The following is a 57671-nucleotide window of genomic DNA, read 5'->3' on the forward strand; positions in this document are numbered from 1 at the left end:
CAGTCTCTTTTTCTATTTTTAAATTAACTCATCCACAACTTTTGATTATAACTCAATGTCCTGCAACCATCAGTATAATTCCCAGCCCTTTTATTATATCAATTATAGGGTTTCTGTTTGAAAGATTATTATTCATATTTACCTACTGTAAGCATATATTTTAATAATCTATGCTTTTTATTTCGTGGGAATTGCCTATATTCAGGTTTTGAGAATTCAATGCCTAACATTATCCAAATAAAATTTGATATAAAACGGATATCATTCAATGGAAAAAACATACAACCAACTAAAAAAGTTAGAAGTATAAATAGCAACCAATTTGCTTTACGTGTATTAACTAATAAAAGTTTCTTGATTACATAATAATAAAATATCATTTTTATAATAAATGCAAATATTCCAAGTTGTATCATATATAGATACATCTCCGATTCAATATGTATAATTGCATTTTCTTGGTTGTAAGGAGAAACAGTTCCCAATCCTGCCCCAAACGGATATTTCAACATATACTCAGGACCAAGTACAAAGAAATCCATTAAATGCTTTAATGCAGACCCATCTAGATGAGCATTAAGAGAACCATTAATCAAGATAAAATAAATAACGGTAAGCAAAGTAATGCAAAAAAACAACGACAAAACTTTTAGCATTTTTTTAAATTTCAAGAACAAATAGAAGGGGGTACCTAAAATTGCAGAGCGAGTTCCTGTTAGTACGAAAAAAACTCCAGAAATAACCGAAGAAATTTTATCTTTTTTAAATAATAAAAGGTAACTAACAAAATATATAAAATAAAAACCTGTACTTGTAGGGTGTATTGCTATACCTAAAAATCGCATTTTTTCAGTTCTTGAAAAATTCCTAAGGTCATAAGCTGGCAAGTATTGTACAACAGTATCTTGAATAAAATAAAAGAACATATTTAGAATGCATATAATACCCATAACAAGAAGAAAATAAAATTCAAATTTAATACGTGTTTTTTCTGATATACTTAATGAAGAAATAAGTAGAAAAAGTATGGGACCTGTAAAATAAAGTGTAAATGTAATTACGGATTCACTTAAATAGTGAGAAATAAATATATATGGAAGCGCTAAAAATAAACATAATAATAAAAGTTTAGAATACTCTGTAACTTTAAAAACACATTTATCCTTAAAAAGAAACTTATAAAATACAAGAAACAATAAATAAATGAAATATGCTTCTCGAATAAGAGAAAAATATGATGATGTAATTCCTATTACAGAGAGACCATAGGCTATATAAGTTAGTACAATATATGTTAATGTATAAAATATAAACATATAATTTCTATCCTATTTTATTTGGTTATGAATGCCAAAATATCTTTAGCTCGTTTATTCCATGTATTATTTTCAACAAACTGCTTACAATTATCAATTGAATTTTTGGCTGCCATTTTATTCATTATAATTTCATCAATACATGTGTAAAAATTATTTACATCGCTATTCTCATATAAATATACAAAATCAGAAAACTTTTCAGATTCTCCATATTTTACTGTTATAATTGGTTTACAAGAATATATATATTCATAAAGCTTTACAGGATTTACAGATTTTATCAATTCTGTAACATGGAATGGCATAATTAGAATATCAGCAGCTTGCATAATTGAGAAAATTTTCTCGCGTTGTACAGTCCCATGAATAAAAAAATTCGCGGGAAAACTTTGTTCAATATTGTATATTGATCCAAATAGATGAAATTCATATTTTGTTGAGTCTATCTTTTCCAACATTTCAAAGTCAAACCATTCTGTTATAGTTCCAATATATACAAGCTTTATCCTATTACTGTTCCCTAAATCATACTTTTCATTTTCAGGAATCGGCAAGGCTTTTTGAGTAAGTTATTTTCTGAATAAACACGCCGAGCCTTGAAAAATATTTGAATGTAAAAGGAAAAAGAACCATTCATCTTTTGTTTTTGGCAAGAAATCAATTCTTGAACATGAGAGCAAATCTATTCCCGTTGATTTTGCTTTTTCATCACACAGAAAAGCATTGGCACCAACCAAATCATTTTTGCCGATATTTTCCAGCAAAACTTGAAGGTGTTTTTCAGTCCAGATATCATCCTGATCACTCAGCGCAATATAATCACCAGAACATAATAAAATCGCTTTCTCAAAATTTTTTTTAAAACCAAGATTTTTTTCATTCGCAAAGACTTTTATACGAATATCTTTCTCCACATATTCATTTAAAATCTGCAAAGTAGAATCTGTTGAACAGTCGTCACAGGCAATCAGTTCAAAATCTTGAATTGACTGAGAAAGAATTGAATTTAACTGCTCTCGGAGGTATTTTTCTCCATTGTAAGTGGCAAGGGCGATAGAAACTTTCATCTTGAAAACTCCTCAATCAGCATTTCTATACTTTGTTTTTCTATATATGGAAAATGTCTTGTTGTTATATATGAAGTTAATGCAATTTTTATATTCTCTCGTAAAGAGCTATCAATTTCTGAAACTTTTCGTTTATGTAAAAAAGAATCAATGCCATTTTTTAACACAATAAATGGATGAATTGTTATATATGTCCGAGTTATCTCTAAATTCATTGCTTTTAATGCTGTATCACAAGCAATCTTAAATTTTTCAATAAATTCATTATTTTGAGTATTTTCCATTATTTTAAACTGAATTTTTGCTAAAGTTGTAAGTGTATTAGGATGCAATTCAATAGCTACTGCTTGTTCAGCATGAAGCAAAGCTTTATCAATATCTTTATTATATGTAGCAAGAGCTCTTTGTTCCCAATATCTAGAATTCCATTCCCATTTTTCCTGGACTTCTTCCAATACTTTTTCAGGATTATCTTTAAAAAGTTTTTCTAGTGTATTATCAATATCAAATAATCTACCTGCTAATCTTGCTTCTGCTGTATGTTGTTTTAAAGTAATGCGGTTTACATAATATGATAAAGAATTTAATAAATTTTTATAGGTTTGTTGCAAGACAGCAATGTCATTATTTAATAAATACTGAAATGTGCAATCTGCAAGAACTTTATTTTCTGGTATAATATAATTTTTCTCTTCTTCATCATTAAAATTATTAAATATTAGTTTTAAAGGATAATTCTTTTTAAAATAGTTCCATAAATTATAATTACGTGGCAACATACTCTCTAAAACCTCATAGTGTATACCTACCCTGTAAGAATGATATGCAAGAACAACTGTAACATAAATTTCTTTATCATAATCAGTTAATTCGTTGTATAATTGAGGAATGCAATCTTCTATTGGTTTAAAATTATTCACTAGAAGACAAGCATATTCCCCTATAGTTTGTTTAGAATATTTTTTTATAAATTTATCAGGATTAGATATAGCATCTTTTTGAGTATTAATTCCTTTCAAGCGATACTTATTAAACAAGTCTTTTATTTCTGATAAATTCAGTTTATCACTATTTAGTTCTATATATTTAGAACTTAAAACATTTTCTATGTGCGTTCTTCTATAATTTCTTTCTGCACCTATAAGAACTAAATTTTTCAGTTTCTTAAATAAAAGCTCAACTTGTTCTATATAGTCAGAAAGATTATCTATAAAAACAATTGCTTTTTTATCTAAAGAATTCAAACATTCTATGGTATTAATTACATTAAAACCATTTACTGATTTCAATCTAAAAACTGGATATTTCTCTAATGACAACTGATAAATAGCACTTAAAACAGAAGTAGTTTTTCCACTATAAAATTTTCCAGTTATTAAAACGAATGATTTTCCATAATGCTGAAGTTCTTCTTTTATTTTTTTATAAATTGATATTGTTACCTCACGATGTACATCAGCATGATTTTCTATATCACCTATTGTAGGTTCTGCACCTAAATCAAATTTTAAAGAATCAATAACATGATTAAAACTATCAGACTTTTTTATCTCAGTAAAATCTTTGTAAAATGCTACAATATTGTCTTTTGTTAGATTCTTTATTCCTAATAAACTTTGATTCTTTTCAATACTCAATGCAAAAACATCTGGAGGCTCAGGAAGAGATTGTTTTATAATAGCTAGAAATTCTCCAAATGTCATTTTTATTAGTTGAAGACCATGTTTTTCACATAATTTCTGGGTTAATTTATTTGGATTAGGCTCTATTAGAATCGAAGGACAAAAACCATCTCTAATTATATTATTTCTTTGATTTACATAAAAAATAAAATCTGGCTCATTAAACGAAATTCCGGAAACTATATAAGGACTCGATGCAAAACTATTGGCAAAGACTTTATACCAAGAATTTGGTTCTCGTATGTTATTTATATACTCATTTAGATCAAAAACATATCCTTTTTCAGGCTCTTTTGAAAATCCATGCAAATGAACTATTTGAACATGACCAAGATTCTCATTTTGTTCATACACATCTTTATAATTTTTTGAAAAAATTTTCTGTTTACAAGATTGACATTTTCTATAACTATTTTCTATACAATCATCAACATTTAAGGTATAGATATTTTTCCAAATAAAATCACAAAAATTATCATACGTTTTTCCAGGAAGGGTATTAGAAAAAACTTTAGTTATATAATTATCTTTATCTTCATCAGAAAGCAATTGTGTTGCTTGGGTAAGAGGTGTAGATTCAGGCAAATTATTTATTGAACAAAGTTGTCTTCTAAATTTATCGCCATCAGGTAATAGATTTCCTTTTGAATCATAACTATCACGTGATACACCAGCTCCTAAAAACAAAGAATACCGTCCTTGTCTTATTCCTTCAATTATTAATTCTATATTATCTATATTTTTCATAATTTTTTTCATGATATAATATTTAAATCATTTCCTCACAAAATCTCTCAAACCCATTCTGAACAATCTGTCTTGCCTATTGCACAGAAGGCTTTTCCTGTTTTTCACAGACAAGGGTTTCCACTTTATTAAGTACCCTTCTATAATCACCTATTTTTTCATCAAAAATGTCCTGGATTTCAACCATTCTGCTTGTCATGCCCAGCGTCTCAAGAAGTCCTTTCATCTTATGTTCATAGCTTAAAGAGACAAAAGGAACTTCATTGTTAATAGCAAAAACAATGGAATGATATCTTGCACCAATTAAATGAAACTTTTACCGAAATATTACACATTGTTCTTCTTCTTTTATCACAACACCATTAAATTCTAAATACATTATCAATATCTTTCTTTATTTTAATTTTTACTTTTTCACCTAGACTTATTTGTTTTGCACGTGCTGCTTTATCATCATATTGAATCTTGCTAAAATTCTGCTTTATATATTTGTTTTTTAAAATCAATTTTTTCATAACTTCAAATAATGGATTTACATCTGCTATATAAAGATCATCAATAAAAGATGAAAAATATTTCTCAAAATCTTTAGCAAATTCAATTGTAAACTTTTCAATATTTTCTTTTACCTCAATCATTAACTCTGATGGATTAAAAGTTTCTAAAATAGGTTTTATCTCATCTCCGTTTTTCGCAAAACCTAAGCAACTGCCTTCTAATGGAGAAAACACTTCTTCCCATAAAAGATCTGCCCATCGATTTTTTGTTGAAAATATGCCGTTCATAAGTATATAAGTTTTTGTGCCATTGTAATAATCACGGTTCAGATTCTGAGATGTCTGGCTTATATATATTTTATCAACACTAATGCCTAGAAGTTTGGATAATCCTAAGGAAACCGTGCCTCCATAGCCAATATCAAATACTACAACCCTATTATCTTCAGAAGTTTGATTTTCAAATTTTCTTGAATAGTAATCTTTCACTTGTTTGATTAATGCATCATAAATCTCATCAAAAGCTTTTTTTTCTTTTTTAAGCAACGCAATACATTCATTTTTTTGATATGCTATATAATATCCAAGTTCTTTATTCGAAAAAAGAAGCTTTATCTTTTTATTCTGGTCTGGTTCTACAATATATGCGTTTATGAAATTCTCAAATGTATAAGTTCTCGAAACATGTTGTGATGTATATGCGAACAGTGAGTTAAAATCCGAATAAACACCCGGCCAATAAGCTCTTCTTGAGCCATAGATATATTCAGTTGGCAAGTATTTATTGTTTTTATTCAAAACATCATAAATTTTCTGCGGCAGATAACCATCACGTGCAACAAAATATATTTTTTTATAATTTTCCTGAATATTTTTATTAGTCTGGATAAGCCTAGATATAAAAACAAGGTACGGTCCAACAAAAAAATCAGCTATGAATTTCGGATTTTTTATATTTACTTTATAGTTTTTGTAATTTTCAAACCAAAGCCTATTTAAAGTGAAGCCAATAAAAATATTTCTTAAATAGTTTTCAACATTCCAATTTTTGGAAAGTCTATAAACTAGTATTCTTAAGTTTTTATCCCATCCTAAAATTTTCATCACTGATGGATAATAAACAGCTTTTATTCCGTTCTTTTTTGCTATCTTAAAATCAGAATTATAATTATCTCCAATATGAATTATTTTTTTTGTTCCGTATTTTTGTATTACATTTTTATAGAGTTCACCTTCATCTTTGCGGGCGTGTTCATTGCAAGAAATAAAAACATCATCAAACTCAAATCCTTTTTCTTTAAGCAGTTTCCTTAAAAATTCCGCAGAAAGATACATATCAGACATTGCAATTATTTTTTTGCCTGATTTTTTAGCACATTCATAAATTGGGTAAAAATCTTTTCGTACTGTCAGTAGTTCACTCTCTACATTCAGTTCTTCTTGCTTTAATTCATTTATAATTAAAGAATCAAGATTATAAATTTTACTGATATGATTGTATATGTCATCAATAGTTGCATATTTATTATTTAGTTCTGATTCTGCATTTATCCTCATATTATAGAAATCTATATTGAATTTGACATCTACCCTAGCGGCAATCAAAGAGAAAATATCACAAGGCTGTATGCATGGGCGGACAAGCAAAGTATCAAAAATATCAAAACTTACAAAATCATACGTATTGTTAGATATCAGTTTAAATATTTTTTGATTCAACGAAGATAAATTTGTCCTGTGAATTCTATCCAAGCATGGAATAAAATATCTTTTTAAAAATCTTTTTGCTCTGTAAATAAGAACCATAATCAAATTTCTTTATCCAAATATTCTGTGATAGATGCGTTTTAATTTGTTAATTGCTCTACGCTGCAAACTCAGTCTTCTGATGTTCGCATAATAAGCCGCATTGAATTTATTAAGTTCTAAATTTGCTATGACAGAATGAAAATCAACATTTTTCTTTGTTTCAAGAACAATCTTTAGTTTATTGATAGCGTCAATTTTTAGTTCTTCAATTTTTTTGTTCACTTTTGCATAGTCAAGTTCCGTAAATGAAATATTCTTTTCCAAAACTTCATTTATTTTTGACACGCTGGAATCTTCTATTTCAAGCTCTGAAAAAATTGAATTGAAACGCTCGGCACCACGATATCTGTTTTTTACAAGAATAAAAGGCTTATTAAAAATAAGTGCAAAACAAAAACCATGGAATGAATCAGTTATGAAATAAGAACAATTTTTAATTGATGCCAGCCATTCTTCAACATCAATATTTGAATTATATATCTTTATAACATTAAAATTGTATTTCTTAGAAAGGTAATCATAAACCTTGTCATACTCTTCGTTGTCATCAAGGACATATGAAACTATTTTATTTGAAAAATCTCTTTCACTTTGAAATGCCAACGTTTCATATTTTGATTTATCAATTAAGAAAACCGGATCAAGCGTAAAATCAACATCTTTGTTGAATATATTTTTTGCAACCTGTTTGCCTGAAATCTCACGCGTAGAAATATAATCAAAAGTTTGCAGGCTTTTATTCATTTTTTCAATTATTGAATTGTCATACAGTCTGAACTCATCTTCATCTATTCCAAAACTTGCAGAAAATGCGATTTTCTTTTTGCTTATGTCGGCAAAATCAAGCATATAATACTTTAGCTGCGACTGCATCCACTTTGGTGCAAAAACCTGATCCGAGCCTGTAATAAAAATATCCGCTTTATTATTCAGCATTTGAAAATCAAGGTCATTCCAGCAAATATCAGTTGTATTTAAATACTTATCCTTGAATTTCTGATTGAATGTACCATGATATATCTTGAGCTGGTCAGGGCACATTGAAATGTTATTTATAAGCATTGATGTATAGCCCAATTGCTTTAATAGTTGTTGCAGAGCATATCCTGTCAAAAGCGCGCCATAATTTGAAACTGCCCACCACATATTTATAATGCATACATCAACTTTATCATTAAGACAATCAAGAACATTCTGCTTAAGAGTTTTTGAATCAATGTTGGCGAAAAATTGTTCCCTGTTTTTATTTTTTCCTGCCGGCCTATATAATCCAGTATTTGTTATCCATTTTTTATTTTCAGGCGTTCTTTTTAAAATTTTTAAATTCTTTTTTATTGAGTTTAATAGAATTTTTCCTTTTTTATTATTTACAAGAATAAGCGATGTTCCGAGTGAATCATCAAGATTTTTATTTCTGTTCTTTATCCACCAATAGTCAGCAAGTGTTAAATCGCCCATACGGTTTTTATTAGTAAATTGGCATGTTGCACAAGATTTTCTTTTTGAAAGGTTTGAAGTAAATGCTTTAAAAAAATAGTTATGAGAAGATATTACAATTTTGGAATTGTTTATTTCAAAATTGAAATCGGGATTCCATCCCGATTTCATAGATCTCATGTTGATTTCTTTTAAATTTCTTATATTTTCTTCGCTTAAAAACTTTTTCAATACCTTTTCACTCGGCACACCGAAACAAATTAAATCTACTGTAAAAAGTTTTTCATAGTCTTTAGAAAGAAAATTCTTTAAGCCTGCAACCTGGCACGGGGTTCCCACAAAAAGCACATATTTTTCATCTTTTAGAATATTTTTTATTTCATTAAAAACATTACAGAGATCACTTTGAACATATTTTGATTTCTGCATAAAAAAAATGTCTTCTTCTTTATTTGAAACAATATGCTTTACATTCTGATTTTCATAATCCCATACCGCAGCACAGACATATCCGCCAAGACTTAAAATCTTTTGAGCAAGAGGATAAAAAATACCGCCAGACGAACTTTCGAGCCTGACATCATCATCTGCCATTCCAGCAAAAGCAGAAAGTATTTTGTTTTTTGTGCTTATTGGATTTAGAACTGGACAGGATTTTTCACATTTACCGCAATTTTTGCATTTATCTAAATCTTTATCAGGATAATAAAACCCTTCTGAATTCTGTACTTTTTTAATAGCATCAAAAGGACAAGCAGACACGCAAGCAAAGCAGCCAGTACATAGTTCTTCTTTTACAATACAACTCATTACATTTTTCCAAGTTTGTACAAAATGAATTCTTTGATTTTCTGTCTTTCTGATCTAACAAGACCAATAAAATAAATGCTTATGCCTGAACATACAACAGAAACAACAACAGTCAGGCAAAGCCTTCCAAAACTTTCGTTAATTCTTCTAACAACAAAAAATGGAACAATTGCTGCTATCAGTGCTGCAAGATAAGAGCGCAAAATAACTTTTTTCAAGAAATCAATAATAGAAAACGGCAAAAGCCTTTTTACAATAAACAGTCTTACAACACCTGCAATCAAAGTGATTGCAATGCTTACAAATTCAACAATGTAAGGATTTGTATATATATTTAAGCATAAATATGAAACTGGAAGATTTAAAATTATAAGTCCTCCGACTAATCCTTGATAAAGTTTTATTTTTCCAGTCGCCTGAACCAATGTCATTATCTGGTAATTAAGACAATCCAGACATACATCAAAAAGAACAAGCCGCGTAAACCATACCGAGTATTCAGGAGGGTTTTTCAGCCACAATGTAAAAATATAGTTCATTTCTAAAGTCAGTGGCAATGTAAAAATATACATCAAAAAAAAAGCAAATTTGCATCCTGAATATACAAGCTTATAAGTTTCTTCTGTGTTTCCGAGTGCAAAACTTTTTACAAGCTGAGGTCTTAGAGCAGTGCTGAAATTTTGCGCAAAACTATTAACAGCGGCGTTCACTTGCGAAGCAATCGCTCTTGCAGCATTTACAATTGGACAAAAAAACAAGTTAAGCAAAATGCTTTTAAACTGATTTTTTACCACATTAGCAACGCTACCAAAAAGATTCCATACACTGTAAGAAAGAATTTCAGTAAAAAGAGATTTATCCCAAATAATTTCTACTTTGAATTCCTCATAATGTCGTCGGCAGTACAATATATAGAAAGATGTGCTTATCAGTTGTGCAACACATAGCAAAAAAGCGTATGATATAAGTTTGTCAAATTTGAATATTTTCAAAAAATAAACTATTGCAAGTTTTAAGAAAATTTCGACTATGCTCATATAGGCATAGATATTCATTTTTTCATGGGCAATAATGCCTGCCATATACGGTGTAGTAATAAGTGTCAATAAAAAATTTAAAAGGGCAAATTGGTAACCCCACTTTACGGCATTCATGCGATCATCAGGAATTACTAATTTATTGCAAACAAACCATAGGCCTAGAGTTTCCGCAAGAATTATTATTATGATCCCTAAGAGCACATATATCTCAAATGTCGTCGAAAATGTTCTCTTTAGTTTTTCAGTATCATTTTTGCCTATATCATAACTGAAATATCTTTGAGATGCCGTCGCCATACTGCCGCTTAAAAAACTTAACATTGTGACGACGCCAGCCACAACGTTATAAATACCATAATCCTCCGCACCCAATGTCGCAAGAACCACGCGCACCGTGTAAAGGCCCACGAGCATTATGAGAATCTGCCGGAAGTAGAGGGCTATTGTATTTTTGGCTATTCGGGTACTGTTACTCATAGTTCACCGCCACAACACAATTTCGTTGTGCCAGCAATGTAGCAAGGGACAAGCCAACATAGCCGGTTCCTGCAACCAAGATTTTGTTTACTTTCATAAAACTACAAACCTTATTTTATCTCTTGATAAATAAGCTCGGTATTTAATCAGATGTTGCATTTTGATTTTTTTTTGTATTTTAGATGGGTTATTACTTCTAAGTTCTTTCTCTTATCTAAACGCATAAATTCTACTAGCGTCATGAATATCTTGCATGAATTTTATTACATCACTACGAGCTAAACCTATTTCGTAAACAAGATAGCAATAAATCATTGCATATTCATTGTAGATATTTGTCTGAAATATTCCAGGATCATCCGTTCCTAAAACTATAGGCGGCATGGAATTTCCATTTAGCTTCCACTGATACCAATTAAACAGCTGATAACTCTTTAAATTTCTGTGATACCCGATTCTTAAATTACTTGTCGGCAATGCTTCAATTACAATTTCTCTTTTATGCATAAATGCAAGCATTGATTTTTGCAGTAGTGTGAGTTCAGTAGAATCGAAGCACTCAAAACATTCCACTTCAATAGGTTGCCTATATTTCTTATATGTTTCTTTTCTATTGTACAACGAAATAATTTCAAAGTCTGTCTTGTCCACAGATTTGTATTTGTCGTCTGCTTCGCCAAATAAAGTTTTATTTGTGTTATTCTCTTTTATATACCTTGGGTCTAAATAGCGTTTTTTCCAGGCAGAAATCAAATCTTCCATTCCATAGGATTTATTATAAATTTTTCTAGCAATCTCATAGATTTTTATTTCTATCATTGGAAGCTTTGCATACAGGCTTTCGATTTTCTGCTCAAGAATAAAGTAATGCACAAAAATTAAATCATCAAGATATACTCCTTGTGGTATTGTAACTTTTCTCATAAGAATATCTGCCCAAGTATCTACATCTGTTCCACAAGCACTTGCATGACCTATTCTGTCTCCATGCTGCAAGTCAAGAAAAATTATTGCTTCGTAAATTGCACGCAAACCGTCAAGAACATGATAGAAATCTTCCCCAGCATGATAAGTAAAATGTCTTACATAATTTGAGTCTCTTAGTTTTCTGAAAACTGGTGCAAACACTTCTGGAGGTGTGTCAAATTCACTTGCGGCAGCATCAACTCCCGTAATTCTGTTTTTAACACCAAAGTTATGTATTGTTGAAATAAGTTTATCACATTTAATTTCAAGTTCATTCCGCAATTCATAATATCTGATGTCATTTTCTATTGAATCTTCAGATTTGTTATTATTTTGATATTTATCAATTCTTTTTATAAAATGTGCAATTAACTTGTAATCTGTATTTTTCAAATCGCTCTGACTTGAATCATTCTTATTAACTAGAAATTTATTCCAGTCAGCACCAATTTTATTCAGAAGTTCAACTTGCTTGTCAATATTGTCTTTAGGCGAAAATCTAAATTCTATAAAATTCAAAAAAATATTGTCATTTCCGCTTAGCTGATAAAACTTATTTAACTGAAAATCATCAACTTTGTCACGTATGTTATTTTTAGTTATATTCTGAAACTGCTCAAATCCAAATTCTTCCTGATTATGAATCAATATTTCAGAAAAGAATCCATATATCAAAAGATATTCATGCAATAATGACGAAAGTTTTTCAGAAGCAATTCCCTTTCTGATATTCATAAGAACAACATAAAACATTAAAACTTCGTATCGAATCTCTTTATTAGGAAGCTCGATTTCTAAATCACTGTCTGCAAATATATTTCTGAATGGATGCCTTACGCTTATTGAGTCTGCGTTTTTATTTTTAGGAACATTCTTTCCAAAAATTATATCAAAAAAATCATCACGGATAATCAAAGCCCTATCAATCAAAGATTTGATTGAAGATCTGTCATTTTTATCAAAAATATTGATTTGCTCAAGTTGTTGTTTACAAGAATCTTCAGATATTTTTTCTGTAATCTCTAGAAGGTTTTTATCTCGCTCATACAACAGATTCTGCCAAACCCCATCCATTTCTGTAACACCATTCAAATGGATATGCAAATCATTAAAACCGTTATTAGTCCCAAACAAATCTTTAACAGGCTTTATTTCAGGAGAAAGCAAAGTTGTATATTTACAATTTGGAAGAATATAATCAGAAAAAACAGCTCTTATATTTTCGATGCTTAAGTCTGATTTATGTCTAATTCCTTTGTCAGAAGCAAGAAAAGCCGCAATTAAAAAAGCCGGCGACATATTTGCAATAATGTTTTGCCATCCAAGAAACTTATTTTCCTTTACATATACTCGTTTGTTCGATCCAAATTCTAAAAATTCATCTGCAAGCCCATTACAAATTCCTTTTATGAATAAATCAGAAAGAGTTTCTATTTTATCATAATCATTATCTTCATTTTTCCTATAATCAAACTGACTAGCGATTTCTTGCTTATAAAAATGGTCTGCAATTTCATTGTTTAGATGATGCATTTTTATAAGAAGATGACGTCTAAGTTCTTTTACTATCTTCGATTCATCATCATGAGTATCCCTATCCTCATTCTCATCATCCTCATCATTATCATCATGATTTTTATAAAGATAAAATTTAAGAGACAGAAAATCTTTTTGGATAAAGGAAAGTGGATTTAAATTCATTTACTTACCTTATTCATTTTCATTATCTGTTTGTTTTTCTTCTATTGATGATTTCGTATTATTTCCTGTTCCCTTTGTTATTTTTATTTTCAAATTCTTTAACAACTTAAATGAGTTGTTACTATAAAATTCAGTGTCAAATTTTCCAAAAGCAAACCTAGATGCACCCCCTTCATGAGTAGCAACTTTTTTACAAAATTCTTCAATATTTTTATCACTTGAAAAATCAATAAAAAACAAAAAGAAAGGACAGGTAATGATAATTTCACAAAGAGGAGTATCCTGAACCCCTACCTTTTCTATAAGCTCTTTTATATTTTCATTAAAGGCATCAATAGAATTTTCCCTGTTAATTTTAAATGATGGCTTTCCATACATAATTTTTTCAGAACTAATTTCGGAAAGCTCTTCAATTATAATAGAATTGAACATTAATAAAATGTATTCCTGCATTAAATCACAAACATCTTTATTGCTTCTTCCATCTTTTAATTTTACATTGCTGTACGCATAATACATTCTTGTGCAAACTTTTGCCAAAACATAAGGCGGAATGAATTTTCCCAGATTTTTTGAAAACTCAAGCCAGTTTTGCAACTCAGAACGAAACTTTTCTACATCTACAGAATTTTGTATTTCTAAAAACTTTTCTTCAGTATTATCATCTGTATTACTTTCATTTTCAGAAGAGGCAGAAACCATCAAGTATTCTCTAGGCTGTGCATTTTTACGTAGAATATTTTCAAAATCATCTCCTGAATCGTATGCAAGTACTATGTCATAAACAGTTGCTATCAATGCATGAATTGAATACTCATAGTAATCTTTATTATTTAATGAATCTCGACTGCATGAGTAAGGCAACTGTGCAAGATAAAGTCCTGCAGAAAGTTTGTTTTTTTCTGAAAAAAGCTTGTTTTTTGCGTCTTTATTTATTTCAAATATGCCCGGAGTTTTCTCTGTTATTGAACGTAAATACGCAGTCATTACACACATTGAATGTCGCAAATCAATGTCATCGGTCATAGAAGAATATCTAAGCATATCTGCCAAAGAAAAATTATATTTATTATTGTTTCTTTGTGCATTGTAAACTATCTGAGCAACATTTCTAACTAATCCTATTTTTATCATATAGTTAAAAATAAGTTCAGGTCTTCTGTAGATTCTTGTTGATAAAACCATTCCAAGTGTAATCAAAGCACTGTTTAAATTTTTATCCAATGTAACAGGCTGAAGCTGATAATAATCATTAAGCCAGTTTGTATTTCTTTCATTTTCAGTTAAAAATTTCAGAATAACTGAATTTACAATATAAGGCCGTTCATCAAGAAGCTCATCATTAATATTGTACTTAATCAAATCTTCTGTAAACAAATTTGTGATTTCTTTTACTTCTAAAGGGAAAAATTTACTATCTTTAGTTTCTCTTTTTTCATAATTAATTAAAATCTTACTGAAACTTTTATAAAAATTAATCTGGCTTCGAATCGGTAAAGTTAAAATAAAGTCAAGATAAGCAGTCGTCTGATATTTATTCTGTATACCTAATATTCGAAGAATCTCCGCTATAAACTCTTTTAAAGGCTTGCTATAAAGACTTTTATCATATTTTATTTCAATATGCGGTCTATTATAATTAAAAATATCTTTTTCATTTTTAACATAGCTTAAATTTGACAATGAAACTCTATACTCTGGAGGAAAAACTTTCCGTATATACTGGTCAGTAAGTTCTGTTACTTGCTTCTCTGCATTTTCCTGATTAATTTTTGCGGCATCATCAAAGCGTTTTCTTTGCTCCTGCTTTACTTCCAAAGAAAAAAGTTCAATATTTCCGCTTACTATTGTAATAAATTCCTGTATGCAAAGATACTTTCTTATTGTTTCTAAAAGTTTCCATGCTTTATTGCAGTCTGTATCTACATCATCGACAATTAACAGGAATGCCTTTTTACCAAGAAGTTCAAGAGAATCTTTTACAAGCAGTTTGAAGTTTTCCCGAAGATTGAACGCTGAAATCGTTGAAGAAAGTCCTTTTTCCATAATCATAAAGTCATCATCCCAATAATATGGTGTTTTTGGACTTTCGTTAATCGATGGCAAACCCTTAGCAAGCTTTTCTAATTTGTCACGCCAACATTTTTTCTTACATTCAATTCCAGCTTCATTTGCTTTCTCATTAAACTTATTGCGTACAGTTTCTTTGATTAGCGCAATAACTGTAAGAAAAATTGACGACTTGTCTTCGATTCTTGTAGGATCAAGGAAAGAAAGTATTTCAACTTCGCTCAATTCCTTCTGAATATTTTCATTAAAGAAATTTTTTAAAAATGTTGTTTTACCAGTTCCCCTGCCGCCTTCAACAAGAATAGATTTATAGAATCCTTCAAAATCTTTTTCCTTGTCACTACTTTTTTTAAGAGATTCTATCTGATTTTTTACAAAGTCTTTTACTTTGTTAAATTCGGATTTATGAATAACATTCTGTTCAGTAAAATCTTTAGAATCTATAGTTAAATCTATAATCGCAGTTTCCCTGCTACTTTGTGGAAATTGATTTTCAATTATTTCAGATTTCATATAATTAATTCACCATTTCTTTTATATTAAACTTTTATTCACAACTCAAAAATTTTGCTCAATTTGCTGACAACAGCCGATTTGCGCATTCTTACCTTATCTGGTGTCCACGACTCTTCTGCCAATACTTGCTGTGTTATATAAAAAGAAGTTGCTATATTGTCTTTTTTGCCGTATGCTTCTTTCTTTTTTTCAAAAGAATAATTCTGAGCCTGAATGTTTTTCCGCAGTGAAAGCGGTGTCAAATTTCCGATACAATGAGTAAGTTCATCTATTTCTTCCTGGGTAAAGTCTTTCCGCCACGGAGAATCAGAATTTACAGTTTCCGGCAGGATGTGTTCAATCCAGATATTTTTATCAAGCGGCAAAAAATTAAAATTATCATTGTCCGTTGAAAAATATTCGCATACAAACAGCACGCTCTTGCACCAGTTGAAGTGATAGACATTTTCAGATTCCAGATTTGACCTGTAATCCTGTGTTGTTTTATATTTTTCAAGATTAGACTTCAATAAATTCCTGATTTTTTCCACTGGACTTTTCTTTTTTATTTCAGAAATTATATTTAAAGAAGTTTGCTTTATTCGGGCAATTGTTGCACCGGCAATCCAGTTTTGAAAATAATATGCAGCAAGAATTTTTTTCAGCTGTTCAAAATCAGAATAATTCAAGAACCTTGCTGTAGACAAAATCGTTGTCCAATAAATGGAATGGCGTAAATATTTTAAGATATAAATATATTTATCTGCCGCTTCCATAATGTCTAAATAACTGTCCGCAAACTTTGAAATTTCATTTATTGCAGAAAGAGAATCTACTTTTTCTTTTTTGTAAATTTCCAGCAGTTCTTCATCTATTCTCTTATGAGGATTTGAAGCAATTTTGTAGTACAGATAAGACTGAAGCATATCTTCAAAATCAAATCTGTGATTTACCTTTTCATTAATGCTGTCCCATTTAGCCTTAAAAGTTTTTCTGTCTTCAATATTAAGGCTTGTCATTAAATTTGACTTTAAAATATCGATTGAACTCAGCGGCATTCCACGGTCATTAAGGACATTAAATATTCTGATTGCATTTGAAGTATCTTTACTTTTTATGACAGTAAACACAACTTTATTCATTAAAAAATCAACAAAGTCGTTTATATCAAGATTTTCAGGACGGGAACTTAGGTTTTCAAAAAAACACTTTATAAAATAAGCATTTTGCAAATATCTGTTATTTTTGATTTTCTTTTCAATCTGATTTTCTTTTATTGATTCATCAAATTGAATTCTGTCTTTCAAGACAATCGACTGCTCATAATCATTTTCATTCTTATCATCAGTTCTAAAACGAAGACGAAATTTAGAATTTTCATATCTGTCATGAATTGCTTCATTTATAATGTCCTTGTTTTTGTTAGACAGCTGATTAAAATAAAGGCTCTTTATAAAGCAAATAAATATTGTAAAAGTAGTAAAACGCTGCTGACCGTCAATAATATCATTCCGTTCATCATTTTTGTTTTCAACAAGAACTATCGAACCGCAAAAATATTCTTCTTCTCTGGAATTCACATAAGCGGTAAATAAATCATCCAAAAGTTCTGATATATTTTCCTTATTCCAGGAATAAGGCCGCTGATAATTTGGAACTTGATAAAAATTCTCATTATTTGGATCAGAACTGAAAATTGAAATTAAATTCTTCAGTTCTACAGATAACTTCTCTTCCATATTCATTTTGCCTTGTAATCAAAAGCAGGTACAACCGGTGAAATAAAGGACTTGGATCTTTCTGCTATAGTTGTCGTATATTCATTTTTTACAGGCTTGGCATTCAAAATCTGCGTAATTGCTTTCCTTCTTTGCCTTTAAATATGATAGCCCGGACATTCATAGCATGCATAATTCACCTCCTGTTAAATACAAATATATAGTCAAAACTACATAAAGTCAATTTGTTTTCCAAACAATGACATTGTACGTCCGGAACTTTCTGAATCGCCCAAAAACATTTTCCTGATAGTCCAAAAACATTTTCCTGACAATACAAAAAGATTTTACTGACAGTACAAAAAGATTTTACTGACAGTACAAAAAGATTTTGCTAATGTTACAAAGACATTATTCAAGCAATCTCAACGCTATTACTAGAGCAATATCGCCTTAATTACTTAAGTAATTACGTCACTATTACTAGAACAATTGTGCCGGCATTACTTAAGTAATTGCAACTCTATTACTGGAATAATTGATAAAAAGATTTAAAGACACCTTCTCCATTGGCAGCGTCGCGCATCAAAAGCACGCAAAAGCGTTTTTTTCTGCACAAAAGGAAAAATTTCCGTATAGAACACTTGCGCTTCCGTTACCTGAATATAAAAAATGGTCACTGAACGGTATGCGTGCTTGAACCAAGCTCCGCTCCTGAATCAGCTGTCTTTAAATACTGCCGCCCTGCCTCTGCACTTCTTCGTACGTCAGACCGACGACTTTGACTCCGTTCATAAAGTCAATTTCTATATTAAGCCGCTTATTGCGGCGGTTTACTGCAACAACACGTCCGGAAAAATCCTTAAAAGGTCCGTCCATAATTACAATCCTGTCACCCTTGTCAAAAGTAACGGGAACAATCCCGACTGTACTTCCAAACTGCAGGAGCGCCTGCACAATATCAGAATCATTTTGTGCAAGCGGATTCAGATCTTTTGATGACGGCAGAAAACGCAAAAATCCTTTTCCTTCTGAAAAGCACATCAGTTTTGCCGCATCAGTTTCATCCGTTTCAAGGAAAACATATCCCGGAAAAATGCATTCAATGTATTCCTTGCCTTTTTTCAGCCGCATACGTTTCTTCAAAACGTGAAGCCGTCCGCAAATCACGCGTTCTTCGCCTTCTACAAACGAAAGGACGCTTTCCTTAAACTTATCTTCCGCGCCGGTACGCACAGAAATGCAGTAAAACTTCATAAAAGATTCCTGCGCTCCCGTACCACACCGCACGAAAACCGCGCATTTCTGTCTGCCGCCGCAAAATCAAGCATTTTCTCAGAACCGCACAGGTATTCAACCAGCGCCGCGGTGTATATGCCGTTACCGTCTTCTGCAAGTACAGGACTGTTTCCGCCCTCTCCGCAGCAGTTCAGCCACAATCCGCCGTCTGCCGAAGCAAGCGAATCATCGCTTAAAAGCCGCGCCGCAGCATACTGACGTTCATCCGGAACATCGCCGTCCACTTCAGAATAGAATTCCTCATCCGAAACAAGGGCTTTGCATGCATCGTATACAACAACCTGTTTTTTGCAAGTTTCTTCTATATATATGCGCTTAATCTCCGTTCCTCTGACTGTAAATCCGTCCGAAGTCAGACTGTCACGCTCATTTCCGCAGAAATACAGGAACAGAAAATCTATACCGCTTTCTGCAACACCGTGTAAAACACGCTTTAGAACTGCAATGTCAACGCCGTCAGGAAGAATAAGGATTTCCTTTTCCGCCCAGGCACCGCCGGCAGTACTAGTAAGAAATGTATATATGCAGGAAAGTGATTTCTGTCTGAATCCCTCTTTTGAGGAACTTCCTGCAAGAACGGCATAGCGTGTCAAAATTCGATAAGCTCCATTAAGATATACAATCGTACAGATTGTATTACAAACATAATATAATCTTAAAGATTGCATGTCAAGAAAAATAACATCTTATAGTATGCAGGTATGGCAAATGATGATGAGCAGTGCGAAAAATATGGAAAGGAATTTTCAGACAGGCTGCGTTTTCTGCGGAACAGGAAGAAAATCTCCGCAAGGGAAATGAGCCTTGCACTTGGTCAGAACGTAAACTATATAAATCTTATTGAAAACGGACGAAGGTTTCCGTCACTTCAGGGATTTTTTTCTATATGCGACTGTCTTGATATATCACCGGCGGATTTTTTTACAGTTTCAGAGGATGCAGGCACATCAGAAAACGAAATTCTGCCGGCAGTAAAAACAGAACTGTATCAGGTGATGTCAAAACTTACGGAAAAACAGACTGACTCTATTCTTAAAATGATATTATCCCTGCAAAATCACACGTAACGGACACTGTAAAACTCAATCTTTTTTATGAATAAGCGAAAACCAAATTTCTCCGCAGCATTTTACATGGCAACTTGCAGTTTTTAGAATTCAGCGATAATTATGCATTTTAGACAGGTCTATTTTTTTCTACAAAAAAGGCACCTCCAAAATATGAATTTCAGAGAATGCCATATATTTATCCTGTAAATCTACCTGAATTCAAGCATTCCGTTGCCGGTAGAAACTGAAATAGTGCTTCCTTCGCCGAATTTTCCTTCAAGCAGTTCCTTTGAAAGAGGATTTTCCACCCAGGTCTGAACGGCACGCTTTACAGGGCGCGCACCGAACGCAGGATCGTATCCTTTTTCCGAAATAAAGTTCACCGCAGAATCGTCAAACTCAATCGTTATGCGCCTGTCCATAAGCCGTTTTGCCACGCGCTCAAGCTGAATTCTTACGATTCCGCCTATGCAGGACTTGTCAAGCCGCTGGAACATTACTATTTCGTCTATACGGTTCAGGAATTCCGGGCGGAAATGCGATTTCAAAAGCGAGTCAATCTGTCCTTTTGCAGCTTCCATTTTTTCTGACGTATCAGCATCAAGAATAAGCTCGCTTCCAAGATTGCTTGTCATAATGATAATCGTATTTTTAAAGTCTACAACGCGCCCTTGTCCGTCAGTAAGCCTTCCGTCGTCAAGAACCTGAAGCAGAACGTTGAACACGTCCGGATGAGCCTTTTCAACTTCGTCAAAAAGAACTACGCTGTACGGTCTGCGGCGCACTGCTTCGGTAAGCTGTCCGCCTTCATCATAGCCGACGTATCCCGGTGGCGCACCGATAAGACGGCTCACGCTGAATTTTTCCATATATTCGGACATATCTATGCGGGTAAGAGCCTTTTCGTCATTGAACAGAAAGTCCGCGAGCGTTTTTGCAAGTTCCGTTTTTCCCACGCCGGTAGGACCGATAAAAAGAAAACTTCCGAGCGGTCTGTTCGGGTCGCTCAAGCCGGAACGGTTACGGCGGATTGCATCGCTTACAACCTGAACGGCCTCATTCTGCCCGATTACGCGCTTATGCAGAACTTCCTCCAGCTGCAAATATTTCTGTTTTTCGCTGGAAAGCATTTTTGCAACAGGAATTCCAGTCCAGGTACTTACAACGCGCGCAATATCCTCTTCCGTAACTTCCTGACGCAAAAGCGATTCGCGCTCCGGATTTTCTTCAATCTGCTTATCGTGCGCGGCTGCTTCCGCAAGCTGCTTTTCAAGCGACGGAATTACGCTGTATTTCAGTTCGGCGGCTTTTTCAAGATTTCCCTCGCGGGTAAATTTTTCCTCGTTAAAGCGCGCCTCTTCCAGCTGTTCCTTAAGTTTACGGCTTTTGTCTATGCTGTTTTTTTCGTTCTGCCACTGCATTTTCATCGCATCGCGCCTTGCAGTCAGTTCAGAAAGTTCCTTTTCCAGTTTTACAAGCCGCTCTTTAGAAGCCGCATCCTCTTCCTTGCTCAGGGACTGCTTTTCTATAGAAAGCTGAAGGATTTTCCGTTCAATCTGATCAAGTTCTGTCGGCTGGCTTTCAATTTCCATCTTAAGGCGGCTAGCCGCTTCGTCAACAAGGTCAATCGCCTTGTCCGGCATAAAACGGTTTGTAATGTAGCGGTTTGAAAGAATTGCCGCGCTCACAAGAGCCTCGTCGTTTATGCGCACGCCGTGATGAATTTCATATTTATCGCGAAGTCCGCGCAGAATGGCAATCGTGTCTTCAACACTAGGCTCGGCACAGTATACCTGCTGAAACCTTCGTTCAAGCGCGGCGTCTTTTTCTATATACTTGCGGTATTCGTCAAGGGTAGTCGCGCCTATAACGTGGATTTCTCCGCGGCTAAGCGCCGGCTTAAGAAGATTTGACGCATCCATAGAGCCTTCGCTTGCGCCTGCCCCTACAATCGTATGAAGTTCGTCAATAAAAAGGATTATCTGCCCTTCTGACTTTGTAACTTCTGTGATGACGGCTTTAAGGCGCTCCTCAAATTCGCCGCGGAATTTTGCGCCTGCAACAAGGCTTCCCATATCAAGTGAAAGAAGCCTCTTGTTCCTTAGGCTTTCAGGCACATCACCGCCTGCAATGCGCCGCGCAAGTCCTTCAACAATCGCCGTTTTTCCAACGCCCGGCTCGCCGATAAGGACAGGATTGTTCTTTGTCCTGCGGCACAGAACCTGCATTACACGGCGGATTTCTTCGTCACGCCCGATAACAGGGTCGATTTTATCCTGACGTGCGCGCGCCGTTAAATCCGTACAGTATTTTTCAAGAGAGCGCATTTTGCTTTCAGGGTCCTGCGAGTCTACGCTCTGGTTTCCGCGCACTGATTTTAAGGCTTCAAGAACCGCCTCATAGGTAATTCCGTTTTTACGCAGCAAATCACCGACCGCGCTGTCTGATTTTGTCATTGCAAGAAGCAGATGCTCGCACGAAAGATACTGATCTTTCAACTTTGACATTTCATTTTCTGCCTTTGCAAGAACTTTCTGAACGCCATCTGAAAGGCGCATCTGCGTATTTCCGGTTACTTTTGGATACGAGCCCAACAAATCATCAACTTGTTTCTGCAAACTCTGAACGTTTACTCCTACACGCTCAACAATCGGAGGAACAATGCCGTCCTGCTGACTAAGCAACGATGAAAGAAGATGCTCCAATCCTATTTCGCTGTGATCGTTTTTCTGTGCAAGGGCGCTTGCGTTCTGCAATGCGTCCTGCGTTTTTAAGGTAAAATGTTCGTAATCCATAGCTTTCCTCTAAAAAAAAAGATACGAATTTTTTTTCCAAAAATCAATGTTTTTCAAAATGAGAGAAGAAATAAAAAAGATTGAAAAAATGAATGAGCCTCGATGCAAGTGCAGGATATGAAGCCTTCCGCGCAAATCAATTTTCAGGCGAAAGTTTATTTTTCAGCGGTTTCAAGATTGCCGTATTCGCAAATGCACTTTGAGATATCAGCCTGCTCCAGAAGCTCCAGGTTTTTTCCCATTTTTTTATACAGCTTGAATTTTCCTGTGCCGGAGCCGCTTGCAAGAATACGCATGACTTTTCTTCCGCCGGCAGGACTTTCAAAATCCCTGAGCGACATTTCCTTTGTGCCGCAGAAAATATCAATGTCTATCACGTATTTTCTGTTGTGAACGCTGACCGACCAGTGAAGAACCAGCCCCTGCCCTTCCTGCCCGTTCATCTCCTGGCAGTCGTAGCTTACCTGATTTTTTTTCATGCGCCCGGCATAAAATTCAATATTCTTTCCTTCAATAGAAACAAGAACAGAAACCTTGCCCTTGTGCTCACCCTGAACTGCAAACGCCGAGGATTCCAGAAGCCCGCCTGAAATTTCACTTATAAAATTTGAAGAGCTTAAATGAAAATACGGAGAGGAAAAATCCCGGCCCCATATTTTGTCATAGTAGCCGAATGAATTCCTTGGATTTACAGCAAATTCCTCGCCGTTTAAAGTTATAGTGCCTGAAAAATCTGTCTTTCCGCCAAGCACTGTCCAGTTCATGTCCTTTGCCCTGTAATCCGAATTAAAAGAAATGCTCCGCGTAAAATTAAGATTCCATGACATCGTGCCGGCATTTCCCATGTACTCAGGGTGCTGACGAAGCTCTTCATCTGTCATCGCAATAGAGCCTGATGTACTGTCGCGGGACAAAATGCAGTCAGCCAAATCCTCCTGCGGCGCGCAGACTATGAACTCACTTTTTTTTTGGCTTAAAATCTCAGATGGAAAATATGAATTTATATGGGTTGCGCTCACGGAAAGGATTCCGGCTTTTACCATAAAAAATGAAGGAGGCACAAAAACCTGCGAGGTGAAATTTTTTGCGGTCTCGGAGCCTGCAAGAACATACTGAAAATCTTCAGCTGATTTATTGAAACGATTTTTAAACCCCAGGACACATTCCTTTGGCGACAAAGCAGGATTCACAGCGTAAAATTCAATAAAAAAAGTTTTTTCTTCGCCAGATACAGAACTTACAGCATTTGTAACAAGCCGCCATCTGTCAAAGCCGTTTTTTTTAAGGGAACCTTTTAATTGTAACTTTTCATTGCGGCGAATTTTTTTTACAGCCATTATATCTTCCCACCAAAAATAATAAATCAGTGTTCTGAAAAAACAGTGTTTTTCAAGCATAATCTGAAAAACTGCCTCTAAAAACTGAAATTTTCAGAAGCGTAAAAAATCAGAAACTATCTTTAATATATTTCGGCAGAACGATATGTTTATTTGAACATTTTCTTCAGAGAATCCTTGAATTCCGCATTGTCAAGTGGAAAATGCTCCTCAAGATATTCAAAGCAGCTCTGTGCCCCGCGCTGGACATGCTCATACCAGATTGAATAAAGTTCAGGCTCAAGCTCCTTGCCAGGGAAAGGCGCACCCTGAATATCAGAAACAAGCTGTCTCATTAATCTTGTCAATTCTTCTACATTTTTGCTAGTCATTTTTTTCCTTCAAGCACTTTGCAAAAAGCAAATAAATTTCTTTGCCATTTTTTCAGCGGCCTAAAACGCTCGTCAAAGATTACATTATTATAATGGAAGTTTTATTATTTTTCCACTTATTTTTTTAATTTTATCAGAAATCATCTCTTTTCCGCATATTACAACTTTTTTTCCGCGGAAAGAAGCCTTTTTATAGCGGCAGAGGGATTTTTCAATGTCGCGCTGTGCAAGTCCAAGCAGGCTGCTGATTCGGCTCCTGTCAAGCGAAAGCGAAATTCCGTAAAGGCACCTCATAAGTCCGCTTGCGCCGCGGCCTTCAGGAGTGTAAGGGTCGATTTCGCCTGAATACACCCCGGAAACGGCTTTTTTGATGTCGTCCAGAGTAAAGTCAGTTTTTTCAAGCCGGGAAAGCCTGTCTGAAAAATACTTCAGGGAATCAAGCGGATTCGGGTCGCGGTAAGTTGTAAAAGTAGTTATGCCGCTTGAACTGCGCACAGAAAGAAAAACACCGTAGGCACCGCCAGACATCCGCACCTGTTTCCACAAGTCAGAATTTTCAAGAAGATGCGTAAAAACAGTGTCCGCCATAACCATTTTTGTGTTTTCACTTGAAGCAACCGCAGCGGAAGCAAAGCCTGTGTTTCCGGGAACAACAAAAACTTCATCGGCAACAGGATTTTTCATGCAGCAGATTTTTCCGGGAAGCTCGGTCTGCATAAAAAAGCGGCGGTCCGAAACCTTTCGCTTTGGCTTGGGGAACACAAGGGCGCACTGTTCAGCAAGAGCGGCAAACCCTTTTTTTGCAGCTGCAATTCCAGTTTTTCCGGCTGTAACATGAAGCAAGGCACCGCTTGAAACAACAGTTTTGTACATAGACTCAAGTTTTTTTGAAATGTCAGCGAGCTTCATTTTTTTTATTTCGCTGAATGCAAAAACTGAAGTTATGCCGCCCTTTATTTCACTGACGGCGCAGGCATGGTTCAAAAGGCAGCAGGCTCTTACCTGTGAAAAATAATGTCCGCCCGGAACCACTGCATCGTTCAAGGCAGTGCAAAGCCCGTTCAAAATTGTCTTGATCCGCGCTGTATCTGAAAAATCAAGGGAAGTAATGATTTCCCGGGCAAAGTTAAAAACCTCGCTGGATTTTTCTTCTATAAACTTGAACCGCAGCACAAGCCAGTCACGCCCCACAATCAGGGGATTTTCATCAGCAATTTTTTTTGCACAGGCAGGAACTGAAGCAGTCTGAATATTTGCAGAAAAACCGCCCAGAATTTTACTTGCAAGGGAAACTGTTTCCTCCCATGTGCGGTTTCCGGCTCCAAGCCCCAAAATGCAGGACGTGAACAGCGGAAGAAATTTATAGTCCTCGGGAGCAAGACGGTCAACAGGGAACAGAACAGAAGCGTACACAATTCCGTTGCACGACTCCCTGTTTATATAAAGCGGAAGCCCCGAGCACATTGTCTTGCGTGTCATTATTCTTTCAGCGGGATTTTTCAGTTCTGAAGGCTGAACGGCAGGAATAAGCTCATTTTCTGAAGCATTCTGAAAAGCGCGGAGTTTTTCAAGGGCAAGCAGAACAGATTTTTTTCCGATTTTTCTGTAAAGGCCCGCGGCAAGTTTTTTTTCTTTTTCGTTTCTGGCGGAACTCCAGTCTTCTGACGGCGAAACAGTAACCAGTGTCTGTTTTTTATTTTCAACAAGGAATTTTCTGATAAGATTTTTTATATAATCAGGCTCGGCCTCGCACTTTGCTTTTATTCCTTCAATGATATCTATGTACGAAAAAGCATCTCCCAGAGGCTTTCCGTAAGTCCAGCAGCAGAGAAGCCTTTTTAACAGCACAATAGAATAAGGCCCATGTGTCGGCGAGCGCTTGACTTCCCTCATTGAAAAATCAAAGCCCATAAAACTTCTTTCAAGCTCATCTTTTTCAACGCCGTTTTCCGCGAGGGATTCAAGGAAATCAAGAAGGGATATGCGGAATTCTTCAGCCTGGCTGGTTTTCAGCCCGCTCATTCCGATTGCGATGGCAAAAAAACGGGAGCTTGTATCACATCCGCTCTGCGGAGAAATATCACAGCCCTTGAATTTATTCAGAAGAAATTTTGACACAGGTGCGGAATCGTTTCCCAAAAGAAGCTCGGTCAGGAACCTTATCTCCATGGGCAAAAAATCTGAATTCTTTTTTTCCGCGGAATCCCCGATGTTCCACACAACGGCTGTAGCGCTGTCAGTTCCCTGTGCAGGCCCGGACAGTTCAAGGCGGCGCTTCATTTTCACAGGAAGAATTTCACTTTCAAAAAGAATTTTTTTGCCCGGGGACTTTATATTCTTCAGGACATTTTCATCAAGAAAATCCAGCTGCTCTTCTGTGGGAATATTTCCATAAAGAAAAACAAGACAGTTTGCGGCGCAGTAATATTTTTTGTGGAACTCCCTGAACTGCTCGTAGGAAAGAAGTGGAATTTGCAGAGGATCTCCGCCGGAATCATTTTCGTAGTACGTGCCGGCAACAGAGGCGTTAAACACAGCATCGGAGACAACGGAATTGAACGATGAATAGCTTCCCTTCATCTCATTGTAAACAACTCCCTGAATCGCCGGGCTGCCTTCATTGTCCAGCTCGAGCCGCCAGCCTTCCTGCAGAAAAACTTCCTCGCTCAGTGAAGGAAAAAACACCGCATCGGCATAGACTGACATCAGGTTAAAGTAATCCTGCCTTATCAGGGAGCTTGCAGGAAAAACAGTTCTGTCGCGGGCAGTGTATGCATTGAGATAAGTGTTTATGCTCTGTTTTTTCAGCTGAAGGAAAGGATCTTTCATGGGAAATTTTCTGGAGCCGCAAAGCACGCTGTGTTCAACAATGTGAGCCGCCCCGGTGCTGTCCCTGCACGGAGTCCTGAATGCAAAGGCAAAAAGATTTTCTTCATCCTGATTAAGCACATGGAAAACTTCAAGCCCGGAATTCCTGTGGCGCAGAAAAATTCCCTTTGAGTCAAAATAGTCAATGTCGAACACATCCAGAACTTCAAAGCCCTTGTACAGATCGTTTTTTTTCATACATACACCTCTCCATCATCTCTGCCTTCAACACGCAGATCTCCGCTTTCCCAGGCACGCCTTAGAACGGCATAAAACAAAGATGTCATTTTTTCGCTGTCGGCTTTTGTCAGGCGGCGGATCATGCTTTCTTCATCAAGAATAATCTGGCTGCGGTTCTTTGAAACATTTGAAAGTATTTTTTCCCGGAAAGCTGCGTTTTTTCCATGAATCAAAACAGCGATATCCCTGTCTTCCATGTCGTGAAGGTAATTCTGGATAAACCTGTTGTCCGAGCCGATGACATCTTCCTCCGTGAAAAGACGCCGGCGCAAATCCTCTCCAAGCTCCGGATCCTGCTCGCTCAAAGTGTTGATGATTGAATTTTCAGCGCCGGGATCCATTCTCTTCAAAATCTGCGCAAGAACTCCGCGGCCGTCCATGTTCTGCGAATTTTCTGTATTCTGGGTAAGAAGCTTTTCGTGCAGGCTCCTGTCAATTTCAGAAAGAACTTCAGGGGCAACGGGCTTCATCTTTGCAAGGCGGAGAACTATATTTTTTTTGTCCTCATCATCCATGAGATTTATAATCATTGCGGATTTTTTAGGTTCAAGCTGAGAAAGAACAAGGGTTTTCACAGAAAGCGACTCGCCTTCAATAAGAACCTTTATGCGCTCGGCATCGGCATCTGAAAGATATTCAAACGGCTTGCCTTCAGGATATTTTACGGATTTTTTGAGCATATCCTCAGCCTTGTCCGAGCCGTACGCTTTTATAAGTATATTCCGAGCAGTTTCAATGCCGCCCTCTTCCCTTGCCCTTACAACAAGCGACTCAAATTCCTCAAGGATTGCGGCGGATTCTTCGGGAGCTATATTTCTGATTGATGCTATCTCGGGAATTATTTTTTCAGTCTGCTCTTCTGTCAAATGCGGAAGAATTTTTGCAGCCTCGTTCACGCCGATTATCACAAGAAATTTTGCAACGCGCCGGTAAATATTGTCCTTTTCATCCGAGGAAGCAGGGATTTTTACCAGACCGCCGCTTGTAAGATTTTCTGCGGCTTTTTTTACATCCTCTGTTGTTACGGATTTTTTCTTTTCAAACCAGGTTCCGACTTTTGCGGCAATCTTTGCCTGCTCAAGATTTTCCTTTTCAGACTGAAGCGCCTGTTTTTTTACAATTTTATCAATTTCTGCATTGACATTCTCAAAAACCGGACGGCGGATATTTTTTTTTGGAGCGCCGCTTTTTTCCATGTAGGCTCTGATTCTGTAATCTTCCAAATTCATGCCTTTATTTTAGTTTATGCAGTGATTTTTTTCAATTTAAATGCGATATTTTTCTGTAAACTATGTAACTCTTTTTCAAAATTATTTATTATCTTATTAAGTAGCTTCGGAAAACTGAAATTTTTCAGGCTGACATCATCGGCTTTTAAAATTCAAATTTTCAGAGGCACGGCAAACAGTAAAAAAATGCGATGCTCTAGGCGCATCTGCCATGACGACGCTTAGAACTTGCAGGCATCAAGAAAAATCCTCGCAGAAAGTTTTCAAGATGCCCAATAAAGAACAGTGGAGGTTTTAATCCAGTATGAAAAATTCTTTGAAAAAATTCGTCTATGTGTCCGCAGCGGCTGTTCTTGCGCTGGGAATTTTCACGCTTTCGTGCAAGGTAAACAAAGGCTCTGCGGCCGTTGCATTTGCAGAAACACCGGCATCTCAAATTCCCCAGGATTCGTTTGCAGTGACACAGGCGCTTCAGAATTCATTCCGCGCCATAACTTCGCAGGTTCTTCCGGCAGTCGTGGAAGTTGATGTAAAGGAAACAACAAAGGTAAAGACTTTTAATCCGTTCAAGGATCTTCCGTTTTTCTTTGGCATTCCACAGGAAAACGGGGACGGCACAAAGGAGCTTGAGCAGTCTGCGCTTGGCTCGGGCGTAATAGTAAGAAGAACCGGAAACACAATCTATGTTCTGACAAACAACCATGTCATAGGAAATGCAACTTCAATAAAAGTGAAGCTGAATGACGAGCGCGAATTTGAAGGAAAACTCGTGGGCAAAGATGACAGAATGGACATAGCCCTTGTTTCCTTTGAAAGCAGCGACAAATCAATTACAGTTGCAAAGCTCGGAGACAGCGATGCGATACACCAGGGCGATATTGTTCTTGCTCTTGGAAGTCCGCTCGGCTATTTTGCTTCTGTAACCCAGGGAATTGTAAGCGCGACAGGAAGAAGCGGAGGTCAAATCGGATCTATCAGCGACTTTATACAAACAGACGCCGCAATCAACCAGGGAAATTCCGGCGGCCCGCTTGTGAATATTTACGGAGAAGTAATCGGAATAAACACATGGATAGCTTCAAATTCAGGCGGCTCGCAGGGACTGGGATTTTCAATTCCTATAAACAACATAAAGGAATCCATAAACCAGTTTATCTCAAAGGGAAAAATAACCTATGGCTGGATCGGAATAAGCCTTGTTGAAATCACCGATGAATACAAAGAGCAGCTTGGAATTGACAAAAAGCAGCAGGGCGCGCTCGCAAGCCAGGTGTTCATTGACGGTCCTGCATACAAGGGAGGAATTCTGCCGGGCGACTTTATCACAGGGCTCAATGGTCATGACATAAAGTCAGTGGATCAGCTTATCAGGGAAATAGGCGGAATCCCAGCAGGAAAAACAACAACTATAAAAATCCTGCGCGGAAAAACCGCAAAGGAAATTTCAGTGAAAATAGATGAGCGCAAGGAGGATGTTTCCGCCAACGACACAAAACTCTGGCCCGGATTTATAGCATCCCCGCTCACTCCCGAAATAAAAAAGAAGCTCAATATAGAAGACGAAAAAGTTGAAGGCATTGTTGTGGCAAGAGTCTTTGAAAAATCTCCGGCGGCGGCTCTAAGGCTTCAGGAAGGAAATATAATCTGCGCTGTAAACGGCAAAAAGGTTTCCAGCCTTGAGGAATTCTATGCAGCCCTGGGCGCAAATTCAAAGAAGGAAATCTGGTACGATGTGTACAGCAGCGGCCACATAGTAAAAACCAATATCTATGAAATAGGAAAATAAAGGCAGCTTAAAATTTTCTGTAACCAAACAGAAGGGATTTTGTTATTTTCTTATAGAAGGCAAGACTATTCTTTCTTCATAAGAACTCCTTTTTTCAGGCTTCAGCGGGTGCTGAAGCCTGTTTTTTATGCCGCGGAATTCACAGCGCTTCTTCACCACGCTCCCCTGTCCTGATTTTTACAGCGTCCTCGATATTCTTTATAAATATTTTTCCGTCTCCAAAGCTGTTTGTATTCAGCTCTTCAAAAACACGGGAAATGATTTTTTCAACAATATCATCCCGCACAACTGTACGCACGCTCAGCTTCGGCAGAAGATTGATTCCGGGAGTTTCCTCGCGTGTATATACCTGCCCGGCGCCTTTCTGTCTTCCGTAGCCGAATATTGTATTTATCATCACACCGCGCGCTCCCTCACGGTCAAGTATTCTTTTCAGGTTTTCCATTTTTTCAGGCTTTATTACAATTTCAAGTTCCTTCATAAATTCTCCAAAAACAAAAATGCTAAAATCCGATAACTGTAAAATGAAAAACTGTCCTGAGGCAGCAAAGAAAATTTCCACCGCCTACAGGACAGCCATAACAGCGCTTTGCTAGAATTCCTTCTGACCCTCTGGAGTGTTCATCACAACTTTTTGATGACGCCACTTGTACAGAATCATATACAGCCACAGAAGCGCGCCGACCGCCATATAGCCGATAAATCCGTACCATGTCATTCTTCCGATGCCGATTGTGGTAAAGAAAGCGAACATCAGCATTATGACAAGGGAAAGAACCTTTATGATCCGCAGACACTTATACGGGCGCGGCCATTCAGGATGCTTGCTTTCAAGAACAAGGGAAGAAATTGAAGTAAGAGAATAGCAGAGCGTGCAGGCAAATGCCATAAGATCAAAGAACGCTCTTATTTCCTGCATTGCAATAAATCCGATGCTGACAACAAGAATAAGAATATTCGGAACAATAGGCTGGCTGAAGCGGTTTGTTACAGCAAATGACTTCGGAAGGAAATTCTGCTTTCCCATCGCATAAATCATGCGAACTCCTGAATACCAGAATCCAAGAACAGAAGTTCCAATCGGGAAAACAATTCCTACTATTCCCATTATAAGCACGAACCATGCAATCTTGTCGCCAAAGCAGTACTTGAGCGCATCAAAAGTCACAAACGGATGGCAGTCGCCGCTGTTTGTAAGTTCATTCCACGGCATAGCACCAGCCATTGCAAAGTAGAAAATAACATATATCACGCCGCAGGTTACAACAGAGCCAAGGATAGCCTTTTTCTGGTCAGTTATCGGGAAAGTTCCCTCTTCAACCATTGCAGGAACTGTCTCGAAGCCGAAGTACGGAGTTATCATAAATGCGCAGCCGACCATCCATGCGATTCCAGTGCTTGAAAATGCTCCGCCGTATTTCTGCATATTGCTGCTTGTGAAAAAGTTAGAGAAATTTTCGATTGACCAGTGGCCGCTCAAAAAGAACATTACAGAGCAAACAAGAATTCCGCAGATTCCTGCAATGAGCATGAATGACTGTATTTTTCCGGCGACAACATTCTTATACAAGCTCAGGGCGCACCAGAAGCACAGCATCACAGAGCCGATAGCGGTAGCCTGGGCAGCTGAAAAATTCGTTCCGAACTGAAAATTTATCCACTCAAGAATGCCAAGCACTCCGGCAGCAGGAACAGCAATCCATGCGCACATGATGAGCCACGCCGACCAGAAACCCGCATGCTTGTTCAGACCGACAGTGTTGAACACCAGGCACGAACCGGCCTGCGGAAGCATAGTAGAAAACTCCGAATACACAAATGCTGTAGGAAGAATCGCCACAGTCATCAGAGCAAACGCCAGAAATGTTCCCGGCCCTGTATATGACATGAAAATTCCGTCCCAGTAGCACATGAATGTAAAGATGGCTCCTGTTGCCATCGCATACACATACATAAGCCGCATTGACTTTGCCAAGCCGCCTTTCTTTTCTTCCATTTTGAACCTCCATGGATTTTTCTAAAAATTCTATCCGCATCGCAGACAGAAAAACGGACTCTCCCAGGGAAGCGAAAAAATATCACTTCCCGGCTATTTTTCGTATTTCATTGAAATACTGCAAAATACAACAAGAAATCTTAAAAGCTCCGTGCGCAATTTCAGCCGAAAAGACGCTTGTATCTTTCCGCAAGCTCCATTGTTCCATCCATCCAGCCCACGCTCAGCTGCGCCACAGGGCCTGACTGCTGGTGAGAGCCGAGCCATGCGGTGAGCTGAAGTCTTCGCATCATTATAAATGTGTCAATTTCCTCAAAGTCAGTGTCAGTAAACGGAAGGACTTTTTTGTAGCCGGAAAGCCATGCGTTCACAAGATTCGGGACAATAGGCTTTTCCTCTATAAAGCTCAATGCAGAAGCCAGGTCATGAAGATGCCAGCCAAAGCCGCAGTCATCAAAGTCAATCACCTTTATCTGCTCTCCCTCAATCAGAAGATTCGCAAGCCTAAGGTCCGCGTGGATAAGCCCGTAGTTGTTTTCGTTCTTTCCGTATCTGTCAAGACGCTTTTCTATTATGCCGGCTATTTTTTCAAGCAATGAGCAGGCTTCAGATGTCATGGCAGGAAATTTTCTCCAGTCGCCCCACTTGGGTGTTTTTCCGATGATATTGTCAAAAGTCCATTCAATGCGATCCAGCTTCTTTGTGCCGTTCCAAATTTCTGTCTGGCGGTGAAGATATGCCGTGGTTTCGCCCAGATACCTGAACTGTCTTACCATCTGCTCTTCGTTGTTTTCATCAGGACTTTTTCCTGTGAGAAATTCGCAAATCACCACAAAATATGTATTTCCGTCAGGTCCCGCAACTTGCTGAACAGGATTTCCGTCAAGCCCTGCAATCGGATTTGCAACAATCAGCGGCGTATATTCATTTATCTGCCGAAGCCATTTCATTTCAGAATTCAGCTCGTCCAGCGTATGATAAAAAGGGCGGCTCACACGCATTACGCCGTCTTTTTTTCCGGTCTCCGTGTTTTTCACCATATATGTTGCATTTTCAGAGAGGACAATAAGCTCCGGTTTATCGGTATTCTGCCATCCGTATTTTTCGAGCGCAGACACCGCAACTTTTTCAAACACACCAAGATCAAATTCCATAACAAACCTCCATTGTTCTATCTGCCCAGCTCTGTAAGAGTTTCATCCACAGCTGAGGCAAACCAGTCGATATCTTCAGATTTGAATACAAGCGGCGGACGGATTTTCAGAACATTTCCATACGGCCCGGCATTTGAAGAAAGAATTTTCCGTTTATAAAGCCCATCTATAAGATCAATCGTAAGCTTCTGGTCGGGCGTTTTTTTTTCAGCATCCTTCACAAGCTCAAAGCCGATAAACAGTCCTGCACCGCGGACATCTCCGACTGACATAGGATGCCTTCCCTGAATTTCCCTCAGCGACTTTAACAGTTCCGCTCCGACAGTCTTTGTATGCTCCAGAAGATTTTCCTGCTGTATGAAATCAAGAACAGCCTGAGCCGCCGCCATTGAAACCGGATTGCCTGCGAATGTATTGAAATACGGAAACTTCGCGCTGAACGACTCAAGAATTTCATGCTTTCCTGCAAGACCTGAGCACGGAATTCCGTTTGCCATTGGTTTTCCCATTGTCACTAAATCAGGAATTATTCCGTGTCGCAAAAATCCCCAGAATGAATCTCCCGTTCTGCAGAATCCCGGCTGCACTTCGTCCGCAATGAACAATGCGCCGTTTTTATGCACAACTTCAACAGCAGCCTTTAAAAATCCTCTTGGCTCAGGATGAACGCCGTCAGAAGAAAAAATCGAATCTGCAATAAAACAGGCAGGCTTTATTCCGCAGGCTTTCATGCTGTCGAATGCTTCCTGAATTTTCTTGCAGTACCATTCCGTGAATTCACTATCGCTTTTTCCTGACCTGTAAAAATCAGGAGTGGGAATCAGACGGGAGCTTTCAAGCAGCTTCTGCTCTCCGCCGATAGAAGGCGAAATGGAACTGACAAGAAAAGTGTTTCCGTGATAAGCCTCCTGCGAAATCAGCACGCCTGTTCCGCCTGTGTATTCCATGCAGATTCTGAGCGCAAGATCATTTGCTTCAGAGCCTGAGCACATATACATAACCCGGTCAATTTCCGCTGGCATAAGGGCAAGAAGATTTTCACTGTACCTGATGATATTTTCGTGCAGATACCGGGTATGGGTATTTATTTTTTTCATCTGCTCGTTCACGGCTTCTATAACAGCCTGATTGCAGTGCCCCACGCTCGGAATATTGTTATACATGTCAAGGTATTTTTCGCCCTGGACATTCCACACATATTCATCCTTTCCCTTTATAAGATTCAGCGGACGGCGGTAAAAAAGCCTATAGGAACTTCCGAGAACCTTTGTACGTCTTCTTACAAGCTCCAGATCTTCCGGCGGCAATGACAGCTCATCTTCGGCATTGAATCTATTGCAGTCCAAAATACTTGATTTGCTTTCCATAATTCCAACCTCTAAAAAAAAAGCGCACATTTCATTCATAGACAGTCTGCCTATAAAATCATGTACGCCTTTGTATTCACTTTATGGATTCAATTATAGAAAAAAGATTTTTTTTGACCATGAAAAAAATTTACTTTGTACCGTAAAATTTTTAGGTTCATGCAGGAATATATCCGGCACTTGAAGCGGCCAAACAGAATTTCAGTTCAGCGAAATTTTTTTAATGAATGTTCCAGCCGCGCGCTATAAGCATTTTCTGATATTCAAGCGGAGTAAGAGAAGTTTTCTTTTTGAAGGTGCGCGTAAAATATTCCTGATTTGAATATCCGAGTGTATAGGCAACTTCATTTATTCTTGTATCAGGATTTTTAAGAAGAACTTTTGCCCTGTCGATTTTTACTTCTGTCATAAAATTCACAAAGCTCATTCCGACAACCTTCTTGAAAATATGACTTATGTAGCTTGGATTCAAAAACACGCCTGCGGAAACATCGTCAAGCGAAAGCCTTTCGTCCACATGAACCACAACGTATTTTCCAATCCGGTATACAAGCTTGTCATCTATCATCTGATACTTTTTTACCATTACGCTTGCATCCCTGAAATTTATCACCCACTGGTTTATAAGCTCATCCCTGTTCTTGAGCGAAAATCCTGAATGATGATAAAAATCAGGCTTGTAAAGAAATTTTTCAAGCCATGGCTTTCTTTCAACAAGCGTTTCATATATATAACTTTTTGCTTTTTCTGAAACAATCTGGCAGTTCACGTGGTCGTTGTTCCAGTCCCTGTAAATCTGGTCAAAGATTTCCCTGATGATGAATTTTTCCTGTCCGCCGCCAAGAAAAATATTGTCGATAAGTGCATCCGCCTTGAGTTTCAGCACCGAGATATAATCTTCGCCCTGGGCTTCATAGATTCTATACACAGCCTGTTCAAGCACGGATTCTTCAAAGGGATAAATCAAATAGTCAAAAACTCCGCTGATAAAATAAGTTCTTGCCGCGCTGTAAGTTCCGTCTTTTCCAATGACAATTATCAGCATCTGCGGAAAATATTTTTTTGTCTCGGGAAAACATTCCGGACTGAAAATATCAGCTCCATCAGAAAAAGCAATAAGCACATCATTTTTTCTTCCTGAAAGTTTTTCCCTGAGTGCATCTGAATTAAGCAGAATCGCTGAATCAAGCTCAAACCCAGAGGCTTTTTTCCAGAATGAAAATTTCATGAGTTTTTCTGCCTTTGCACGGCTTTTGTCAAAGAAAAAGACAGTCCGCATTTTACTGCCCCATTGAGATAGTTTCAGGCAGAGTGCTTCCTCCGTCAATGACTATCTGCGCTCCTGTTATGTAGCTGGATTCGCTTGAGCCAAGGAATGCGGCAAGCTCGCCTACTTCCTGTGGAGTTGCAAGACGCTTCATGGGAACTGCATCAGCAATGGCCTGAATCGCTCTTTCAGGATTCTGGGGATCTGACTGCGCCGCCATTCCATCCACAAGAGGAGTCCGCACGTATCCGGGGCATATTGCATTTACCCTTATATTTTTTTCAGCGAATTCACGCGCCATGGCTTTTGTAAATCCAACAAGAGCCGCCTTGGATGTTGCATAGGCGACTTCACCCGGGTCAGCAACCATATCTCCTGTTACAGAGCTCATGATGACAACAGAGCCGCCTCCATTTGAAATCATTCCCGGAAGCACAGCCTTGCAGACATTCCACGCGCCCTTCAGGTTTATATCAAGATGGCTGTCCCTGTTTGAAAAATCATCATCTTCAAGAAACGGCTTTAAAACACAGATTCCCGCATTGCTCACAAGGACATCGATTTTTCCATAAGTGTCCTCCGCAGTTTCAACAAGATGCTCAACGCTCTTATAATCAGAAACATCCGTGCATACTCCGACTGCTTCGAATCCGCTGCTCCTGAGTCTTGCAGCAAGCTCAAGCACTTTTTCTCCGCGGGCAGCAAGAACGCACTTTGCTCCGTATTTAGCGTAGACTTCCGCAATGCCCTCTCCGATTCCCTTTGATGCACCTGTTATAAGACAGACCTTGCCTTCAAGCTTTTTCATAGCAAACCTCACAAAATATAAAATTCGCCGGAACAAGACAGCCCTGAACCGCCGTTTTCATAGCTTAAAAAGCATAAAACCATCTCAAGAAAAACAAACTTTTAAGTTTGCCCATAAAAAAAAGGCACAGCGGAAACAGAAATGCTCCCGTCATGCCTCTTTGCACTCAAAAGTATACCGTTAAAAAATTTTTTTTACAGTGTAAAATATTTAGATTTTTATGTCAAATTTTTAGGTCTGAAAAGAGCAGCAAATTTAAAACATCGCATTTTTTTTACCATCCGGAAAACTTCACTTTCCGGAATTTTGCATAAGAAATTTAGCGTATACTTCATCAAAATCAATTCCGCTGATGTCAGAAATATTTTTCAGCTCATCCCAGTCATGGCTGCACCAGGCATCGTACAGGGCGCACACTTTAAATCCAGCTTTTTTTGCAGTTGAAGCGGAATAAAGGGCATCCTCAAAAACATAAGTGGTTTCAGGAGCTGCATTTATTTTCTGCGCCGTGTAAAAAAAAATTTCAGGATTGCGCTTTGAAGCATTATGCTCGGAGCAGAACACAAGCTCATCAATGAGAGGAAAAAGCCCAGTCCGCCTGAGGCAGGGAATTGCAAGCGGCCTGTCAGAGGCTGTAAGAAGAGCAGTCGGAATTCCCCGCGACTTCAGCAGCCGCAGAAAAAAAACCGCGCCCTTTTTTGCTTCCACCTGATTTCTGTAGCAGTCCAAAAAGCACTGGTTCAAAGTCTGCACAATCTGCTTTTTATCCTGAGCCAGATGTAAAACCTGAGTCAAATAATCCGCAATCTCAACTGAAGTATGAGTGAAGAAAAGCTTTTCAAGTTCCTTTTTATCCTGAAGCCCGATTTTCTTCAGATACTGTCTTCCGATTTTTCCATATAAAGGCATGGAATCAACCAGCGTTCCGTCAAGGTCAAAAATTGCTCCGCTTATTTCCATTTTTTCAATTTATTGAAACAAAAAAAAGTGCGCAATGAATTTTTTTTTGCATCTTCTGCATTTTTTTTATGTCGCAAAGAAAACGGACTCTGTTTTTCAGTCTGAATTTTTCTGCGACTGCCAGATTCACTTTACACAATATCCATCCGCAAGTATAATTGTGCGCATGTCAATTCTTGAACTGTTTTTTTTAGCAACGGGACTAAGCATGGATGCCTTTGCAGTTTCAGTATGCAAGGGCCTTGGAGCAAAAAAAGTATCCCTTAAGGAAATGTGCATCGTAGGATTTTGGTTCGGCGGTTTTCAGGCGCTGATGCCGTTTTTGGGCTGGATTTTAGGTTCAAGATTCAAATACTACATAGAAAATTTCGATCACTGGATTGCATTTTTTCTTCTTGCAGGAATCGGAATAAACATGCTCCGGGAAGCATTTTCAGAGGAAACGGAAGCCGCTGACAGTTCATTCAAATTCAAGCCGATGCTCACAATGGCCGTTGCAACCAGCATAGATGCGCTCGCTGTGGGAATAACATTCGGATTTCTGCTCGACAGCCTACAGCAAATAATTTTTGCTTGCCTTTTTATCTGCGCCGTCACATTCACTTTCTCAGCCGCCGGAGTAAAAATAGGAAGCATCTTCGGAAACAGGTACGAAAAAAAAGCAGAAATCACAGGAGGAATAATACTGATTCTGATCGGCGCCAAGCTGCTTTTAAATCACCTCGGAATCTTATAGGAAAAAGCGGAACCCAAATTCCGGAACCGCCACATCAATTTTACACAAGCCTGTACACAGGACCGTCAGGGGAATCAAGCACTTTCACAGAGCAGTTTTCCATTGTAACGTTATCGCAGAAGCCTGAAATGTCAAGCGCATAAGGAGAAAGCAAGTCGTCAGGATTATACGAAGTTTCCACAACGGATTCCCCTTCTCCGCTCACAACTCTGCTGAAAGCCCCGTTAAGGCACACAATGTCCCTTACAGCCTCAAAAAGCTGAAGCTTGTTTTTTTCCTCAAATTTCTGGCGCAGAAAAAGCAGCTGGAGTTTTTCTATATTTTTGTGGCCGGCGGATTCCGGGTCAAAACCGGTTTCAAAGGAGCAGTTGCTGCACAGCTGGAATTCCTCAAAGTCCGCAAAAAAAGAAGAGGCGTCAATTTTCAGGGCATCGATGACAGAGCAAAACCACGGCACAGCCCTTCCCTCAGAGTAAAAGGTCTTGCAGGCAAAAGCCATTCCGCGGGAAAAATCCAGATCCTTTGAAGAGTACACACCTGTGGGCTTCGGCTCCGCATAAGGCTTCTGCTCAAGCTGCGGAAAATCAATATGATTCGGATACAGGGAAACTGCAAAGTCAAGACGGGCGCGGAAATTTTTGAATGTGTCGCCCCTTTTCATTCCCCAGTCCATGTTAAAGCCAAACACAAGCCCCGCGTCATTCAAGAGCCTGGCTTTCTGCGAATACAATTTCTTGTCAAACAGAAGATTTCCGTTTTTCTCTTCGCCGCACAATGGAATTTCAAGTGAACAGTAAAGCTCCTGTAGCTCCTGCACAACAGTCCTGTCCAAAACCTCAGGGGCGGCAAGAAGTGAAACAAACAGCTCGGGGCAGTGATTTTTTATCATCGCCGCAAGCTTTAAAATTCCTGCCTTGTCATGGGAAAAATTCTGGTCAGAAACAGAAAGCTCTGTAATTCCCATGCTCTGGAACGAAGGAAGAGTCTTGAAAATTTTTTCTATGGAAAAGACAGATTCAGGCTTGCTAGAGAATTGCGATTCCATGTTTTTCACATTCTGCTATCATTGAATCCGGCCAGATGCTTACCTGAGTTTCCCCGATATGGGCTTTCCGCAAAAAATACATGCAAAGCCTTGACTGTCCGATTCCGCCGCCCATAGTCTGAACAAGCGAGCCGTTCAAAAGCTTTTTATGAAAATCAAGCTCCGCACGCTCAGGACAGCCGCGCTCATTCAGCTGCTCAAGAAGAGAATCCTTTGAAACCCGGATTCCCATTGAAGAAAGCTCCATAGCCTGATTCAAAACAGGATTCCAAACCATAAGATCGCCGTTAAGTCCTGTATGTCCATCGCCGCTTTCTGTAATCCAGTCATCATAGTCAGGCGCGCGCCCGTCATGAATTGAGCCGTCCGGAAGCTTTCCTCCGATTCCAATAATAAAAACAGCTCCATGCTTTTTGCAGAATTCATTTTCGCGCTGCTTGGCACTCAGTCCAGGATACATGCGGTACAAATCATCAGAATAAACAAAGGTGATTTTCGGAGGAAGCAAAGGCGAAATCTGCTCGTATCTGTCATAGACAAAAAATTCAGTCTGCTTGAGAACCCTGTAAATGCGCTCAACGGACTCACGCAGGAACATAACATTTCTGTCATCCTCATCAATGCGCATCTCCCAGTCCCACTGGTCAACATAAAGCGAATGAAGATTGTCCAGCGTTTCATCAGCGCGGATTGCATTCATGTCTGTATAAATTCCAAATCCGCAGTCAAGATTCAGCTCGGAAACTTTCAGCCGCTTCCATTTTGCAAGGGAATGAACAATTTCCATGCGGGCTTCTTCCATGTCCTTTACAGGAAAAGACACCGGCCGCTCGACACCGTTCAAGTCATCATTTATTCCAGTGCCGGACTTTACAAACAGCGGAGCCGTAACACGTGTCAGACCAAGCTCTGTGGAAAGCGCAAGCTGAAAAAAATCCTTGAGCAGAACAATAGCCTTTTCAGTTTCCTTTACAGACAGCAGAGGTTTATAGTTTTCGGGAATATACAAACCAGACATTATTTTATCTCCGTAAATCAACAAAGCCGATGCAAGCCGCAGTACAAACAGAGCTCACAGGGACTTCTAAATCCTCCGCACGAATAAAGCAGCAGAAGGGCATTTTTTAAATACAACGAAAATGAATTAAAAAATGCCGAACCACATACTACAACGATTTTATAAATTTTTCAAATGCTTTTTTGCCTTCAGAAGTCCGCTTGTAGACACCGGCATCCTCAAGAACCTTTGCAAACACAATGCCCACTTCATCCTTGAGAATTTTTCCCACAGACTCTCTTGTTATGCCGCTGTACTTCGGAAGGAAAGACTGAACCCACTCATAATGCTTTCCGAGCGTTTCGTCTGAGCTGAAATCCGCGCCGGCCAAAATCGCATCCTCCAGACCGGACAACTCTGTTTTCAATCTGGAAGGAAGAACCGCAAGCCCCATGACTTCAATCAGCCCGATATTTTCTTTTTTTATGTGGTGAAGCTCTGCATGCGGATGGAATACTCCCAGGGGGTGTTCCTCAGTTGTTATGTTGTTTCTAAGCACAAGGTCAAGCTCAAAAAGATTTCCGTTCATGCGCGCAATCGGGGTTATTGTGTTGTGCTTTTCGCCGTCAGTTTCCGCAAAAATAAAGGCCTGCTCATCCGTGTATGCCTTCCACTTTTCAAGAATTCTATCCGCAAGAACACACACATCATCGGAATTTTTTCCGCTAAGACGAATCACGCTCATCGGCCACTTCACTATTCCCAGGCTGACAGATTCAAATCCCGGAACACTGAAAGTTTTTTCAACAGGAGCCTTTGCCATGGGGAACTCATAATTTCCGCCCTGAAAATGATTGTGCGAAAGAATCGAGCCGCCTACAATAGGAAGATCGGCATTGCTTCCGATTATGTAGTGCGGAAACAGCTTTATAAAATCAAAAAGGCAGCGGAATGTTTCCGGGCTGATTTTCATAGGCTCATGCTCATAGCTGAACACAATGCAGTGCTCGTTGTAATAAACATACGGAGAATACTGAAGCCCAAACTGTCTGCCGCCAAGCTGAATTGGAATAATCCGGTGTGTCTGGCGGGCTGCATGGTTCACGCGGCCTGCATATCCTTCGTTTTCCCGGCACAAAAGACAGGCAGGATAGCCCCCCTGGCGCGCATTTCTTGCTGCGGCGATTGCCTTTGGATCTTTTTCAGGCTTTGAAAGATTTATTGTAATATCGATGTCGCCGTATTCTGTGGCAGACTTCCACTTCAAGTCCTTGCAGACTCTGTAGCGACGTATGTAGTCAGTGTCCTGGCTGAATTTATAATACCAGTCGGTTGCTTTGCGGCACGAGGAATTTTTGTAAAGATTCCAGAATGTCCTGCGCACTTCGGAAGGACGGGGAACAAGGCAGCCCATGATTTTTGTGTCGAACAAATCACGGTAAACAATGCTGTCCTCGATGAATTTTTTTTCAACCGCATAGTCAAGCATTTCCTTGAGAATATTTTCAAGGCTGGACTTGCAGGATTCATCCGCGGGAACAAAAGATGCCTGCTCCGCGCTTTCAAAGCCGTCAAGATTAAAAAGCTCAAGCAGACGGTTTTTTGTATAAACAACATCATCCTCTTCAATAAGGCCAGATGCAAGCCCGTAGCCTGCAAGGGAATTAATAGATTCGCAAATGTTCATATCATGATTTTAAAATGATTTTCCCGGGCTGTCAAACTGGCTTTTTGCAGTGTGCGCAAACAGTTGCTCAGTTTCAAGCATTGCATTTTTTTTCTTTTATAAATACAATTTTCCGCATGAAAAAAACGACTAGAATTTTATTTTCCGCAGTTTTTATTTTTCTTTCAGCAGCGGTATTTTCACAGACAGCCTCCGATTCCCTTGAAATTCCTGTATGCCCGGCAACTGCCAGCGAAACCGGATGCAATGACCATGAAGTCCACCGCTACTCAGGATTCGCACTGTGCTTCCGCGACAGCTACAAGGATGCAGAATGGGTGGGCTACACAATCACAAAGGAAAGGCTTGTCAGAAAAGTAAGGCGCACAAATAAATTCCGCGAGGACGAATCCATTTCAACAGGCAGCGCAAAGCTTTCAGACTACAAGGCAAGCGGCTACGACAGAGGACATCTTGCGCCGGCAGCCGATATGTCATGGAGAGAGCAAACTGAAAGCGAAAGTTTTTTACTGAGCAACATTACTCCGCAGGCTCCTTTGTTCAACCGGGGAATATGGAAAGAGCTTGAATCAAAAATCAGAAGCTTTGCGCAGACCGCCGAAAGCGTGACAGTTATAACAGGTCCTGTGCTTGAAAAAGATGCGCAGGAATACAGCAGCATAGGCGAAAGCAAAGTCCGTGTTCCAGAATATTTTTATAAAGTGATTCTTGCAAATTACGGACAAGACAAATTCAAGTGCACGGGTTTTATCATTCCGAACACAAAATGCGACGAGCCGCTTGAAACTTTCGCAGTGGCGGTTGACGAAGTGGAAAAACGAACAGGTCTTGATTTTTTCAGCGCCCTTGACGACAGCATTGAAGAAGCCATAGAAGCCAGCACAGAAAATCTGCTTGAACAGACAGAAGGCTGAAATTTCAGCGGAAAATCCAAAGGCAATGATTTTCAGAGCGATCTAGAAACGCACAAATGTTATGTGTATAATTTTCAGTGTGCAATTTTTAAAGCAAACAAAAAACACTTTCATCATGCTGTCAGCCACAGTTCTTCTCACGCTTGCTTCCTGCAGAACAACCAGCCTTGACCGCCCGGGACTTTCTGTCTACAGGGAAGAGCCGCCCACCGCACAGACATTCCTTGAAGGAAAACTTCTGCTCACATTTGCAGGCGACATAATGGCACATTCAGAAAATACCCGAGGAAATTTTTCCTGCATATACGCTGACATCCAGGATCTTGTTCGCCAGGCGGATTTTTCCTTTGCCAATCTTGAAACTTCAGTTGATGACAGCAAGGACTACTCTTCCTATCCGCGCTTCAATGTGAAAGAAGAATATGCCGATGCCGCAATCAACGCAGGCTTTTCAGTTTTCAGCCTTGCAAACAATCATTCAAATGATTTTGGAAAACAGGGGCTTGAGCAGACACGGAAATACTTTGAAAAAAAACAAATGCTTCTCAGCCAGCAGAACAGACCGCTGTATTTTTCTGGAATAAAAAAAACAAAGAATGACCCGGTTGAATTTATCCTGATTGAAAAAAAAGGCTGGAAGATAATGTTCGCCGCCGTAACGGAAATTCTAAACCAGACATCTGGAATTGAGTATGTGAATTTTATCAGCCCCACAGAAAAAAAGCGCGCCCAGTTTCTTGAGCTTGTAAGGCAGAAAAAAAGCGAATGTGATCTTTTAATTCTGAGCCTTCACTGCGCGGAAGAAGAATATGTCCTGACCATTGCTGAAAATCAAAAAAAATTTTATCATTCCCTTATCGAAGCTGGCGTTGATGTTCTGTGGATAAATCATCCGCACGTTTCAAAGGAATGGGAGCTTGTGTCCACTGGGGAGATTCCGAGGAAAATTATATTCTACTCCATGGGAAACACAATCAGCGGTCAAAGAAGAAATCCTGATTTTTCAAATCCACAGGGAATAAGGGAATACACCGGCGACGGTCTTGTTGCCCAGGTTGCATTTGAAAAGGACAGCTCGGGCGCAAGAATTTCATGGGTCAATCCGGTTCTTGTTACAACGCTGATTGACAGCGAAAATTATTTCGTCATAAGAAAATTAAATGATGAATTTTTAAATACGCTGGAAGACAATTCAAAGTGGAAGAACTACCTTTCAGAGCGTAAAAAAATTATGGAAAAAATAAAAGGAAAAAACAGATGTCAATAAACTACAAAAAACTTCCTGTCTATGAACAGAAAGACAGAATTCTTGAAGCTCTAAAAAACAACCAGGTCATAATAGTGCAAAGCCCGACAGGATCGGGAAAGACAACCCAGCTCCCTGTTATTCTGCACGAGGCCGGCTATTCGCAGAACGGAATCATCGCGGTAACCCAGCCAAGAAGAATTGCCGCTCTGAGCGTAAGCGAATTCATTGCAAAGCAGCTCAAGACAAAATACCCGGGGCTTGTAGGCTACAAGGTTCGCTTTGAAGACAAAACCGACACGGTAACAAAAATCAAAATCATGACAGACGGAATTCTTCTTCAGGAAATGAAGCTCGATCCCTACATGAGCAAGTATTCCGTCATAATGGTCGACGAAGCCCACGAGCGCAGCCTGAACATAGATTTTGCGCTGGGACTTTTAAAAAGAATTCTTGCAGTGCGGCACGATTTCAAGGTGATTGTAAGCTCTGCCACAATGAACGCGGAAAATTTCAGCAGGTACTTTGGAAACTGTCCTATAATAAATATTGAAACCCAGACTTTCCCTGTCGCAATGATTTATGATCCCCCGGAAGCAAAGCCCACAACCACTACGGAAACCGGCGTTGAGGCAATTCTTGGAAAAATCGAAAAAACAATCGACCGTGTTCTGGACAACAAGGAAACAGGAGACATTCTTGTATTTCTTCCCGGCGAAAAAATAATAAAGGACTGCATGCAGCGGCTTTACAATTCATCTTTTAAAAACAAAATCCACATCATTCCTCTTTATGGCCGGCTTCCCAAGGAAGAGCAGGAACGAGTGTTCAACAGCGCGCCATTCGGAAAAAAGAAAGTTGTCCTAAGCACAAACATCGCGGAAACTTCCATAACAATAAACGGAATTACAACAGTAATAGACTCGGGTCTTGCAAAACTGAATTTCTACAGCCCCAAAACTTTTACCTCAAGCCTCGTGGAAACTCCCGTGAGCCGCGCAAGCTGCAACCAGCGCAGAGGAAGAGCAGGCCGCACCTGCGAGGGAACATGCTACAGGCTCTATTCACGCAAGGACTTTGAAAGCCGCCAGGAATATACAACTGAAGAAATTTACCGAACCGACCTGAGCGAAGTTGTCCTGAGAATGGCGGAGCTTGGAATCACGGAATTTGAAAAATTCGATTTTATTTCACCGCCGGGACACGAAGGACTTGTGGGCGCAGTTCAAACTCTGAATATGCTCGGCGCTCTGGAAAATGACGGCTCGCTTTCAAGCACCGGAAAACTGATGGTTATGTTTCCGCTTGAGCCGAGAGTAAGCAGAATTATTGTCGAAAGCATAATGCGCTATCCAAATGTCATGGACGAAGTTTTGATTGCCTCGTCATTTCTGAGCGCGCAGTCGCCTTTTGTTCTTCCTGTCGGCGAAGAAATGGATGCTCGGCAGGCACACCATTCATTCCGCGATATGCAGGGAGATTTTGTGGCGTATGTAAAAATTTTCAGAAGCTATGCAGAAGCAAAAAGCAAGGAAGCGTTCTGCAAGAAAAATTATCTTGATGAGCGCATAATGGCTGAAATTCAAAACATAAAAATTCAGCTTGAAGAAATTGTTTCCCAAAAACTTCAGCTTCCGATTCTGTCCGGCGGAAACATGGAGGACTATCTCTGCTGCATTGCTTCTGGAATGATTCAGTTTGTGTGCATACGCGAAGGCAGGGAAAACTACAGGAGCCTCACCCAGAATCACATTTCCATACACCCAAGCTCATCAATGTTCAAGATAAATCCTGTCTACATTGTGGCAGGAGAAATTGTCCGCACAAGCCGAATGTTTGCAATGAGCGTTTCGCCTTTAACCAAAAGAATTCTTGAGCAGATAAATCCGGGGCTGGAAGAAAAACTCAGCAAGATAAAATCTGAAAAAGAAAAAGACAAAAAGCAGAATTCAAAGGATTCAAGGGAAACAGAAAAAAAGGAAAAGACAAAGACAGCCAAGCGCGAAAAAACAGAAAACTCCGTTATGTTCGGCGGCCAGATTTTTGAATACAAAAAAATCAAGGGCAAAAAAACTCTTCAGCTTCCATGGAGCGAATTCAAAAATGCGCTGGCAGAAGAAAAAAACGAAAGCCTCTTAAAAAACATCGCCGGCATGAAAGGAGAAATTCTCATGCACGGAGGCAGCAGGCTTCTTTCAGGCGAAAAAATGGAAACAATCATGAAAGCCGCAAAAACCCTGAATCTTTCTCCGCTCGATGCAAAGTCATGGCCGCGCAAGCTGAACATAAATGTGCTTGAGGACAAAGGGCTTGCAAAGCTTACAGAAAGCATAGGCTGTGTAATGCGGGTTACAGTCGCAAAATCCGCCTCAAAGGAGCTGGGCTTTATCTGCCTGTTCACAGACGGAAAGGGAACATACTGGTTCAAGGTTTCAAGAGGATTTTCCACCGCGCTCAACGAAAGCCTTTCTTCCCTTGAAAAACTTATTGATGACACAAAGGACGCTGATATCGATATTTCCAAAAAAGAAAAAATCAATATGGTTTACCGTCTTTTAAATGAAATGTACAAATAAAAGTCCTTCATCAAAAAATGCTCAAAAATCAAAAACCTGCGCTTCAGCTGTAAAGGCAGAAGCCAGGCGAACACTCACAGCCTGAATCCGGCGGAAAGTTCAACCGAAGTTCCGGGAGACGGATAGCCGTCAACATGCACATACTGAAAATCAAATACATTCTGCCACAAAACATTGAGCCGTATTTTTTCTGCGCTCCACGACAGGCTTGCATCTAAATTATAGTAGTCCGGAATGTACAGGGAATTTGAGTTGTCCAGATATTTCCGCGAGTTGTACGAAAAAACAGTCCGCAGCATAAAGCCTTTCCAAAAACTCCAGCTTGCGGAAACAGACGCACTGTGAACAGGAGTCAGCATAATCTGATTGCCGTCTGTATTTCCGCCGGAAGTGAGAATTGCCCTGCAGAATGTATATCCAGCGCACAAAACAAAAGGCTCCAGAAGATTTTTTGTCGACACAGAAAAATCCGCGCCCCAGTTAACGGAAGAGCCCCAGTTCTCACAAGTCCACACGCCCGACGAATCGCTTTTCCAGCCGATTTTATCCTGATAAAAAATCAAAAACGGCTTTACAGATGCTTCAACTGAAGAAAAATAAGAAGCCCCTGTATAAAACGACCATGCTGTTTCGCATTTCAAGTCAGGATTTCCCTTGCCCCCTGAGCCGGAATAATAAAGCTGCTGAAAAACAGGATTTGTAATATTTCTTGCCGCCTTAAAAAACACAGCAGACGATTCTCCTGTTTTCTCCGCGGAAAAACTGAAAAGCACATCCACCGACGATGCAGGCTCAAAATAATTCAGCGGAACTGCAACCGAAAAATCCCAGTCACAAAAAGAAAAATTCACGCCCGGACTGAAAAACGCCGTAAAAAGATTGTGCGAAGCGCGCTGTGCCTGAGCAGAGGCATTTTTTTCCGCAGAAACATCATAGGAAGCAAGCGCATACAAATTCACAAAACCCAGGGCGGAGCTTTCAGCCTGAAACGAAAAACTATCCAGCCTGCAAGTTTCCTCCGCGGAAGAAAAACGAGCTTTCTTTGAATACTCAAGGCTGGTGTGCTTGTACGACGGAAGAATTTTCAGGCTGAAGTTTTCATACGGAAGAAAAACAGGCAGCGCAAAGGAAACAGAAGCATCCTTTTGATTTTCCTCGCTGAAATAATATCCGCCTGTCTTTCCGCAGTTGGCATCTGAAAAACTTGCATAGCTTGCAAATCCGAACGATGCGCCCGGGAAACTCTGCGATGAATACTCGGCAAAAAAACTGTTGTTAAAAAGAATTCTTTCATACCCCGAATATTTTTTATTGTACCCGGAATACGAATCCTTGAACTCCGGCTTGTACACTGCCTCTTTTGAGCGGTAGCCAAAATGATTTTTCTGCTCCGCCGCAGTAAAGCTGTCCTGAAAAAAAAGCGCAGATCCGTTTTCAAGCAGCAGCGGAAAAGAAATTTCCGCAGAAGCTCCGGGACTGTCATTCAGTGAATCCGCATAGCTTTTGGAGCGAATTTCAGCATTCACTGAAAATGCGCTGTAATCAAGCGAAACAGTGCTTATGTAGATAGAAACAGAGCCGTAGACAGAAGCCGGGTCGATTTTTATTGACTTTATGCTTTTAAAATCAAGCGTTGAAAAATCAAATTTTCCGGTGTTGGGGTCGTTCATCAAAACATTGTTGATGTAAACTTTTATAGAAGAATTCCAATAGCCGTGAAAGGTAAGCTCGCAGTTTCCTTTTTTAAAGGAAAAACCAACAGCCTCCAAAGCCTGCTCCGCTGAAGAAAAATCAGAAAGCCGCTTTTCGTCAAGAAAAATACCGCCTGAATTCTGTGTTCTGCGGATGCTTGTCCTTATTCCAGGAAGCTCCAGATCCTGTGCAAAGCAAAAATTAAGCGAAAATAAAAAGAATAAAAAAAATTTTCTCATTGTCAAAAAAAGCTGTCCATGCAAAAACAAAGACAGCCGTTGATTTCTAGAAAACACTGAACAATATCTTCAAGCAAGAAAATCCGCCGCGCAAAACGCCCTACTCTGTTTTTGTAAAGACATTCTGCTGCATATCATAAGGCAAAGACACTGAGCGACCTGTTTGTTCCGCCCCGGAATAGGAGCTGGTCCAATATCTGGATGTAAAATAATCCTCGTTGTTAAAGGCAAATTTTTCCACAGCCTCGGCAAGGTTTGAAATATTATCGTATGAAGCATCCTCGCTAAAGCCTCCCTCAATAAATATTTTTTCACTGCTGAAAGAAGAACTCTTTTTTGATATCACAGGCAGATTTCCGTCTGAGTCAAGGAACTGAAATTTTACACCGTAATAGCAGCCTTCAGTCGGAGTTCTATAAGGAGAGCATTTTGCCTTGAAAATAATTACACCGGAATGTTTGTCGATTTCTTCATCCTGAATACCGTCAGACCAGTCCGCATCCGCATAGACATTATACACGACATAAACCGGGTTTGTATTATCTGGAATAAAATACAAAGAAAAGGATTCTTTTTTGACAGAATCCCAAAACGTAAAAGTTACACAGCCTTCAGATGGTTCATTCTTTCCCTCACAGGAACATGCAGTCGCATAGGCCATTGACGGACGAAATATAAAGGCGACTTCTGTACCATAGCTTTGTGTATTTTTTGTAGAATACACGCCGCTTACAGGATCATCTTCTGAAAGTGCAACAGCCTTTCCAACAGATCTCACTACATAATCATCATCGTCATCATCTAAACTACAGGAAAAAAAAGACAGGGAAAAACAACAAAACAAAAAAAACGCAGCAAACCGCACAGCCGCGCATCTAAAAGAGAAGCGTAAGCTTTTCATAAAAAACTCCAAGCAAAGGAGCGCCCTTTGCCGTATTTTATTTGCGCCTTTATGCAAAGACACATTGAATTCCTTCCAGCCGGATGAAAACTCAAACGCTTGTCCAGCATAAGCGTTTCACCAGCAAAAAAAGAATTCAGCGCATACCAAAGTTTCCGGGCTTACAGCATTTTTCCACAGCCTTCCCGCAGAAAATCCGCAGTGACATCTTTGCAGAAAAACAAGAACCTTTCGGCACTTCCAGGCCGCTTACCGTTGAGCGTCCAGCCCAGGTTTTTCACCTGATTCCATTGAAATATGCGCCGTCAGCTTCAAAAAAACATTGAAAATGAATTCTTAAAGCTTAATCAACAGCCTGCCTTCTGAAAAACAAAAAGCAGGAACGTTTACTAAAGAATATGGCTTATATAGAAACCGCATGACCATGCATTGCGCTTCTTGTCATCAAAGGCCTTTCTGTGCTCAAGGTTCAATGCAGCATCAAAATCAGTCTTCTTAGAGAAGTGATACTTTATAGAAGGACGGCACGTAATAATATGTCCGCCGTCCCAGTCATCATCATCCCAGTCCTTGTCCTTTGAGCCGAAAGCAAGCGAGCCGTAGACATTGAACAGGAAATCCTTGTTTACAGGAAGAATAAGGGAAACTCCAGTAAACCATGCCATTGTATAGTCATCATTCTCAAACAAATTCAGTCCGATTTCAGGGCGGAGAGAAAGATTTGTATCAGGAACAGCAAAAGTTATCGCGCCGCCAATAGCATAGGCTTCGTCATCCTTTTCGCTTGTAAACAGAGAAACCATAGACAGATAAAGATCAAGAGAAAAAGTCTTTGTTCCGATTGTAGAGCCAGCATAGAAATTCGCGGAATCCTCAAATGCGCCTTCAAGAACTGCGCCCACAGAAATCCAGTCAACAGGAGCAACCTGAACACCAAAGTTCACGGCAGGATCATCTGTGTTAAAGCCATTCGGAAGAGCAGCGCCAAGCTCAAGGTCAACCTTTCCCTTGGAAACATATCTTACACCGAGAGCTCTTCTTGCATAGGAATTCGCATAAGGAATAAAGCCGACAACATCAGCAGAACCAGGCTTGTCAACAGTGAATTTATAATAGCCTTTTGAATCGGATGAAGTTTCGCTCGGAGAGAATGAGCCTGCGCGGTCATCATAGGCTGTGGAAAATCCGCCCTGTCTTACATGAGCATCAGGTCCCCAAACCCAGTCACCGTAGCCGGGAGCAGATCCGACTTTCCAGTTCAGCTTTGTTCCCATTCCAAAGTCAAAATTGCGGTTGATGTGATAAATAAAATTCAGGTAGAAAGCGTCTGTAATTGTGTTGTTTGAGTTGATTGAATTATTATATCCATCATCATTTGTATTTGTATGATTGCCGCCTCTAGTATTGCGGCCGTAATGAAGGGCAAGCGGATTCAGATTTGTTGTTCCGATTTCAAAGTTGTCAACATCGCCGCCGTTATTGTAGTTTGCCAAAGCGCCCATGTTGAGCATTCCGTCCATGGTGAATTTTCCCTGGTCAAAGCGCGCCTGAAACAAATCTGTAACGCCGTAAAACATTGTGTCCCCGTCAAACGGATTGCCGAAGCCTGTCCACAAAGTATTCTTAATCTGGGCTTTTCCCAAAACCTGCGCACCAGCAGTTGCACTCAAAAGAAGCGCAGCTACAGTTCCCAAAACAACCTTTTTCACTTAAAGCCTCCGAGATATAGAAAAAAAAGATAAAGTCACCCCAGCTATGAGGTTCTTTAAAATTGAAATTAGTCCGAGCAAACGGACAGTTCAAGTTAAAACAAGCACGCAATTTCAGCGGATTATTTTAACTGTTTTGAACAACTTGTTCAGTATTCATCTAGCTCAAATTCTGTAATTGATTTTACAGAGAAAGAATAAAAAAATCAAGAAAACCTAGAAAAATGCAATACAAGCACCAAAAAACAGCATTTTTTTGAAAAAAAAAGAAATATTATATTCGGAAGGATTGCCGCTCACAGGTCTGCGTGCAGCCTTTTATCATTGAATTTTCATGGAGAAAAAAAATGAAAAAAGCAGTAAAAAGAATTTTTATTTTTCCGGCAGCAATCATCTTAGCTTCGTGCGCCACAGCCAGCAGAAAAATCACTCCAGCCCCATTGCGAGGAACAGCGGAGCTTATCGACAGTTTTGAGGAGGAAAACAACTGGTATGCCGCAGGAACTTCAGAGCCGCACGACTATTCAACAGGAACCGACACTTCGGAAGAATGGAGCACCCAGGGCGATTTCTGCGGGCAGTGGAGCTTTATGCGCATCCCCCAGAACGGGCTTGCTTCCTTTGCACTGGATTTGCCGCCGCAAACCGACTTGACAGGCGCAAAAGCCATAACCGCAGACATAAACAACACTTCGCAAAATCCGCTCTCTGTCTTTGTTGAAATACAGTCCGCCCATCAGCAAATAATTTTCACTACAGAAAAAATCACGCTTGCAATCGGAGAAAACATAAATGTGCGCTTTGAACTGATAACAGACAAAGAATATGCCGGCGAAATCAACAGCCTTGTTTTCAGGCTAAAGGGAAAAAGCGCTTCCGGGGAGCTTTTTATAGACAACATAAATCTTGTGCGCTAAAGCCGGAAGCTGAATTTTTATAAAAAGCAAAAGCGCCTCAAGCTCCCTAATCCGACTGAACCATAAGAACAACAGGGCGAGACTCCAGGGGAATAATTCCGTAGCCCGTAGCCCTGCACGGCTGAAGAATGCATTTTTTCTTGTCGGAAGGCAAATCCTCAATGGAAATCCTGTAAATCCCGGAAAACCTTGCATTTTCAGCGGTGGGCGACCTGAACTGAATATAAGAATCTCCGGCTGCCTCAAAACAGCTGAAGAATCCGCTTTCCGTAAAGCTTTCATTTTCAATAAGGTACTTTCCGTTTTCCAGCTTCACTGTGGAGCCGTCGGGAATTTTCCATATACCGTCTTTTGCAAGAACAGCAGAACTGACTCCTGCCGGTTCTGAACCCTGCTTTAAAAATATATTTTTGCCTGTTTTCTTGTAATTTCCATCCCAGAATGCATTTTCGTTTATAAGCATGCGCACATCGTCCTGAATTCGAATCTGAATTTCCTCTGTGCTTTTCAGGCTTATGTCAATTCTGCGCTGAAGATTTTCAATTTCCTGATTTATAGTTGAAAGATAAATTCCATTGCGCCGGATATTGCTGTGCGCCCACTTGTAAACCTCTTCAGTATCATCCTTGAAAAAAATAATCTCCCTTGCATCATAGTCAAAAAAAACGCACCGCACACTGCCGTCAGCCTCGGGCATAAACCAGACACCGTTCAAAAATGCCGCGAATGTCGCAACCGTTCCGTCCTGAATTTTCGCAAGCTCCTTTTCTGCTATCCGGCTTCCTGCAACGCGAATCGTCCGTGTCTTGACATATTTTCCCTCTGAATGACTCCACTCATACTGAATCTGAAGCTGATCCGCGCTGCCGGGATTCTCGGTGTCGGAAGAATAAACCCATATAGGAAACCGCGCTCCGTTAGCCTTGGAACGCTCATAGGCATCATAGCGGTCAATCTGCTGAATAAAAACAGTTCCGTCGCCGCGAAGATCAGCAATCATTGAAAGAGAAAATTTTCCGCCTTCATTTGAAATAAAAAACGCCTGGAGAATGGAATCCCCGTTATCCGCAAATCCCTGATAAACCAGCGCGATTCTGTGTTCGCCGGTCAAATCCATTCCGGTATACGAAAAAGTCTGCGCCTGTGAAATTTCAGTTGCAATGACAGCCTTGCGCTCATAGGAATTTTTCTGCGGATTATAAAGCCCCACAAGAATGGCAAGATAAGGGCTGTCCATTGTTTTTATGACATTCACCTGGTCGTCAAATCCGTCTCCGTCAAAATCCATGCTCACAATGCTGATCAGAGTTTCATCGTCATTCAGCGGAACAAGGGAAACAAGGGCGGAATCCTCCTCCTCGGAAGAAAAAGAAGCATCCTTTTTTTCCTCAGCAGAAGCCAGCATAGGCACCACAACAGACGCCGAGGCCTTGTTCTTATCAGGCTTGTAAATATAATTCTTTGCAATCAGCGCAACAACGCCCGCCGCCACAATCACAATAAAAAGCGAAACAGTAACTTTTCTCTGCATGAAAAAAATTTGAAATACTGGGCAGCTGAAAACTTAATTCAAACGCCCCCGGCTGCCTCAGGCGCAACCGGTTTCTACTGACATATTTTCCTTAAGAAAAACTGAAGGGAACCTCGAAAAACGCAAAGCTTCAAGCCGCACCATTGGCAGCTTAAAACAGCAGAAACCTCTAAAAATCACTGAAAATGAATTTCTAGAGGTTTCCAAGATACTTTATTTGTTCGGAAAAAGCTTTTTGAAATCAACAAGAACAAGGCTGGAATCCCTTGCGCTGTCAATGTCAGTGATTTTTCCAAGCTTCTTGTAAAATTCAATAAGCGGCTCTGTTTCTTTTCTGTAGACCTCAAGGCGGTGAGTTATAGACTCAAGCTTGTCATCCTCGCGTGTAAAAAGCTCGCCGCCGCACTTGTCGCATTTGCCTTCAACTTTCGGAGGCATGAATTTTACATTATAGTTGGCCTTGCAGCTCTTGCAGACACGGCGGTTTGAAAGGCGGGCAATAATAAGGTCATTGTCAACTTCAAAATTGACAACCTTTACATCAATTCCAAGCTTTTCAAAAGCCTCTGCCTGGGGAATAGTCCGCGGAAAGCCATCCAGAATGAATCCGTTTTTGCAGTCATCCTTTTTAAGCCTGTCTTCAACAATCTCAAGAACAACATCATCGCTCACAAGCCCGCCGGAATCAAGAATAGCCTTGACTTTTTTTCCAAGCTCTGTCTGGTTCTTGATATTCTCGCGGAAAATATCTCCTGTTGAAATCTGCGGAATTCCATATTCCTCAGAAACCTGTGATGCCAGGGTACCCTTTCCAGCACCCGGAGGACCTAAAAAAATAAAATTCATCTTTTCTCCTAAAAAAGCCAATGGAAAATATAAATTTTCAAACTGACTTTTTAAGCCGCTTCACAATGAAATAAACTCGGAAGCGACAGTTGATATGCAAGCTTGCAACGCAAACTTCAGGCAGAAAAAAAGCCAAAGCCCTTCGATTTTCCTGAAAACACTGCCCAACATTCCAGGTTCTCTAAAAACTCAGTTTTCAGAGATTTTCATTATAAAACAGAACTTCCAAATTAACAAGAAAATATTGGAAACCCGGAAGTTGTTATTTTCAATGGCATGCTCAATTAAATTTAAGAATATAATTCTTCTTTTTGCCGCGCCTTAGAACAATTACCTTGTTCCCGATTGCAAGCTCTGGTGTAATCTGCATATTTTCATCGCTGAACTTTTCACCGTTCAGTGTTATAGAACCTGCCGAAAGAAATTCACGGGCCTCTCGGCGGCTTGAGCAAATTCCCTTGCCCACAAGCACATCAATCAGCTTTTCCCCTTCTGACACAGAAACAGTAGGAACATCCTTGAAGCCAATCTCAATATCCTTAAGGCTCAGGGACTTCACATCGCCGGAAAAAAGAGATGCGCTGATTCCAACAGCCTTTTCAAATTCCTGCGCTCCATGCAGATCTGTAATAATTTCTCGCGCAAGAGCCTTGTGGGCTTCCCGAAGCTCAGGACGCTCGCGGTTCTTTGCGGCAAGCTCTTCTATTTCATCTGGCGAAAGAAATGTAAAAATCTTCAGGTAGTCAACGACCATCGAATCATCAACATTCACAAGATACTGGTAAAGCTCATAGCTTGAAGTTTTGTTCAAGTCAAGCCACAGTGCATTTCCCGCGCTCTTGCCGAATTTATTTCCGTACTTATCAAGAACAAGCGGCATGGTAAATCCATAAGCTTCCTTTCCTTCAATTTTGCGTATAAGCTCAAGACCGGTTGTTATGTTTCCCCACTGATCCGCGCCCTCTGCCTGAAGAATACAGTTCTTATTCTTGAAAAGCCACAAAAAGTCATAGCCCTGAAGAAGAGTATAAGAAAATTCCGCAAAAGTAATTCCTGTTTCAAGGCGGCGTGAAATAATATCCTTGGAAAGCATATAGCTTACATTTATATATTTTCCGATGTCGCGCAGAAATTCAAGAAAAGTATAATCCTTTGTCCAGTCATAGTTGTTTACAATTTCAGCCTTTCCTTCAAAAATCCTGTCCACCTGGCTTTTTATCCCCGAAAGATTCCGCTCCAGAGTTTCGTGGCTGATTATCTCGCGCTCAGCTGTGGGACGGGGATCTCCGATAAGCCCGGTTGAGCCGCCCACAAGAAGAATAGGATGATGCCCCTGCCTTGCAAGTCGCTTTGCAGTTACCAGGGAAGAATAATGCCCCAGATGAAGGCTGTCCGCCGTAGGGTCTGTGCCCCAGTAAAATGTAATTTTCTCATTGTTAAGCTTGTCTGCAATATCTTCGCCGGCAACGTCCTTGACAAGTCCACGCCACTGAAGCTCCTCAAAAAATGTCATTTTTCACTCCACAAAAAATACAGCCCTAGGGTTTCGTATTGTCAACACAAAACAAGACAGATCCGTCTTATTCAGGTTTTACAAAGAAGATTATCATTTTTTTTCATGCATTTCCACTAAAAAGGCATAAAAAAAGCTCCTGCGAAAAAACAGGAGCAAGCGGTTCCTACGGGAATCGAACCCGTCTTTCGACCTTGAGAGGGTCACGTCCTAGCCGATAGACGAAGGAACCTAAACAAAAAAAGCCAGACAAAGAGTCCAGCTTATATTCCCCAAGGAGGATTCGAACCCCCACAGTGAGAACCAGAATCTCAAGTGCTACCATTACACAATCGGGGAATGCAATGTGCATATAAAATACACAGACAAGAAAAAAAAGTCAATAGCATAAAGCCATTTTTATCAAAAAAATATAGCAAAATGCTAGACAGAACAATGCTCCGCCGTTCCCTGCCCCTCGGTTTTTCCGTTTTTCAGCATTTCTTCCATTGTATGCCAGCCGAGAACAGCGCATTTTACACGTGCAGGCATTTTGCTGATATTTTTCAGGGCCGATGCCTCATCCAGCTGCTCAAGAACACTGTCATCTTCGATTTTTCCGTAAATCATGTCCACAAACAGCGAAGAAAGACGCAGCGCTTCATCCTTTGGCTTTCCGATTATATCATCAAGCATCATGTCCACTGAAGCCTGGCTTACAGCGCACCCGGAGCCGTTAAAAGTTCCCTCGGTAATAATGCCATCGCTGTCAATTTTAAGCT

At 39.4% G+C, this 57671-nt stretch carries 42 protein-coding genes, 2 tRNA genes and 1 riboswitch (1 of these 45 running past the window's edge); of the genes, 7 read left to right on the top strand and 37 right to left on the bottom strand.

Annotation, left to right across the window (positions count from 1 at the left end):
• Positions 1-128: 128 nt before the first annotated feature.
• From ACI4L0_RS04695 to ACI4L0_RS04755, 13 genes are all read right to left on the bottom strand, one after another.
• Positions 129-1316: a hypothetical protein gene (locus tag ACI4L0_RS04695; RefSeq protein WP_439799011.1), complete on the bottom strand. Its 1188-nt coding sequence runs from the start codon at positions 1314-1316 to the stop codon at positions 129-131.
• A 17-nt stretch (positions 1317-1333) separates the two neighbouring features.
• Positions 1334-1873 (bottom strand): hypothetical protein, encoded by a 540-nt coding sequence (locus tag ACI4L0_RS04700; RefSeq protein ID WP_439799012.1) that lies wholly within the window; start codon positions 1871-1873, stop codon positions 1334-1336.
• Positions 1874-1888: 15 nt separating this feature from the next.
• On the bottom strand, positions 1889-2386 hold the full coding sequence (locus ACI4L0_RS04705; RefSeq protein WP_439799013.1) for a glycosyltransferase: 498 nt from the start codon (positions 2384-2386) through the stop codon (positions 1889-1891).
• Positions 2383-4827 (bottom strand): SIR2 family protein, encoded by a 2445-nt coding sequence (locus ACI4L0_RS04710; RefSeq protein WP_439799014.1) that lies wholly within the window; start codon positions 4825-4827, stop codon positions 2383-2385. The genes ACI4L0_RS04705 and ACI4L0_RS04710 overlap by 4 nt, the downstream gene beginning before the upstream one ends.
• Positions 4828-4891: 64 nt before the next feature.
• Positions 4892-5041 carry a hypothetical protein gene (locus ACI4L0_RS04715; RefSeq protein WP_439799015.1) on the bottom strand — a complete coding sequence of 50 codons (150 nt, stop codon included), beginning with the start codon at positions 5039-5041 and terminating at the stop codon, positions 4892-4894.
• A 136-nt stretch (positions 5042-5177) separates the two neighbouring features.
• Positions 5178-7118: an HAD-IA family hydrolase gene (locus tag ACI4L0_RS04720; RefSeq protein WP_439799016.1), complete on the bottom strand. Its 1941-nt coding sequence runs from the start codon at positions 7116-7118 to the stop codon at positions 5178-5180.
• A gap of 12 nt (positions 7119-7130) precedes the next feature.
• Positions 7131-9368, bottom strand: a complete 2238-nt coding sequence (locus tag ACI4L0_RS04725) for a polysaccharide pyruvyl transferase family protein (RefSeq protein ID WP_439799017.1) — start codon at positions 9366-9368, stop codon at positions 7131-7133.
• Entirely contained in the window at positions 9368-10885 is a 1518-nt protein-coding gene (locus ACI4L0_RS04730; RefSeq protein WP_439799018.1) for an oligosaccharide flippase family protein, read from the bottom strand. Before ACI4L0_RS04730 ends, ACI4L0_RS04725 begins: the two co-directional genes overlap by 1 nt.
• A 210-nt stretch (positions 10886-11095) precedes the next feature.
• Complete coding sequence (locus ACI4L0_RS04735; RefSeq protein ID WP_439799019.1) at positions 11096-13552, bottom strand: hypothetical protein; 2457 nt, start codon at positions 13550-13552, stop codon at positions 11096-11098.
• 9 nt (positions 13553-13561) lie between these two features.
• Positions 13562-16135, bottom strand: coding sequence for a hypothetical protein (locus ACI4L0_RS04740; RefSeq protein WP_439799020.1), 2574 nt, complete (start codon positions 16133-16135; stop codon positions 13562-13564).
• Between the two features lie 38 nt (positions 16136-16173).
• Positions 16174-17856: a DUF262 domain-containing protein gene (locus tag ACI4L0_RS04745; RefSeq protein ID WP_439799021.1), complete on the bottom strand. Its 1683-nt coding sequence runs from the start codon at positions 17854-17856 to the stop codon at positions 16174-16176.
• Between the two features lie 708 nt (positions 17857-18564).
• A complete protein-coding gene (nusG, locus tag ACI4L0_RS04750) occupies positions 18565-19092 on the bottom strand; it encodes a transcription termination/antitermination protein NusG (protein WP_439799022.1) in 528 nt (175 codons plus the stop codon).
• A complete protein-coding gene (locus ACI4L0_RS04755; protein ID WP_439799023.1) occupies positions 19089-19727 on the bottom strand; it encodes a hypothetical protein in 639 nt (212 codons plus the stop codon). The genes nusG and ACI4L0_RS04755 overlap by 4 nt, the downstream gene beginning before the upstream one ends.
• A gap of 108 nt (positions 19728-19835) precedes the next feature.
• Here ACI4L0_RS04755 and ACI4L0_RS04760 point away from each other — a divergent pair, with 108 nt between their 5' ends.
• Positions 19836-20201 carry a helix-turn-helix domain-containing protein gene (locus tag ACI4L0_RS04760; RefSeq protein WP_439799024.1) on the top strand — a complete coding sequence of 122 codons (366 nt, stop codon included), beginning with the start codon at positions 19836-19838 and terminating at the stop codon, positions 20199-20201.
• A 191-nt stretch (positions 20202-20392) separates the two neighbouring features.
• Here the strand turns inward: ACI4L0_RS04760 and clpB are convergent, their stop codons facing one another.
• The 5 genes from clpB to ACI4L0_RS04785 form a co-directional block, all read right to left on the bottom strand.
• Positions 20393-22978 (bottom strand): ATP-dependent chaperone ClpB, encoded by a 2586-nt coding sequence (gene clpB, locus ACI4L0_RS04765; RefSeq protein ID WP_439799025.1) that lies wholly within the window; start codon positions 22976-22978, stop codon positions 20393-20395.
• Between the two features lie 155 nt (positions 22979-23133).
• Entirely contained in the window at positions 23134-24315 is a 1182-nt protein-coding gene (locus ACI4L0_RS04770; RefSeq protein WP_439799026.1) for a hypothetical protein, read from the bottom strand.
• A gap of 149 nt (positions 24316-24464) precedes the next feature.
• Entirely contained in the window at positions 24465-24686 is a 222-nt protein-coding gene (locus tag ACI4L0_RS04775) for a hypothetical protein (RefSeq protein WP_439799027.1), read from the bottom strand.
• 87 nt (positions 24687-24773) lie between these two features.
• Positions 24774-27752, bottom strand: a complete 2979-nt coding sequence (locus ACI4L0_RS04780; protein WP_439799028.1) for an insulinase family protein — start codon at positions 27750-27752, stop codon at positions 24774-24776.
• Positions 27749-29023 (bottom strand): flagellar motor switch protein FliG, encoded by a 1275-nt coding sequence (locus tag ACI4L0_RS04785; RefSeq protein WP_439799029.1) that lies wholly within the window; start codon positions 29021-29023, stop codon positions 27749-27751. The genes ACI4L0_RS04780 and ACI4L0_RS04785 overlap by 4 nt, the downstream gene beginning before the upstream one ends.
• Positions 29024-29327: 304 nt before the next feature.
• On the opposite strand from ACI4L0_RS04785, the gene ACI4L0_RS04790 reads away from it, so the two are divergent.
• On the top strand, positions 29328-30809 hold the full coding sequence (locus ACI4L0_RS04790) for a Do family serine endopeptidase (RefSeq protein ID WP_439799030.1): 1482 nt from the start codon (positions 29328-29330) through the stop codon (positions 30807-30809).
• Positions 30810-30948: 139 nt separating this feature from the next.
• Here the strand turns inward: ACI4L0_RS04790 and ACI4L0_RS04795 are convergent, their stop codons facing one another.
• The 7 genes from ACI4L0_RS04795 to ACI4L0_RS04825 form a co-directional block, all read right to left on the bottom strand.
• Positions 30949-31290: a P-II family nitrogen regulator gene (locus ACI4L0_RS04795; RefSeq protein ID WP_439799031.1), complete on the bottom strand. Its 342-nt coding sequence runs from the start codon at positions 31288-31290 to the stop codon at positions 30949-30951.
• 111 nt (positions 31291-31401) lie between these two features.
• Positions 31402-32805 carry an APC family permease gene (locus tag ACI4L0_RS04800; RefSeq protein WP_439799032.1) on the bottom strand — a complete coding sequence of 468 codons (1404 nt, stop codon included), beginning with the start codon at positions 32803-32805 and terminating at the stop codon, positions 31402-31404.
• Positions 32806-32966: 161 nt separating this feature from the next.
• Positions 32967-33959 carry a phosphotransferase enzyme family protein gene (locus tag ACI4L0_RS04805; RefSeq protein ID WP_439799033.1) on the bottom strand — a complete coding sequence of 331 codons (993 nt, stop codon included), beginning with the start codon at positions 33957-33959 and terminating at the stop codon, positions 32967-32969.
• Between the two features lie 17 nt (positions 33960-33976).
• Positions 33977-35326, bottom strand: a complete 1350-nt coding sequence (locus ACI4L0_RS04810; protein ID WP_439799034.1) for an aspartate aminotransferase family protein — start codon at positions 35324-35326, stop codon at positions 33977-33979.
• Positions 35327-35546: 220 nt separating this feature from the next.
• Positions 35547-36605 (bottom strand): helix-turn-helix domain-containing protein, encoded by a 1059-nt coding sequence (locus tag ACI4L0_RS04815; protein ID WP_439799035.1) that lies wholly within the window; start codon positions 36603-36605, stop codon positions 35547-35549.
• Position 36606: 1 nt separating this feature from the next.
• Positions 36607-37401: an SDR family oxidoreductase UcpA gene (ucpA, locus tag ACI4L0_RS04820; RefSeq protein WP_439799036.1), complete on the bottom strand. Its 795-nt coding sequence runs from the start codon at positions 37399-37401 to the stop codon at positions 36607-36609.
• Positions 37402-37692: 291 nt separating this feature from the next.
• Positions 37693-38361 (bottom strand): HAD family hydrolase, encoded by a 669-nt coding sequence (locus tag ACI4L0_RS04825; RefSeq protein WP_439799037.1) that lies wholly within the window; start codon positions 38359-38361, stop codon positions 37693-37695.
• Positions 38362-38527: 166 nt separating this feature from the next.
• Between ACI4L0_RS04825 and ACI4L0_RS04830 the strand changes: the two genes are divergently transcribed.
• Positions 38528-39097 carry a manganese efflux pump MntP gene (locus ACI4L0_RS04830; RefSeq protein ID WP_439799038.1) on the top strand — a complete coding sequence of 190 codons (570 nt, stop codon included), beginning with the start codon at positions 38528-38530 and terminating at the stop codon, positions 39095-39097.
• A 40-nt stretch (positions 39098-39137) separates the two neighbouring features.
• Here ACI4L0_RS04830 and ACI4L0_RS04835 read toward each other — a convergent pair whose 3' ends face one another.
• From ACI4L0_RS04835 to galT, 3 genes are all read right to left on the bottom strand, one after another.
• The gene (locus ACI4L0_RS04835; RefSeq protein ID WP_439799039.1) at positions 39138-40142 is read right to left on the bottom strand and encodes a hypothetical protein; all 1005 of its coding nucleotides are present in this window, start codon (positions 40140-40142) and stop codon (positions 39138-39140) included.
• Positions 40123-41160, bottom strand: coding sequence for an aspartate--ammonia ligase (gene asnA / locus ACI4L0_RS04840; protein WP_439799040.1), 1038 nt, complete (start codon positions 41158-41160; stop codon positions 40123-40125). The genes ACI4L0_RS04835 and asnA overlap by 20 nt, the downstream gene beginning before the upstream one ends.
• 148 nt (positions 41161-41308) lie before the next feature.
• Positions 41309-42826: a UDP-glucose--hexose-1-phosphate uridylyltransferase gene (galT, locus tag ACI4L0_RS04845; RefSeq protein ID WP_439799041.1), complete on the bottom strand. Its 1518-nt coding sequence runs from the start codon at positions 42824-42826 to the stop codon at positions 41309-41311.
• Positions 42827-42942: 116 nt separating this feature from the next.
• On the opposite strand from galT, the gene ACI4L0_RS04850 reads away from it, so the two are divergent.
• The 3 genes from ACI4L0_RS04850 to ACI4L0_RS04860 all read left to right on the top strand — a co-directional run bounded on the left by ACI4L0_RS04850 (position 42943) and on the right by ACI4L0_RS04860 (position 47562).
• A complete protein-coding gene (locus tag ACI4L0_RS04850) occupies positions 42943-43740 on the top strand; it encodes a DNA/RNA non-specific endonuclease (protein WP_439799042.1) in 798 nt (265 codons plus the stop codon).
• 115 nt (positions 43741-43855) lie between these two features.
• Positions 43856-45007, top strand: a complete 1152-nt coding sequence (locus ACI4L0_RS04855) for a CapA family protein (protein WP_439799043.1) — start codon at positions 43856-43858, stop codon at positions 45005-45007.
• Positions 44998-47562 carry a helicase-related protein gene (locus ACI4L0_RS04860; protein ID WP_439799044.1) on the top strand — a complete coding sequence of 855 codons (2565 nt, stop codon included), beginning with the start codon at positions 44998-45000 and terminating at the stop codon, positions 47560-47562. The genes ACI4L0_RS04855 and ACI4L0_RS04860 overlap by 10 nt, the downstream gene beginning before the upstream one ends.
• Positions 47563-47636: 74 nt before the next feature.
• Here the strand turns inward: ACI4L0_RS04860 and ACI4L0_RS04865 are convergent, their stop codons facing one another.
• From ACI4L0_RS04865 to ACI4L0_RS04875, 3 genes are all read right to left on the bottom strand, one after another.
• Positions 47637-49493: a TonB-dependent receptor gene (locus tag ACI4L0_RS04865; protein ID WP_439799045.1), complete on the bottom strand. Its 1857-nt coding sequence runs from the start codon at positions 49491-49493 to the stop codon at positions 47637-47639.
• A 100-nt stretch (positions 49494-49593) separates the two neighbouring features.
• A complete protein-coding gene (locus ACI4L0_RS04870; RefSeq protein WP_439799046.1) occupies positions 49594-50394 on the bottom strand; it encodes a hypothetical protein in 801 nt (266 codons plus the stop codon).
• 128 nt (positions 50395-50522) lie between these two features.
• Positions 50523-50729, bottom strand: a riboswitch (cobalamin riboswitch).
• Between the two features lie 54 nt (positions 50730-50783).
• Positions 50784-52103 carry a hypothetical protein gene (locus tag ACI4L0_RS04875; protein WP_439799047.1) on the bottom strand — a complete coding sequence of 440 codons (1320 nt, stop codon included), beginning with the start codon at positions 52101-52103 and terminating at the stop codon, positions 50784-50786.
• 347 nt (positions 52104-52450) lie between these two features.
• Here ACI4L0_RS04875 and ACI4L0_RS04880 point away from each other — a divergent pair, with 347 nt between their 5' ends.
• Positions 52451-53020, top strand: a complete 570-nt coding sequence (locus ACI4L0_RS04880) for a hypothetical protein (protein WP_439799048.1) — start codon at positions 52451-52453, stop codon at positions 53018-53020.
• Between the two features lie 46 nt (positions 53021-53066).
• Here the strand turns inward: ACI4L0_RS04880 and ACI4L0_RS04885 are convergent, their stop codons facing one another.
• The 6 genes from ACI4L0_RS04885 to sufU all read right to left on the bottom strand — a co-directional run.
• Positions 53067-54551, bottom strand: a complete 1485-nt coding sequence (locus ACI4L0_RS04885) for a pallilysin-related adhesin (protein ID WP_439799049.1) — start codon at positions 54549-54551, stop codon at positions 53067-53069.
• Positions 54552-54764: 213 nt separating this feature from the next.
• The gene (locus tag ACI4L0_RS04890; RefSeq protein ID WP_439799050.1) at positions 54765-55397 is read right to left on the bottom strand and encodes an adenylate kinase; all 633 of its coding nucleotides are present in this window, start codon (positions 55395-55397) and stop codon (positions 54765-54767) included.
• Positions 55398-55677: 280 nt separating this feature from the next.
• Positions 55678-56910: a tyrosine--tRNA ligase gene (gene tyrS / locus ACI4L0_RS04895; protein ID WP_439799051.1), complete on the bottom strand. Its 1233-nt coding sequence runs from the start codon at positions 56908-56910 to the stop codon at positions 55678-55680.
• A gap of 160 nt (positions 56911-57070) precedes the next feature.
• Positions 57071-57142, bottom strand: a tRNA-Glu gene (locus tag ACI4L0_RS04900).
• A gap of 36 nt (positions 57143-57178) precedes the next feature.
• A tRNA-Gln gene (locus tag ACI4L0_RS04905) sits at positions 57179-57249 on the bottom strand.
• Positions 57250-57333: 84 nt separating this feature from the next.
• Positions 57334-57671: the 3' portion of a Fe-S cluster assembly sulfur transfer protein SufU gene (gene sufU / locus ACI4L0_RS04910; protein ID WP_439799052.1), read on the bottom strand. Its footprint extends 133 nt past the window's final position; only the last 338 of its 471 coding nucleotides appear in the window; its start codon lies beyond the right edge, outside the window; the stop codon is at positions 57334-57336.

The organism is Treponema sp. (genome assembly GCF_051883275.1).
Taxonomy (GTDB): Bacteria; Spirochaetota; Spirochaetia; order Treponematales; family Treponemataceae; genus Treponema_D.

Bases quoted from the DNA above. Each gene is read 5' to 3' on its own strand.
- ACI4L0_RS04695 (WP_439799011.1), bottom strand. From the start codon at position 1,316: ATGTTTATATTTTATACATTAACATATATTGTACTAACTTATATAGCC.
- ACI4L0_RS04705 (WP_439799013.1), bottom strand. From the start codon at position 2,386: ATGAAAGTTTCTATCGCCCTTGCCACTTACAATGGAGAAAAATACCTC.
- ACI4L0_RS04710 (WP_439799014.1), bottom strand. From the start codon at position 4,827: ATGAAAAAAATTATGAAAAATATAGATAATATAGAATTAATAATTGAA.
- ACI4L0_RS04715 (WP_439799015.1), bottom strand. From the start codon at position 5,041: ATGAAAGGACTTCTTGAGACGCTGGGCATGACAAGCAGAATGGTTGAA.
- ACI4L0_RS04720 (WP_439799016.1), bottom strand. From the start codon at position 7,118: ATGGTTCTTATTTACAGAGCAAAAAGATTTTTAAAAAGATATTTTATT.
- ACI4L0_RS04725 (WP_439799017.1), bottom strand. From the start codon at position 9,368: ATGAGTTGTATTGTAAAAGAAGAACTATGTACTGGCTGCTTTGCTTGC.
- ACI4L0_RS04730 (WP_439799018.1), bottom strand. From the start codon at position 10,885: ATGAGTAACAGTACCCGAATAGCCAAAAATACAATAGCCCTCTACTTC.
- ACI4L0_RS04735 (WP_439799019.1), bottom strand. From the start codon at position 13,552: ATGAATTTAAATCCACTTTCCTTTATCCAAAAAGATTTTCTGTCTCTT.
- ACI4L0_RS04740 (WP_439799020.1), bottom strand. From the start codon at position 16,135: ATGAAATCTGAAATAATTGAAAATCAATTTCCACAAAGTAGCAGGGAA.
- ACI4L0_RS04745 (WP_439799021.1), bottom strand. From the start codon at position 17,856: ATGGAAGAGAAGTTATCTGTAGAACTGAAGAATTTAATTTCAATTTTC.
- nusG (WP_439799022.1), bottom strand. From the start codon at position 19,092: ATGAAGTTTTACTGCATTTCTGTGCGTACCGGCGCGGAAGATAAGTTT.
- ACI4L0_RS04760 (WP_439799024.1), top strand. From the start codon at position 19,836: ATGGCAAATGATGATGAGCAGTGCGAAAAATATGGAAAGGAATTTTCA.
- clpB (WP_439799025.1), bottom strand. From the start codon at position 22,978: ATGGATTACGAACATTTTACCTTAAAAACGCAGGACGCATTGCAGAAC.
- ACI4L0_RS04770 (WP_439799026.1), bottom strand. From the start codon at position 24,315: ATGGCTGTAAAAAAAATTCGCCGCAATGAAAAGTTACAATTAAAAGGT.
- ACI4L0_RS04775 (WP_439799027.1), bottom strand. From the start codon at position 24,686: ATGACTAGCAAAAATGTAGAAGAATTGACAAGATTAATGAGACAGCTT.
- ACI4L0_RS04780 (WP_439799028.1), bottom strand. From the start codon at position 27,752: ATGAAAAAAAACGATCTGTACAAGGGCTTTGAAGTTCTGGATGTGTTC.
- ACI4L0_RS04785 (WP_439799029.1), bottom strand. From the start codon at position 29,023: ATGAATTTGGAAGATTACAGAATCAGAGCCTACATGGAAAAAAGCGGC.
- ACI4L0_RS04790 (WP_439799030.1), top strand. From the start codon at position 29,328: ATGAAAAATTCTTTGAAAAAATTCGTCTATGTGTCCGCAGCGGCTGTT.
- ACI4L0_RS04795 (WP_439799031.1), bottom strand. From the start codon at position 31,290: ATGAAGGAACTTGAAATTGTAATAAAGCCTGAAAAAATGGAAAACCTG.
- ACI4L0_RS04800 (WP_439799032.1), bottom strand. From the start codon at position 32,805: ATGGAAGAAAAGAAAGGCGGCTTGGCAAAGTCAATGCGGCTTATGTAT.
- ACI4L0_RS04805 (WP_439799033.1), bottom strand. From the start codon at position 33,959: ATGGAATTTGATCTTGGTGTGTTTGAAAAAGTTGCGGTGTCTGCGCTC.
- ACI4L0_RS04810 (WP_439799034.1), bottom strand. From the start codon at position 35,326: ATGGAAAGCAAATCAAGTATTTTGGACTGCAATAGATTCAATGCCGAA.
- ACI4L0_RS04815 (WP_439799035.1), bottom strand. From the start codon at position 36,605: ATGCGGACTGTCTTTTTCTTTGACAAAAGCCGTGCAAAGGCAGAAAAA.
- ucpA (WP_439799036.1), bottom strand. From the start codon at position 37,401: ATGAAAAAGCTTGAAGGCAAGGTCTGTCTTATAACAGGTGCATCAAAG.
- ACI4L0_RS04825 (WP_439799037.1), bottom strand. From the start codon at position 38,361: ATGGAAATAAGCGGAGCAATTTTTGACCTTGACGGAACGCTGGTTGAT.
- ACI4L0_RS04830 (WP_439799038.1), top strand. From the start codon at position 38,528: ATGTCAATTCTTGAACTGTTTTTTTTAGCAACGGGACTAAGCATGGAT.
- ACI4L0_RS04835 (WP_439799039.1), bottom strand. From the start codon at position 40,142: ATGGAATCGCAATTCTCTAGCAAGCCTGAATCTGTCTTTTCCATAGAA.
- asnA (WP_439799040.1), bottom strand. From the start codon at position 41,160: ATGTCTGGTTTGTATATTCCCGAAAACTATAAACCTCTGCTGTCTGTA.
- galT (WP_439799041.1), bottom strand. From the start codon at position 42,826: ATGAACATTTGCGAATCTATTAATTCCCTTGCAGGCTACGGGCTTGCA.
- ACI4L0_RS04850 (WP_439799042.1), top strand. From the start codon at position 42,943: ATGAAAAAAACGACTAGAATTTTATTTTCCGCAGTTTTTATTTTTCTT.
- ACI4L0_RS04855 (WP_439799043.1), top strand. From the start codon at position 43,856: ATGCTGTCAGCCACAGTTCTTCTCACGCTTGCTTCCTGCAGAACAACC.
- ACI4L0_RS04860 (WP_439799044.1), top strand. From the start codon at position 44,998: ATGTCAATAAACTACAAAAAACTTCCTGTCTATGAACAGAAAGACAGA.
- ACI4L0_RS04865 (WP_439799045.1), bottom strand. From the start codon at position 49,493: ATGAGAAAATTTTTTTTATTCTTTTTATTTTCGCTTAATTTTTGCTTT.
- ACI4L0_RS04870 (WP_439799046.1), bottom strand. From the start codon at position 50,394: ATGAAAAGCTTACGCTTCTCTTTTAGATGCGCGGCTGTGCGGTTTGCT.
- ACI4L0_RS04880 (WP_439799048.1), top strand. From the start codon at position 52,451: ATGAAAAAAGCAGTAAAAAGAATTTTTATTTTTCCGGCAGCAATCATC.
- ACI4L0_RS04885 (WP_439799049.1), bottom strand. From the start codon at position 54,551: ATGCAGAGAAAAGTTACTGTTTCGCTTTTTATTGTGATTGTGGCGGCG.
- ACI4L0_RS04890 (WP_439799050.1), bottom strand. From the start codon at position 55,397: ATGAATTTTATTTTTTTAGGTCCTCCGGGTGCTGGAAAGGGTACCCTG.
- tyrS (WP_439799051.1), bottom strand. From the start codon at position 56,910: ATGACATTTTTTGAGGAGCTTCAGTGGCGTGGACTTGTCAAGGACGTT.